General features: G+C 55.4%; 46 protein-coding genes and 3 tRNA genes (1 of these 49 only partly in view). 15 read left to right on the forward strand and 34 right to left on the reverse strand.

What is annotated here, in order from left to right:
- Positions 1-84 precede the first annotated feature (84 nt).
- Positions 85-447, forward strand: a complete 363-nt coding sequence (gene queD, locus HV355_RS06475) for a 6-carboxytetrahydropterin synthase QueD (RefSeq protein WP_010434567.1) — start codon at positions 85-87, stop codon at positions 445-447.
- A gap of 86 nt (positions 448-533) precedes the next feature.
- On the opposite strand, the gene queE is transcribed toward queD, so the two are convergent.
- Genes queE through HV355_RS06490 form a run of 3 tightly spaced genes read right to left on the reverse strand, consistent with a single transcriptional unit; the run spans position 534 to position 3,526 of the window.
- Positions 534-1,205, reverse strand: a complete 672-nt coding sequence (gene queE, locus HV355_RS06480; protein WP_182401340.1) for a 7-carboxy-7-deazaguanine synthase QueE — start codon at positions 1,203-1,205, stop codon at positions 534-536.
- Between the two features lie 54 nt (positions 1,206-1,259).
- Complete coding sequence (locus HV355_RS06485) at positions 1,260-1,967, reverse strand: N-acetylmannosamine-6-phosphate 2-epimerase (protein WP_182401342.1); 708 nt, start codon at positions 1,965-1,967, stop codon at positions 1,260-1,262.
- Positions 1,967-3,526 carry a PTS transporter subunit EIIC gene (locus tag HV355_RS06490; RefSeq protein ID WP_182401344.1) on the reverse strand — a complete coding sequence of 520 codons (1,560 nt, stop codon included), beginning with the start codon at positions 3,524-3,526 and terminating at the stop codon, positions 1,967-1,969. The genes HV355_RS06485 and HV355_RS06490 overlap by 1 nt, the downstream gene beginning before the upstream one ends.
- A 165-nt stretch (positions 3,527-3,691) precedes the next feature.
- On the opposite strand from HV355_RS06490, the gene HV355_RS06495 reads away from it, so the two are divergent.
- Together HV355_RS06495 and HV355_RS06500 are read left to right on the forward strand one after the other, a co-directional pair.
- Positions 3,692-4,516 (forward strand): MurR/RpiR family transcriptional regulator, encoded by an 825-nt coding sequence (locus tag HV355_RS06495; protein ID WP_010434594.1) that lies wholly within the window; start codon positions 3,692-3,694, stop codon positions 4,514-4,516.
- Positions 4,517-4,864: 348 nt separating this feature from the next.
- On the forward strand, positions 4,865-5,974 hold the full coding sequence (locus tag HV355_RS06500; RefSeq protein ID WP_182401346.1) for an SDR family oxidoreductase: 1,110 nt from the start codon (positions 4,865-4,867) through the stop codon (positions 5,972-5,974).
- A 53-nt stretch (positions 5,975-6,027) separates the two neighbouring features.
- Here HV355_RS06500 and eno read toward each other — a convergent pair whose 3' ends face one another.
- From eno to rlmD, 5 genes are all read right to left on the reverse strand, one after another.
- A complete protein-coding gene (gene eno, locus HV355_RS06505; RefSeq protein WP_010434599.1) occupies positions 6,028-7,326 on the reverse strand; it encodes a phosphopyruvate hydratase in 1,299 nt (432 codons plus the stop codon).
- Between the two features lie 82 nt (positions 7,327-7,408).
- Positions 7,409-9,046 carry a CTP synthase (glutamine hydrolyzing) gene (gene pyrG / locus HV355_RS06510; protein ID WP_010434601.1) on the reverse strand — a complete coding sequence of 546 codons (1,638 nt, stop codon included), beginning with the start codon at positions 9,044-9,046 and terminating at the stop codon, positions 7,409-7,411.
- 223 nt (positions 9,047-9,269) lie between these two features.
- On the reverse strand, positions 9,270-10,061 hold the full coding sequence (gene mazG / locus HV355_RS06515; RefSeq protein ID WP_108416369.1) for a nucleoside triphosphate pyrophosphohydrolase: 792 nt from the start codon (positions 10,059-10,061) through the stop codon (positions 9,270-9,272).
- Between the two features lie 69 nt (positions 10,062-10,130).
- Positions 10,131-12,362, reverse strand: coding sequence for a GTP diphosphokinase (gene relA, locus HV355_RS06520; protein ID WP_148400650.1), 2,232 nt, complete (start codon positions 12,360-12,362; stop codon positions 10,131-10,133).
- Between the two features lie 51 nt (positions 12,363-12,413).
- The gene (gene rlmD / locus HV355_RS06525; RefSeq protein ID WP_182401348.1) at positions 12,414-13,712 is read right to left on the reverse strand and encodes a 23S rRNA (uracil(1939)-C(5))-methyltransferase RlmD; all 1,299 of its coding nucleotides are present in this window, start codon (positions 13,710-13,712) and stop codon (positions 12,414-12,416) included.
- Between the two features lie 59 nt (positions 13,713-13,771).
- On the opposite strand from rlmD, the gene barA reads away from it, so the two are divergent.
- The gene (gene barA, locus HV355_RS06530; RefSeq protein WP_108416367.1) at positions 13,772-16,531 is read left to right on the forward strand and encodes a two-component sensor histidine kinase BarA; all 2,760 of its coding nucleotides are present in this window, start codon (positions 13,772-13,774) and stop codon (positions 16,529-16,531) included.
- A gap of 94 nt (positions 16,532-16,625) precedes the next feature.
- Here barA and HV355_RS06535 read toward each other — a convergent pair whose 3' ends face one another.
- From HV355_RS06535 to syd, 8 genes are all read right to left on the reverse strand, one after another.
- A complete protein-coding gene (locus tag HV355_RS06535; RefSeq protein ID WP_182401350.1) occupies positions 16,626-17,765 on the reverse strand; it encodes a glycerate kinase in 1,140 nt (379 codons plus the stop codon).
- 77 nt (positions 17,766-17,842) lie between these two features.
- The gene (gene gudD, locus HV355_RS06540) at positions 17,843-19,180 is read right to left on the reverse strand and encodes a glucarate dehydratase (RefSeq protein WP_182401351.1); all 1,338 of its coding nucleotides are present in this window, start codon (positions 19,178-19,180) and stop codon (positions 17,843-17,845) included.
- A gap of 15 nt (positions 19,181-19,195) precedes the next feature.
- Positions 19,196-20,536, reverse strand: coding sequence for an enolase C-terminal domain-like protein (locus tag HV355_RS06545; RefSeq protein ID WP_182401778.1), 1,341 nt, complete (start codon positions 20,534-20,536; stop codon positions 19,196-19,198).
- Positions 20,536-21,891 (reverse strand): galactarate/glucarate/glycerate transporter GudP, encoded by a 1,356-nt coding sequence (gene gudP / locus HV355_RS06550; RefSeq protein ID WP_089601178.1) that lies wholly within the window; start codon positions 21,889-21,891, stop codon positions 20,536-20,538. The genes HV355_RS06545 and gudP overlap by 1 nt, the downstream gene beginning before the upstream one ends.
- Positions 21,892-22,219: 328 nt before the next feature.
- Positions 22,220-22,669 carry a flavodoxin gene (locus HV355_RS06555; RefSeq protein WP_042713494.1) on the reverse strand — a complete coding sequence of 150 codons (450 nt, stop codon included), beginning with the start codon at positions 22,667-22,669 and terminating at the stop codon, positions 22,220-22,222.
- Positions 22,670-22,684: 15 nt separating this feature from the next.
- Positions 22,685-23,470, reverse strand: coding sequence for a tRNA pseudouridine(65) synthase TruC (gene truC, locus HV355_RS06560; protein ID WP_042713496.1), 786 nt, complete (start codon positions 23,468-23,470; stop codon positions 22,685-22,687).
- A complete protein-coding gene (locus HV355_RS06565) occupies positions 23,467-23,796 on the reverse strand; it encodes a YqcC family protein (protein ID WP_148400645.1) in 330 nt (109 codons plus the stop codon). The genes truC and HV355_RS06565 overlap by 4 nt, the downstream gene beginning before the upstream one ends.
- 631 nt (positions 23,797-24,427) lie before the next feature.
- Positions 24,428-24,973 carry a SecY-interacting protein gene (gene syd, locus HV355_RS06570; protein WP_182401353.1) on the reverse strand — a complete coding sequence of 182 codons (546 nt, stop codon included), beginning with the start codon at positions 24,971-24,973 and terminating at the stop codon, positions 24,428-24,430.
- A 69-nt stretch (positions 24,974-25,042) separates the two neighbouring features.
- On the opposite strand from syd, the gene queF reads away from it, so the two are divergent.
- The 5 genes from queF to xni all read left to right on the forward strand — a co-directional run bounded on the left by queF (position 25,043) and on the right by xni (position 31,468).
- A complete protein-coding gene (gene queF / locus HV355_RS06575; protein ID WP_108416361.1) occupies positions 25,043-25,885 on the forward strand; it encodes an NADPH-dependent 7-cyano-7-deazaguanine reductase QueF in 843 nt (280 codons plus the stop codon).
- Between the two features lie 116 nt (positions 25,886-26,001).
- Positions 26,002-27,366 (forward strand): nucleotide 5'-monophosphate nucleosidase PpnN, encoded by a 1,365-nt coding sequence (gene ppnN / locus HV355_RS06580; RefSeq protein ID WP_100166313.1) that lies wholly within the window; start codon positions 26,002-26,004, stop codon positions 27,364-27,366.
- Positions 27,367-27,879: 513 nt separating this feature from the next.
- Complete coding sequence (locus HV355_RS06585; RefSeq protein WP_010435092.1) at positions 27,880-29,169, forward strand: HAAAP family serine/threonine permease; 1,290 nt, start codon at positions 27,880-27,882, stop codon at positions 29,167-29,169.
- Positions 29,170-29,232: 63 nt separating this feature from the next.
- The gene (locus HV355_RS06590; RefSeq protein WP_182401355.1) at positions 29,233-30,600 is read left to right on the forward strand and encodes an L-serine ammonia-lyase; all 1,368 of its coding nucleotides are present in this window, start codon (positions 29,233-29,235) and stop codon (positions 30,598-30,600) included.
- Between the two features lie 112 nt (positions 30,601-30,712).
- A complete protein-coding gene (gene xni / locus HV355_RS06595) occupies positions 30,713-31,468 on the forward strand; it encodes a flap endonuclease Xni (protein ID WP_120159379.1) in 756 nt (251 codons plus the stop codon).
- Between the two features lie 62 nt (positions 31,469-31,530).
- On the opposite strand, the gene rlmM is transcribed toward xni, so the two are convergent.
- The 4 genes from rlmM to HV355_RS06615 all read right to left on the reverse strand — a co-directional run bounded on the left by rlmM (position 31,531) and on the right by HV355_RS06615 (position 34,552).
- Positions 31,531-32,631 (reverse strand): 23S rRNA (cytidine(2498)-2'-O)-methyltransferase RlmM, encoded by a 1,101-nt coding sequence (rlmM, locus tag HV355_RS06600; protein WP_010435097.1) that lies wholly within the window; start codon positions 32,629-32,631, stop codon positions 31,531-31,533.
- On the reverse strand, positions 32,624-33,019 hold the full coding sequence (locus HV355_RS06605) for a DUF423 domain-containing protein (protein ID WP_010435099.1): 396 nt from the start codon (positions 33,017-33,019) through the stop codon (positions 32,624-32,626). The genes rlmM and HV355_RS06605 overlap by 8 nt, the downstream gene beginning before the upstream one ends.
- A 39-nt stretch (positions 33,020-33,058) precedes the next feature.
- A complete protein-coding gene (gene gcvA, locus HV355_RS06610) occupies positions 33,059-33,976 on the reverse strand; it encodes a glycine cleavage system transcriptional regulator GcvA (protein WP_010435102.1) in 918 nt (305 codons plus the stop codon).
- Positions 33,977-34,324: 348 nt separating this feature from the next.
- Positions 34,325-34,552: a YgdI/YgdR family lipoprotein gene (locus HV355_RS06615; protein ID WP_010435104.1), complete on the reverse strand. Its 228-nt coding sequence runs from the start codon at positions 34,550-34,552 to the stop codon at positions 34,325-34,327.
- Between the two features lie 192 nt (positions 34,553-34,744).
- Between HV355_RS06615 and csdA the strand changes: the two genes are divergently transcribed.
- Both csdA and csdE read left to right on the forward strand, forming a co-directional pair.
- Positions 34,745-35,950 carry a cysteine desulfurase CsdA gene (gene csdA, locus HV355_RS06620; protein WP_182401780.1) on the forward strand — a complete coding sequence of 402 codons (1,206 nt, stop codon included), beginning with the start codon at positions 34,745-34,747 and terminating at the stop codon, positions 35,948-35,950.
- A complete protein-coding gene (csdE, locus tag HV355_RS06625) occupies positions 35,950-36,396 on the forward strand; it encodes a cysteine desulfurase sulfur acceptor subunit CsdE (RefSeq protein ID WP_182401356.1) in 447 nt (148 codons plus the stop codon). Before csdA ends, csdE begins: the two co-directional genes overlap by 1 nt.
- Here csdE and tcdA read toward each other — a convergent pair.
- Both tcdA and mltA read right to left on the reverse strand, forming a co-directional pair.
- Positions 36,387-37,193: a tRNA cyclic N6-threonylcarbamoyladenosine(37) synthase TcdA gene (gene tcdA / locus HV355_RS06630; protein ID WP_182401358.1), complete on the reverse strand. Its 807-nt coding sequence runs from the start codon at positions 37,191-37,193 to the stop codon at positions 36,387-36,389. The genes csdE and tcdA overlap by 10 nt on opposite strands.
- Before the next feature lie 75 nt (positions 37,194-37,268).
- Entirely contained in the window at positions 37,269-38,366 is a 1,098-nt protein-coding gene (mltA, locus tag HV355_RS06635) for a murein transglycosylase A (RefSeq protein ID WP_108416355.1), read from the reverse strand.
- Positions 38,367-38,574: 208 nt separating this feature from the next.
- On the opposite strand from mltA, the gene HV355_RS06640 reads away from it, so the two are divergent.
- From HV355_RS06640 to HV355_RS06650, 3 genes are all read left to right on the forward strand, one after another.
- Positions 38,575-38,651: transfer RNA gene (locus tag HV355_RS06640), tRNA-Met, on the forward strand.
- A 44-nt stretch (positions 38,652-38,695) separates the two neighbouring features.
- Positions 38,696-38,772: transfer RNA gene (locus HV355_RS06645), tRNA-Met, on the forward strand.
- A 44-nt stretch (positions 38,773-38,816) separates the two neighbouring features.
- A tRNA-Met gene (locus HV355_RS06650) sits at positions 38,817-38,893 on the forward strand.
- A gap of 88 nt (positions 38,894-38,981) precedes the next feature.
- On the opposite strand, the gene amiC is transcribed toward HV355_RS06650, so the two are convergent.
- On the reverse strand, positions 38,982-40,235 hold the full coding sequence (gene amiC, locus HV355_RS06655; protein ID WP_182401360.1) for an N-acetylmuramoyl-L-alanine amidase AmiC: 1,254 nt from the start codon (positions 40,233-40,235) through the stop codon (positions 38,982-38,984).
- A gap of 227 nt (positions 40,236-40,462) precedes the next feature.
- Between amiC and argA the strand changes: the two genes are divergently transcribed.
- Positions 40,463-41,794 carry an amino-acid N-acetyltransferase gene (gene argA / locus HV355_RS06660; protein WP_010435120.1) on the forward strand — a complete coding sequence of 444 codons (1,332 nt, stop codon included), beginning with the start codon at positions 40,463-40,465 and terminating at the stop codon, positions 41,792-41,794.
- 35 nt (positions 41,795-41,829) lie between these two features.
- Here argA and recD read toward each other — a convergent pair whose 3' ends face one another.
- The 11 genes from recD to ptsP form a co-directional block, all read right to left on the reverse strand.
- Positions 41,830-43,650 carry an exodeoxyribonuclease V subunit alpha gene (recD, locus tag HV355_RS06665; RefSeq protein ID WP_182401362.1) on the reverse strand — a complete coding sequence of 607 codons (1,821 nt, stop codon included), beginning with the start codon at positions 43,648-43,650 and terminating at the stop codon, positions 41,830-41,832.
- The gene (gene recB, locus HV355_RS06670) at positions 43,647-47,189 is read right to left on the reverse strand and encodes an exodeoxyribonuclease V subunit beta (RefSeq protein ID WP_182401364.1); all 3,543 of its coding nucleotides are present in this window, start codon (positions 47,187-47,189) and stop codon (positions 43,647-43,649) included. The genes recD and recB overlap by 4 nt, the downstream gene beginning before the upstream one ends.
- A complete protein-coding gene (gene ptrA, locus HV355_RS06675) occupies positions 47,186-50,053 on the reverse strand; it encodes a pitrilysin (protein WP_182401366.1) in 2,868 nt (955 codons plus the stop codon). The genes recB and ptrA overlap by 4 nt, the downstream gene beginning before the upstream one ends.
- A 140-nt stretch (positions 50,054-50,193) precedes the next feature.
- Complete coding sequence (recC, locus tag HV355_RS06680; protein ID WP_182401368.1) at positions 50,194-53,568, reverse strand: exodeoxyribonuclease V subunit gamma; 3,375 nt, start codon at positions 53,566-53,568, stop codon at positions 50,194-50,196.
- 12 nt (positions 53,569-53,580) lie between these two features.
- Positions 53,581-53,904 (reverse strand): prepilin-type N-terminal cleavage/methylation domain-containing protein, encoded by a 324-nt coding sequence (locus HV355_RS06685; protein WP_182401370.1) that lies wholly within the window; start codon positions 53,902-53,904, stop codon positions 53,581-53,583.
- The gene (locus HV355_RS06690; RefSeq protein WP_108416349.1) at positions 53,889-54,290 is read right to left on the reverse strand and encodes a DUF2509 family protein; all 402 of its coding nucleotides are present in this window, start codon (positions 54,288-54,290) and stop codon (positions 53,889-53,891) included. The genes HV355_RS06685 and HV355_RS06690 overlap by 16 nt, the downstream gene beginning before the upstream one ends.
- Positions 54,287-54,847 (reverse strand): prepilin peptidase-dependent protein, encoded by a 561-nt coding sequence (locus HV355_RS06695; RefSeq protein ID WP_182401372.1) that lies wholly within the window; start codon positions 54,845-54,847, stop codon positions 54,287-54,289. Before HV355_RS06695 ends, HV355_RS06690 begins: the two co-directional genes overlap by 4 nt.
- The gene (locus tag HV355_RS06700; protein WP_126815949.1) at positions 54,838-55,302 is read right to left on the reverse strand and encodes a prepilin peptidase-dependent protein; all 465 of its coding nucleotides are present in this window, start codon (positions 55,300-55,302) and stop codon (positions 54,838-54,840) included. The genes HV355_RS06695 and HV355_RS06700 overlap by 10 nt, the downstream gene beginning before the upstream one ends.
- Positions 55,303-55,486: 184 nt before the next feature.
- On the reverse strand, positions 55,487-56,281 hold the full coding sequence (gene thyA, locus HV355_RS06705) for a thymidylate synthase (RefSeq protein WP_042715869.1): 795 nt from the start codon (positions 56,279-56,281) through the stop codon (positions 55,487-55,489).
- Between the two features lie 6 nt (positions 56,282-56,287).
- On the reverse strand, positions 56,288-57,163 hold the full coding sequence (lgt, locus tag HV355_RS06710; protein ID WP_126815948.1) for a prolipoprotein diacylglyceryl transferase: 876 nt from the start codon (positions 57,161-57,163) through the stop codon (positions 56,288-56,290).
- 206 nt (positions 57,164-57,369) lie between these two features.
- A protein-coding gene (ptsP, locus tag HV355_RS06715) for a phosphoenolpyruvate--protein phosphotransferase (protein WP_108416347.1) crosses the window boundary here: on the reverse strand, positions 57,370-57,671 show its final stretch. Its footprint extends 1,945 nt past the window's final position; the window shows 302 of its 2,247 coding nt (coding positions 1,946-2,247); its start codon lies off the right edge, out of view — the gene reads right to left on this strand; the stop codon is at positions 57,370-57,372.

The raw sequence follows: 57,671 nt of genomic DNA on the forward strand, positions 1-57,671 counted from the left end.
ACCTATTGAGCCGTTTTAGTTAATGCTAAAAAATGTGCTTTCCGGTACTATGCGGCGGTTTTTTCCGCATTACTGAGAGCGATCATGTCCACCACACTGTTTAAAGATTTCACCTTCGAAGCCGCCCACCACCTTCCGCATGTCCCTGAAGGGCATAAATGTGGCCGTCTGCACGGGCACTCGTTTATGGTGCGTCTTGAGATCACCGGTGAAGTCGATCCGCATACCGGTTGGATCATGGATTTTGCCGAGCTGAAGGCGGCGTTTAAGCCGACCTACGATCGTCTGGATCACTACTACCTGAATGATATCCCGGGCCTTGAAAACCCGACCAGCGAAGTACTGGCGAAATGGATTTGGGATCAGATGAAGCCGCTGGTGCCGCTGCTGAGCGCGGTGATGATCAAAGAGACCTGTACGGCAGGCTGCGTGTATCGCGGGGAGTGATGCTTGCCGGGTGGCGCTAACGCTTACCCGGCCTACAAGAGCCTCGAACCGTAGTCCCGGTAAGCGCTAGCGCCACCGGGCTTTTTTTATGCAATATTCAGGTACTTGTGCGTTTGCATCGACAGGCGCCAGTTACGCGCAATACAGGTTTCAATGCACAGGCGCGTCGCGTCGTCTTTCTGGCTGATCGGCTGTAGCGCAATGACGCGCTGCTTTTCATCGGTCAGCGTTGCCAGCAGTTCATCCAGCGCTTCGATATCACGCACGCGCCCTACCGGGTGCTTAATCTCATCCGCGCGTTCCAGCGCCTGAGACAGCACGTCATACCCGCCGCGCATATTCACTTTTGGCGATACCGTCACCCAGGTCGTGTGCGAACAGCGCACTTCATGGGTGCCGCTGGTTTCAATCTGGCAGCTGTAGCCGTTCTTTTCGAGCAGCTCGGTCAGCGGCGTCAGATCGTGGATGCAGGGTTCACCGCCGGTGATCACCACGTGGCGCGCCGTCCAGCCCTGACGACGAATAATGGCCAGCAGATCTTCTGGACTGCCCGCGCCCCACTTATCGCTCTCTTTGGTTTTCGCCAGTATGCTAAACAGCGACACTTCCCGATCTGCGAGCTTATCCCACGTATGTTTGGTATCACACCAGGCACAGCCAACCGGGCATCCCTGTAAACGAATGAAAATAGCGGGAACACCGGTAAAGTAACCCTCGCCTTGCAGGGTCTGGAACATCTCGTTAATCGGGTACTGCATAGTCATCTCAGTAAAGGGGATAAACGATAAGTATCGCAGATCCCCGCCGGATGGTCATGCTCCATCGGTGCTTTGCGCGCCAATCGCCGCCATAAAACGCTCGGTAATTTGCTGTGGACGGGTGATCGCGCCGCCGACAACGACCGTATGCGCGCCCAGCGCCAGACATCTGGCCGCGCGTTCAGGCGTATCCACGTTGCCTTCGGCAACCACGGGAACCGTCACGGCAGACAGCACGGCCTTCAGGAACGCGCAGTCATTCTCCGGAAGCGAATGGCCCACCGTTTCCGCCGTATAGCCGTAAAGCGTAGTGCCGACACAGTCAAAGCCAAGCGTCTGCGCCGTCACGGCTTCGCCCACGGTGGCGATATCCGCCATCAGCATTACCGCGGGATACCGTGAGCGGATGCGCGTGACCAGCGTTTCCAGGGATTCCCCACCGGGTCGTTCCCGCGCCGTCGCATCAAGCGCTATGATTTCCGGCGAGACGCTCATCAGCTCATCCACCTCTTTCATCGTGGCGGTGATAAACACCTCGCTTTCCGGGTAATCCCGTTTGATGATGCCGATGACCGGCAAAGAGACCTGCTGTTTAATGGCCGCGATATCCACCACGCTGTTGGCACGAATGGCGGCGGCCCCGCCCTGCGCCGCCGCCAGCGCCATCCGCGACATAATAAACGGGCTATGCAGCGGTTCATTCTCAAGCGCCTGACAGGAGACGACCAGTTTTCCCTTCAGGTTATCCAGTACAGTTTTCATTACGATAAGATCTCTTCCACTTCGTTTTTGATAATCGTGACGTGCGGGCCATAAATGACCTGAACACCGTTGCCGCGCACGATAACGCCGCGCGCGCCGGTGGCTTTCAGCGCCGCGTCATTCACTTTGCTGCCGTCCTTCACCGTGACGCGAAGACGCGTAGCGCAGCAGTCCACCTCTTCCAGATTCTCTTTTCCGCCTAATCCAGCGATCACCGCAACGGCGCGCTCGCTCTGCGAAAAAGTCACTTCATTGGCCATCGCCTCCTTTTCCCGACCCGGCGTGGCAAAATCGAAGCGGTTAATCAGGTAGCGGAAGGTGAAGTAGTAAAGGAAGAACCACGGCACACCGACCAGCGGAACGAACATCCAGTGGGTTTTGGCCTCCCCCTGCAAAATGCCGAACAGCACGAAGTCAATAAAACCGCCGGAGAAGGTTTGTCCGATGGTGATATGCAGCATGTGTGCGAGCATGAACGCCAGCCCGTCAAACAGCGCATGAATGACGTAAAGCACCGGCGCAATAAACAGGAAGGAGAACTCGATGGGCTCTGTAATCCCGGTCAGGAACGAGGTTAACGCCGCAGAGAGCAGCAGCCCGGCAACGCGCTTTTTGTTCTCCGGTTTTGCCGTGTGGTACATCGCCAGACACGCGCCGAGCAGGCCAAACATCATCGTAATAAAGCGCCCGGACATGAAACGTGACGTGCCTTCGTAAAACTGACGCGTGGTAGGATCGGCCAACTGGGCGAAGAAGATCCGCTGTGTGCCCTCAACCAGGTGACCGTTGACAATCTCACTGCCGCCGAGGGCGGTGGTCCAGAACGGCAGATAGAAGATATGGTGCAAACCAAACGGGCCCAGCATGCGTAAAATGAAGCCGTACAGCAGGGTGCCCAGATAACCGGTGGCATCCACCAGCCCGCCGAGACCAAAAATCAGTTTCTGGAAATGCGGCCAGACCACGGTCATGAGCGCGCCGACGAGTATCGCCGCCAGCGAGCTGATAATGGGGACAAAGCGCGAGCCGCCAAAGAAACCGAGGAACTGCGGAAGCGCAATTTTATTAAACCGATGATGGAGCGTGCAGGTCACCAGACCAATCACCACGCCGCCAAACACGCCGGTTTCCAGCGTCTGAATCCCCAGCGTCATGCCCTGCCCGACAGCGCCCGGGTTCTCGTGCGCCAGTTTTCCGGTGAGGATCAGCAGCGCGTTGATGGTGGCATTCATCACCAGAAACGCGAGCAGCGCCGCCAGCCCGGCCGTGCCCTTATCGCTTTTTGCCAACCCGACGGCAACCCCAACGGCAAACAGCACCGAGAGGTTCGCAAAGACAATTGAACCGGCGCTGCTCATGATGGTGAAAATGGCCTGAAGCCAGCCCACATCTAAAAACGGATAAGCCGCCAGCGTATTGGGATTTGATAACGCGCCGCCTATCCCGAGCAGCAGACCCGCCGCGGGCAACACGGCAATGGGCAACATAAAGGATTTACCAAAGCGCTGCGCTTTTTCAAACCATCCCCCCGCAGAAGCGCCACTGAACATTTGCATCATTTTTTCATCTCCCCATCGATTGATGAAAATTTTTACCATATAAATATTCTTAAGTGAAAATTATCATCAAAAACCAGGAAGCCGATCATACTTTTTCAAAATGACTGGCATCTTTCCCCTCCTTTCCGCCACACTAGTCGCAGCGAAACACATTAAGGACGTGGCATGTCGGACCATGAAAATCTGCTGCTGAAGCTCCGCCAGGAGGCTTCCGGGTACAGCCCAACGCAACAAAAACTCGGCGAGTTTGTCCTCAGCGATCCTGCCCGGGTGCTCTACCTGACGATCACTGAACTGGCACGCGAGAGCCACACCAGCGAGGCCAGCGTCACGCGCCTTTGCCGGACGCTGGGCTGCAAGGGCTATAACGAATTTAAAATGGCGCTTGCGCTGGATATACAGCAGGGCCAGCCCGCGCGTCAGGCAGGGGATGAGATTGATAACGTCGTGGATGAGTCGGTGCAGGCTTTGCAGGATACCGCCCGACTTCTCGACCGCACGCTGCTTGAAAAGGCAGCGCTGGCGCTGCATCAGGCCCAATCCGTGCAGATTTATGGCGTCGCGGCCAGCGCCATCCTCGGGGAGTACCTGCATTACAAGCTATTGCGGCTGGGCAAACCTGCACAGCTGTTTAGCGATATGCACCGCGCAGCCATGAATGCGACAACGCTTTCGAAAGAGACGCTCGTTGTGGCCATCTCCAGCTCGGGTTCAACGCGGGATTTACTCCACGTGGTGAAGCTTGCCCGCAAGCGCGGCGTTAAGGTGCTGGCACTCAGCAATACGCCCCGCAGCCCGCTGGCATCCCTGAGCGACATGCAGCTGGTGGCCGCAAAACCAGAGGGTCCCCTTAGCGCAGGCGCGCTCAATGCTAAGGTTGGGGTGATGCTGCTGGTCGAGCTGCTGACCACGTCCATGATTGCGCTGGATGGTCATTACGGCGACGTCAGCCAACAAACAGCCAGCGCCACGCTTCCCCTTTTGCTCTGAAAAACATTCGCAGGCTAAATAAATCGGCCTGCGAATAATTTTAGTTAAGTGGTGTTTAACTCATTTATTTGGTAAATGTTTGGTGTAACAAATTATTATATTTATTACATTTTGAATTAAGTTCATCATTTGACATCAACCCTATAAAAACCATAAAATTCAATGAATTGAAATTTATATTTTTATATAATGAATCTTTACCCTTCTATTAATGTCCAATATCTCCACCCAATTTCCCTTCCTTAAAATAAGCTTAAGACGCCATTCATTTCGGCGTTTTATTATTTAAATGCGGTTTACTTTTGCGCGCCTACAATCCGCCTCATCAATCATAATGAGACGGTATTAATGAAGATGCTATTGATTACAGGCGTGACCGGATTTCTGGGTGGTGCAGTTCTTGAAAAAATCCTGACCAACGATCACTCCGTAGAACTCCTTTTGCTTGCGCGCGCCGGCGATCCGCAGAGCGGGCTGGAGCGCGTGCTGGAGAACATGCGCAAGTTCAACGTGCCTGAGGACAAACTGGCCTCCCTGAGCGTGGATAATATCCTGACTGGCGACCTCAGCCAGCCAGAGGCCTTTCTGAACGATCCCCGTCTGGATCGCGTCACGCATGTCGTTAACTGTGCGGCTGTCGCCTCATTTGGTAATAACCCACTGATCTGGAAGGTCAACGTTGAAGGTACGCTCGCGCTGGCGCGCCGTATGGAGCAGGTCGCAGGACTACAGCGTTTCCTCCACGTCGGCACCGCAATGTCATGCACGCCGGAGCAGGATTCACTGGTCGCCGAAAGCGCTGAATTCAGAGAGAATGCTGAACACCTGGTGGAATACACGTTTTCGAAGTCAACCATCGAACAGCTGATGCGCCAGGAGTGCCCGAACCTGCCGCTGCTCATCGCCCGTCCGTCCATCGTCGTCGGCCATACCCGTCATGGCTGCACGCCGTCGAGCAGCATTTTCTGGGTCTTTAGCATGGGCCTGATGCTGCAGAAGTTTATGTGCTCAATGGAGGACCGAATCGACGTTGTTCCGGTGGATTATTGCGCCGACGCGATGTTAATGCTGCTCAACAGCAACGTTCGTCCGGGGGAAGTGGTACATATTTCTGCGGGAGAAGAGAACAGCGTTCGCTTTGCAGATATCGATCGGGCAATGGCGCTGGCGCTGGAGAAAGCCCCCGTCGGTGATAAATATGCGCAGGTCAGCTACGAAACGCTGGTCAGAATGCGCCGCGAGTTAAAACATATTTTTGGCCCGTGCAACGAACGTCTGATGCTGAAAGCCATGCGTTTATACGGTGCGTTTGCCACGCTTAACGTGCGCTTCAGCAACGATAAGCTGCTTAGCATGGGGATGCCAAAGCCACCGCGGTTTACGGATTACATCGCCCGCTGCGTGCAAACCACCCAGGGGTTGACCATTCCGGAGCAAATGGCGGTTGATTTTAAATAGCCAAAAAAAATGCCAGTCATTCGACTGGCATTTTCATTTTAAGGCTTAAGCAATTATGCCTGGCCTTTGATCTCTTTCAGACCGTTGTATGGTGCTTTTTCGCCCAGTGCTTCTTCGATACGAATCAGCTGGTTGTATTTAGCAACACGGTCAGAACGGCTCATAGAACCAGTTTTGATCTGGCCTGCAGCGGTACCCACAGCCAGGTCAGCAATGGTAGCGTCTTCAGTTTCGCCAGAACGGTGAGAGATAACAGCGGTGTAGCCAGCGTCTTTCGCCATTTTGATCGCAGCCAGAGTTTCGGTCAGAGAACCGATCTGGTTGAATTTGATCAGGATGGAGTTAACGATGCCTTTCTCGATGCCTTCTTTCAGGATCTTGGTGTTGGTTACGAACAGATCGTCACCAACCAGCTGGATTTTGTCGCCCAGTACTTTGGTCTGGTATGCGAAGCCAGCCCAGTCAGACTCGTCCAGACCGTCTTCGATAGACACGATTGGGTACTGTTTGGTCAGGTCTTCCAGGAAGTGAGTGAACTCTTCGGAGGTGAACGCTTTGTTGCCTTCGCCAGCCAGAACGTATTTACCGTCTTTGTAGAATTCAGATGCTGCACAGTCCATCGCCAGGGTGATGTCTTTGCCCAGCTCGTAGCCTGCTGCTTTAACTGCTTCAGCGATTACAGCCAGAGCTTCTGCGTTAGAACCCAGGTTTGGCGCATAGCCACCTTCGTCACCAACAGCAGTGTTCATACCTTTAGCTTTCAGAACTTTAGCCAGGTTGTGGAACACTTCAGAACCCATACGTACTGCTTCTTTCAGGGATTTCGCGCCAACTGGCTGAATCATGAATTCCTGAATATCAACGTTGTTGTCTGCGTGCTCACCACCGTTGATGATGTTCATCATTGGTACAGGCATGGAGTATTTGCCTGGGGTGCCGTTCAGTTCAGCGATGTGCTCGAACAGTGGCTGGCCTTTCGCTGCTGCTGCTGCTTTGGCGTTCGCCAGGGAAACAGCCAGGATTGCGTTCGCACCGAAGTTAGATTTGTTTTCAGTACCGTCCAGATCGATCATGATCTTGTCGATGCCAGCCTGGTCTTTGGCGTCTTTGCCAAGGATTGCCTGAGCAATAGGACCGTTTACAGCGCCAACCGCTTTCAGTACGCCTTTGCCCAGGAAGCGGGATTTGTCGCCATCGCGCAGTTCCAGCGCTTCGCGGGAACCAGTAGAAGCACCTGATGGAGCAGCAGCCATACCAACGAAACCACCTTCCAGGTGAACTTCGGCTTCAACGGTCGGGTTACCACGGGAGTCGATGATTTCACGACCGATGACTTTAACGATTTTGGACATTAGATTTTCCTCAGTACAAGTTAAACTAAAACTCCAGACAAACAACGCGTACCAGAGGTACGCGTTGCCGTTCTAACTTTTTTTACTTCGCCTGACGCTTCTGGTAGTCGCTGGCGGCCTTCACAAAGCCTGCAAACAGCGGATGCCCGTCGCGCGGCGTAGAAGTAAATTCCGGGTGGAATTGGCAGGCAACGAACCATGGATGGTTAGGCACCTCGATGATCTCGACTAACTGATCATCCCCGGAACGGCCCGCAACACGCAGACCCGCAGCTTCAATCGGTTTCAACAACATGTTGTTGACTTCATAGCGGTGACGATGGCGCTCGGTGATGGTTGGCTCGCCATAAAGCTTGCGAACCACGCTATCGTCGGACAGCTGGCAGGCCTGTGCGCCAAGACGCATAGTGCCACCCAGATCGCTCTTCTCGGTACGGACTTCGACGTTACCTTCTTCGTCGCGCCATTCAGTGATAAGCGCCACTACAGGGTACTTACAGTCTGGCACAAATTCCGTAGAGTTCGCGTTTTCCATTCCCGCTACGTTGCGCGCAAATTCGATCAGCGCAACCTGCATACCCAGGCAGATGCCGAGGTATGGAATATTGTTTTCACGCGCATAGCGTGCGGTGGCGATCTTGCCTTCTACACCACGGTAGCCGAAGCCGCCAGGGATGAGAATCGCATCCAGATCTTTCAGAATTTCGACGCCACGCGTTTCAACATCCTGCGAGTCAATCAGCTTGATGTTCACGGAGACGCGGTTCTTCAGACCACCGTGCTTCAGCGCTTCGATGACTGACTTATAGGCGTCCGGCAGTTCAATGTACTTGCCGACCATACCGATAGTCACTTCACCCGCCGGATTGGCTTCTTCGTAAATAACCTGTTCCCATTCAGACAGGTTAGCTTCCGGACAGTTCAAGCTGAATCGTTTACAAATATAATCGTCCAGGCCCTGTGATTTCAACAGGCCCGGGATTTTATAAATGGAATCGACGTCTTTCATTGAAATAACGGCTTTTTCAGGCACGTTACAGAACAATGCAATTTTCGCACGTTCGTTCGCTGGAACCGCGCGATCGGAGCGGCAAACCAGGATGTCTGGCTGAATACCGATGGAGAGCAGTTCTTTTACTGAGTGCTGAGTCGGCTTGGTTTTCACTTCACCTGCGGCGGCCATGTACGGCACCAGGGTCAGGTGCATGAACAGCGCGTGCTCACGACCAATATCGACAGCCAGCTGACGAATCGCTTCAAGGAATGGCAGGGATTCAATATCACCTACGGTTCCGCCGATTTCGACCAGCACCACGTCGTGGCCTTCGCCGCCCGCAACGATGCGTTCTTTGATGGCGTTAGTGATGTGTGGGATAACCTGAACAGTTGCCCCCAGGTAGTCACCGCGGCGCTCTTTACGCAGAACGTCTGAGTAGATGCGGCCAGTCGTGAAGTTGTTACGACGGGTCATTTTGGTACGGATGAAACGCTCGTAGTGGCCAAGATCCAGATCGGTTTCAGCGCCGTCTTCAGTAACGAACACTTCCCCGTGTTGGATTGGGCTCATGGTGCCCGGATCGACGTTGATGTACGGATCCAGTTTCATCATGGTCACATTGAGGCCACGGGCTTCAAGAATGGCTGCGAGGGAGGCTGCGGCAATGCCTTTACCCAGAGAGGATACGACCCCGCCGGTCACAAAAATATAGTTCGTTGTCATGCTGAACCTGAGAAGTTAGGGTGAAACGATGGAATAACCAGGACGGGAAAGTAGTATACCCGAACACGGCGAGCGCCACAAACTTTCATTCTCCGTCTCCATTCCAGGCCATGACAAACATAAGGAGTGAGAAAATAGCCCCTTTTGGGTAAATGTTTTTGACGCAAATCAAGCGCTTGTCATTTAAAAAATCACACAAATTGCGCTTGATCGCAAAATCTCTTTAGAGATCATGTTCCTGGCGTTTTACTTCCTGCCAGACTTCTTCCATAGCTTCGAGGTCGATTCCGGTCATTTCCAGGCCGCGTGAGGCCACAATCCGCTCAACTTCGCGAAAGCGTCGCTCGAACTTAATGTTGGCTTTTTGCAGGGCGGTTTCCGCTTTTACACCCAAATGGCGCGAAAGATTGACGGTAGCGAAAAGCAGGTCGCCCATCTCCTCTTCCAGCTTTGCTTCATCCACAACCGCCTGCTGCGCTTCATGCATCACTTCGTCGATCTCTTCATGCACTTTATCCAGCACCGGCCCCAGGGAGTCCCAGTCGAAACCCACGGCGGAGCAGCGTTTCTGGATTTTATGCGCGCGCATCAGCGCGGGCAGACTTAGCGGAATATCATCCAGCGCAGAGTGCTGGGATTTTTCGGCCCGTTCGGCGCTTTTTATCTGCTCCCAGCGAGCCAGCACTTCCGCGCTGTTGCCTGCGGTGGCATCGCCAAAAATATGCGGATGGCGGCGCTCCAGCTTGTCGCTGATGGCAGCGCAGATGTCGTCAAAGTTAAAGCGACCTTCTTCTTGCGCCATCTGCGCATAGAACACCACCTGGAACAGCAGATCGCCCAGCTCACCGCGCAGGTCGTCAAAATCCTCGCGTGAAATGGCGTCCAGCACTTCATAGGTTTCTTCGAGGGTGTACGGGGCGATGGTCGCGAAAGTCTGCTCCTTGTCCCACGGGCAGCCGTTTTCCGGGTCGCGCAGGCGTTTCATGATGCCGAGCAGGCGGTCGATTTGAGTCATGGTTTTGTCCTGAGAAAAAAATGCCGGGTGGCGGCTTACGCCTTACCCGGCCTACAAAAGAGAGAAATCTTATCCGCCGTGCAGACGACGCGCGTCAATCACATCCGGTACCTGGTTCAGTTTGCCGAGCACGCGGCCCAGCACCTGCAGGTTGTAGATTTCGATGGTCATATCGATGGTGGCAAGCTGCTCGCGGGTATCGCTGCGGCTGGCAACGCCCAGCACGTTAACCTTCTCGTTGGCGAGAATGGTCGTGATGTCGCGCAGCAGGCCGCTGCGGTCATTGGCGCTGACGCGCACCACCAGCGAGTAGCCTGCGGAGTAGCTTTCGCCCCAGACCGCTTCCACGATGCGCTCCGGCGCATGTGACTGCAGCTCTGCAAGCTGGTCACAGTCTGAACGGTGGATCGAAATCCCGCGCCCCTGAGTGATAAAGCCAACGATATCGTCACCTGGAATAGGCTGGCAGCAGCGGGCAATGTGGTGCATCAGATTGCCCACGCCTTCCACGACCACCCGGCCGTTATCTTTGCTGCGCTGCTGCGGCGCATGGGTTTTCTGCTGCAGCTGCTTCAGCGCTGCCGCATCCTGCTCCGCCGCACTTGGCTTGTTGAACTGCGCCTGCAGGAAGTTCACCATCTGATTCAGACGGATATCTCCGCCGCCAATGGCCGCTAACAGTTCGTCAAGCTCGTTGAAGTTGTAGCGTGGCAGCAGGAATTTCTCCGCCTCTTTCAGGCTGATCCCCACATGCTCCAGTTCGTCATCCAGGATCTGGCGACCGGCAAGGATGTTTTTATCGCGATCCTGCTTGCGGAACCAGGCATGGATCTTGGAGCGCCCGCGGCTGGTGGTGACGTAGCCCAGGTTCGGGTTCAGCCAGTCGCGGCTCGGGTTGGGCTGCTTCTGGGTGATGATCTCAATCTGGTCCCCCATCTGCAGCTGATAGGTGAAGGGCACGATTCGTCCGCCGATTTTCGCCCCGATGCAGCGGTGCCCCACATCGCTATGGATGTGGTAGGCGAAGTCGAGCGGCGTGGAGCCTGCGGGCAGGTCGACAACGTCCCCTTTCGGGGTAAAGACGTAGACCCGGTCGTCGAAGACCTGGCTGCGCACTTCATCGAGCATTTCGCCGGAATCAGCCATCTCTTCCTGCCACGCTATCAGCTTACGCAGCCAGGCGATGCGGTCTTCGTGGCCAGAACGCGCGCCGCCGGACGTACCCTCTTTGTATTTCCAGTGCGCGGCCACGCCCAGCTCGGCATCTTCGTGCATCTGTTTGGTGCGGATCTGGATCTCAACCGTTTTGCCGCCGGGGCCAAGCACCACGGTATGAATAGACTGGTAGCCGTTCGGTTTCGGGTTCGCCACATAGTCGTCGAACTCGTCCGGCAGGTGGCGGAAGTGAGTATGTACTATCCCCAGCGCGGCGTAGCAGTCCTGCAGACGCTCCGCCACAATACGCACGGCGCGCACGTCAAACAGCTCGTCAAAGGCGAGGTGTTTCTTCTGCATTTTGCGCCAGATGCTGTAGATGTGCTTAGGTCGACCGTAGACTTCGGCGCGCACATTCTCTTCTTTCATTGACTGACGCAGCCCGCTGACAAACTCGTCGATGTAGTGTTCACGATCGATACGGCGTTCATGCAGAAGTTTGGCAATGCGCTTGTATTCCGCCGGGTGCAGATAGCGGAAGCAGTAATCTTCCAGCTCCCATTTCAGCTGACCGATACCTAAGCGGTTCGCCAGCGGCGCATAGATATTTGTACACTCCTTGGCGGCAAGGACGCGCTCGTCTTCCGGCGCATCCTTCACTTCGCGCAGGTGCGCAATACGTTCGGCAAGCTTGATGACCACGCAGCGGAAGTCATCCACCATGGCCAGCAGCATTCGCCGGACGTTATCAACCTGTTCTGAGGAGACGGAATCGGTATGGGCAGCTTTAAGCTGGCGGATGGCCGCCATATCGCGCACGCCGTGGATCAGCGCAACGACCGAGGTTCCGACGCTGTCACGCAGCACGTCTTCGCTGACCACGTCAGCATCGGCGAGCGGAAACAGAAGCGCGGCCTGCAGCGTTTCGATATCCATGTTCAGCATGGAGAGAATTTCGACCATTTCGATGCCGCGCCACAACAGCAGCTCGGCGTCAGGATGTCCCTGCGTGGTGCGTAGACAATAGGCCCAGGTTTCGGTTAAGCGTTCACACGACTGCTGGCTGGAAATCCCCAGACTTGCGATCCATTTTTGAGGGTCAAACTCACCAGCTTTATTAAGATGTGCACTTCTTACCGCAACCATCGTCCTCTCCTTTAGGGACCAGGGCCTGTCGAAGTCGACAAGCCAAACAAATTAGATGTGCTCAAACAACGCCATCGATTCCAGATGTCCAGTGTGCGGGAACATGTCCAGCATTGCCAGACGCTGAATCTGGTAACCCGCACTGATTAATGCCTCGCTGTCCCGGGCAAGCGTCGCCGGGTTACAGGAAACATAGACCACACGCTTCGGCGCGAGTTTAATAATATGTGCCATTACGCCCGGAGCACCGGCACGTGCCGGGTCGAGCAAAATTTTATCAAAGCCCTGCTTCGCCCACGGCTGTTGAGTCACATCTTCCTCAAGGTTTTGATGAAAAAATGTCACATTTTGCAAGCCATTCTGTAGGGCGTTTTCCTGTCCTTTGGCGACCAGCGCCTCAACGCCTTCCACACCCACCACGTTTGCCGCTTTCTGCGCCAGGGGCAGCGTGAAATTACCCATACCGCAGAAGAGATCGAGCACCCGGTCGGTCGGCTGGATATCCAGCCAGTCCAGCGCTTTTTCAATCATCTGCTGATTCACGCCGTCATTGACCTGGATAAAATCCCGCGGGCTGAACGTTAAGCGTAGCCCGTTTGACGCATACCAGGGAGCCTCTCCCGTAACCTGCTCAAGTATCTCGCTTTGTGGTGCCAGGAAAAGCGCAAGCTTGTGGGAATGCGAAAAGCGTTCCAGTTTTTCGCGATCTTTTTCAGACAGCGGCGCAGTATGGCGCAGCACCATCAGCGGGCCGTTGTTAGCCAGAACCAGTTCCACATGTCCGAGATGGCGAACCCCTTCGAGCCTGGACAGACACTGGTGCACATCAGGGAGCAATGCCTCAAGTTGGGGCACCAAAACAGGGCACTGCTTTATATCCACGATATCGCTGGCGCTGGCTTTACGAAATCCCATCTCCAGCCGCTCGGTTTTTGGCTGATAACTCAGGCTCAGGCGCGCGCGCCGACGGTAGCCCCATGGCTGCCCGGCGATAATCTCGTTAACCTCGTGCTTAAGCTGACGCGCCAGCGCGCTGCTTTTACTTTTTTGCTGTAAAACTACGCTGGCATGCTGTTGCTGGCAGCCCCCGCAGACGCCAAAATGGGGGCAGCGAGGCACTTCGCGTTCCGGGCTATCGCTCAGTCGGCGCTTTACCTGGCCGCGCGCGTACTGGCGTTTATCTTCCGTCAGCGTAATTTCTGCTCGTTCTGATGGCAGCAAACCTGTTATAAACAGTGTCTTACCATTGTGCCGCGCCACCCCCTGACCAAAGGGATCGAGGTCCGTGGCTTCAACAGTTATGATCTGACGCGTCGTCACGCGTCGCTTTGCAGAGTAGAATTGCGCCATCGCTGAGATTTTTCTCACATATAAACATAATTGTCCTAATTGTCCCATAACGGAACGCCATGACCAACTACAGCCTGCGTGCACGCATGATGATTTTGATCCTCGCCCCCACCGTATTGATCGGTTTGCTGCTGAGTATCTTCTTTGTGGTGCATCGCTATAACGATTTGCAGCGACAGCTGGAAGACGCCGGAGCCAGCATTATCGAACCGCTGGCGGTCTCCAGCGAGTACGGGATGAACCTGCAAAACCGGGAATCCATTGGTCAGTTAATTAGCGTCCTGCATCGTCGTCACTCGGACATCGTGCGGGCTATCTCCGTTTATGATGAAAACAACCGTCTGTTTGTTACCTCGAATTTTCACCTTGACCCGACGTCCCTGAAAATTCCTGACGGCACGCCGTTCCCGCGCCATCTCACCGTATTGCGGCGAGGGGATATTATGATCCTGCGCACGCCAATCATCTCCGAAAGCTATTCTCCTGATGAATCCGCTCAGTCTGAAGCCAAATCCAGCAACAACATGCTGGGATATGTGGCGCTGGAGTTGGATCTCAAGTCAGTCCGACTGCAGCAGTACAAAGAAATATTTATCTCCGGCGTGATGATGCTCTTCTGTATCGGCATTGCGCTGATTTTCGGCTGGCGACTGATGCGCGATGTGACGGGGCCGATTCGAAACATGGTCAACACCGTTGACCGTATCCGTCGCGGCCAACTCGACAGCCGCGTAGAAGGGTTTATGTTGGGCGAGCTGGATATGCTGAAAAACGGCATCAACTCAATGGCGATGTCGCTGGCGGCGTATCATGAAGAGATGCAGCACAACGTTGACCAGGCCACCTCCGACCTGCGCGAAACGCTGGAGCAAATGGAGATTCAGAACGTCGAGCTGGATCTGGCGAAAAAACGCGCCCAGGAAGCCGCGCGCATTAAATCCGAATTCCTTGCCAATATGTCACACGAGCTGAGAACCCCGCTGAACGGCGTGATCGGCTTTACCCGTCTGACGCTGAAAAGCGAGCTTAACCCCACCCAGCGCGACCACCTGCACACTATCGAACGTTCGGCCAACAACCTGCTGGCGATCATTAACGACGTGCTGGACTTCTCGAAGCTGGAGGCAGGCAAGCTGATCCTCGAGAGTATTCCGTTCCCGCTGCGCGGCACGCTGGATGAAGTTGTGACGCTGCTTGCGCATTCGTCACACGATAAGGGGCTGGAGCTGACGCTCAATATCAAAAACGACGTGCCGGATAACGTCATTGGTGACCCGCTGCGTCTGCAGCAGGTCATCACCAATCTGGTGGGTAACGCGATCAAGTTTACCGAGAGCGGCAATATCGACATTCTTGTCGAAAAACGGGCGCTCAGTAATAACAAGGTACAGATTGAGGTGCAGATCCGCGATACCGGTATCGGCATACCGGAGCGCGATCAGTCGCGTCTGTTCCAGGCATTCCGTCAGGCGGATGCCAGTATTTCCCGCCGCCACGGGGGAACCGGCCTGGGGCTGGTGATCACCCAAAAACTGGTAAAAGAGATGGGCGGCGATATCTCCTTCCACAGCCAGCCTAACCGGGGTTCGACCTTCTGGTTCCATATCAATCTCGATCTCAACCCGAACGTCATGACCGATGGGCCAGTGACCGACTGCCTGAAAGGGATGCGTCTGGCCTACGTTGAGCCAAATGCCGCAGCGGCACAGTGCACGCTGGACGTGTTAAGCACCACGCCGCTGGAGGTTGTCTACAGTCCGACCTTCTCTGCGCTTGCCGTTGAGCACTACGATATCCTGCTGATGGGGATCCCGGTCACCTTTACGGGCGAACTGACCATGCAGCAGGAGCGCCTGGCGAAAGCGGCATCAATGACCGATTACCTGCTGCTGGCCCTGCCTTGCCATGCACAAATTAACGCCGAAGAGCTGAAAAACGACGGGGCCGCCGCCTGCCTGCTCAAACCGCTCACGGCCACACGCCTGCTGCCAGCGCTCACTGAATACTGTCGTCTGAGCCAGCACGCGCTGCCGCTCGTCAGCGACGAGCAAAAGCTGCCGATGAGCGTGATGGCGGTGGACGATAACCCGGCAAACCTGAAGCTGATTGGCGTGCTGCTGGAGGATCAGGTTCAGCACGTGGAACTGTGTACCAGCGGTGCGCAGGCAGTGGAACAGGCTAAACAGATGCAGTTCGATTTGATTCTGATGGATATTCAGATGCCGGGTATGGACGGTATTCGCGCCTGCGAGCTTATCCGCCAGCTCCCGCATCAGCAGCAAACGCCGGTGATTGCGGTGACCGCGCACGCCATGGCCGGACAGAAAGAAAAATTGCTGAGCGCCGGGATGAATGATTATCTGGCCAAGCCTATCGACGAAGAGAAACTGCATAGCCTGCTGGTGCGCTACAAACCGGGGCATATTGGCGGGACGTACACGGTTGCAACAGAATCGCCGGAGATTAGCGTCAATCAGAATGCCACCTTCGACTGGTCGCTGGCGCTGCGCCAGGCGGCAGGGAAAACCGATTTAGCCCGCGACATGTTGCAGATGCTGGTCGACTTCCTTCCGGAAATCCGTAATAAAGTTGAAGAACAGCTGGTGGGAGAAAACCCTGAAGAACTGCTGGAAGCCATCCACAAGCTGCACGGCAGCTGCGGCTACAGCGGGGTGCCGCGGTTGAAGAACCTTTGTCAGTTGCTGGAGCAACAGTTACGCGCCGGTACGCCAGAATCCGAGCTTGAACCCGAGTTTCTGGAGCTGCTGGATGAAATGGATAACGTGACGCGGGAAGCGATGAAGGTGTTGGGGAGCTGATAGAAAAGCCCGGTGGCGCTACGCTTACCGGGCCTACAATTGCGGGTGCGGCCTGATGCCCTCACTCCGCCCTCTCCCTGTGGGAGAGGGAGAACTACATTCCCTGCCCCACTTTCAGCGCCGCCGCGATATTCCTTGCGGCCATCCTGACATTCTCGCTGGCATTTTCCAGCGCATCCTCCAGTGAACAGATGGTGTAAATCACGCTAAACACGGCGTCAATACCGTGCTTATGCACCACACCGACATCCGCCGTCAGGCTGCCCGCAATCCCGATAACCGGTTTGTTAAAGCGTTTTGCGACTTTCGCCACGCCAACGGGCACTTTTCCGTGGATTGTCTGACTGTCGATGCGGCCTTCACCGGTGATCACTAAGTCAGCATCGGCGACCTGATCCGCGAGATGCAAGGCATCGGTGACGATCTCAATCCCCTGACGCAGCTGAGCGCCGCAAAAGGCATATAACGCGGCCCCCATCCCGCCCGCCGCACCGCCGCCGGACAGGTTCAGAACGTCGATATCCAGATCGCGGGCGATAACCTGCGCATAATGGGCAAGCGCGTTGTCCAGAGTGACAATCATCTCTGGCGTCGCCCCCTTCTGCGGGCCAAACACCGCAGTGGCTCCCTCCTCCCCCGTTAACGGGTTGGTGACATCGCAGGCAACCTCAATCCGGCACGCTTTCAGCCGTTTATCGAGACCGGTAAGGTCAATATGTGCCAGCGTGGCAAGTTCGCCACCCCCAAGTCCGACAGGCTTCTGAGCGGCATCCAGCAATTTCGCGCCCAGCGCCTGGACCATGCCCGCACCGCCGTCGTTGGTGGCACTGCCGCCAATGCCGATAATGATATGCTTAACGCCCGCGTCCAGCGCATGACGGATGAGCTCGCCGGTTCCCCACGAGGTCGTTTTCAGCGGGTTGCGCTGCGAAGGTGGCACAAGCTCCAGACCGCTCGCCGCCGCCATTTCAATAAACGCACTTTGATCGTCACCGGATAACCCGTAGAACCCTTCGACAGGCTCCCCCAGCGGACCTGTCACCGGGACATGAATGATTCGCCCCTGAGTGGCCGCAACCATCGCCTCAACGGTGCCTTCGCCCCCATCGGCAACCGGTAATTTTACGTAGTTAGCCGAGGGAAAAATCTCGCGAAAGCCGCGTTCTATCGCTGTCGCTACCTCAAGAGCACTCAAACTTTCCTTATACGAGTCCGGTGCGATAACAATTTTCATAAGCCATCCTTACGCATAGTCATTACGTTAAGCATACACCACGTAAACGACCGCCCATGGGAGCGGTCCCAATGCGTTTATCGTACCATGCACGGACGTTTATTGTCGAATGTCCAGTCCGGGATCAAATACTGCATGGCTATCGCATCGTCGCGCGCGCCCAGACCGTGTTTCAGGTACAGTTCGTGGGCTTTCATCACCTGGTCCATATCCAGCTCAACGCCCAGACCCGGCGTGGTTGGCACCTGCACCATGCCGCCTTTGATTTCAAACGGCTGCTTAGTAAGACGCTGATTGCCCTCCTGCCAGATCCAGTGGGTATCTATGGCGGTGATCGCGCCCGGCGCGGCAGCGGCAACGTGAGTGAACATTGCCAGCGACACGTCGAAGTGATTGTTGGAGTGCGAGCCCCAGGTCAGGCCGAACTCGTGGCACATCTGCGCCACGCGAACTGAACCCTGCATCGTCCAGAAGTGCGGGTCCGCCAGAGGAATATCGACGGACTGAAGGGATAAGGTATGCCCCATCTGGCGCCAGTCGGTGGCAATCATATTGGTTGCCGTTGGCAAACCGGTGGCGCGGCGAAACTCGGCCATCACCTCGCGCCCGGAGAAGCCCTGCTCGGCCCCACACGGATCTTCCGCGTAGGCCAGCACGCCTTTAAGCTGCTTACCGATTTTAATCGCTTCATCAAGCGACCATGCGCCGTTCGGATCCAGCGTGACGCGCGCCTGCGGGAAACGTTTTGCCAGCGCGGTAATGGCCTCCGCCTCTTCTTCCCCTGCCAGTACGCCGCCCTTCAGTTTGAAGTCGTTGAAGCCATATTTTTCGTAAGCGGCTTCGGCCAAACGCACCACCGCGTCAGGCGTCATCGCTTCATCGTGGCGAACACGGTACCAGTCGCAGTGCTCATCCGGCTGGCTCTGGTACGGCAGCGGCGTCAGCTTACGGTTGCCGACAAAGAACAGATAGCCCAGCATTTCCACTTCGGTGCGCTGCTGACCCTCGCCCAGCAGGGACGCAACGTTCACGCCAAGATGCTGACCAAGCAGATCCAACATTGCCGCCTCAATACCGGTGACCACGTGGATAGTCGTACGCAGGTCGAAGGTTTGCAGCCCGCGCCCGTCCGCATCGCGGTCCGCAAAGGTGCTACGCACGCTATTGAGAACATTTTTGTATTCGCCGAGGGTTTTCCCCACCACCAGCGGAATGGCGTCCTCCAGCGTTTTGCGGATCTTTTCCCCGCCCGGAATTTCGCCCACGCCCGTATGGCCGGAATTGTCTTTGATAATCACGATATTGCGGGTAAAGAACGGCGCATGTGCGCCGCTCAAATTCATCAGCATGCTGTCATGGCCCGCAACCGGAACGATCTGCATGGAAGTGACTACAGGGGTAGAAAATGTGCTCATAGTTCAATCCTTTTATCAGTGACGTCCAAAAACAGGGCGCTTACGGTCAAATGTCCAGCCGGGGATCAGGTACTGCATCGGGCCCGCGTCGTTACGCGCGCCGCCTGGCAACCTCTTATACGCCTCGTGCGCTTTGTGGATCTGATCCCAGTCAAGCTCCACGCCCAGGCCCGGCGCATCCGGTACGGCAATGCTGCCGTTTTTGATCTCCAGCGGATTTTTCGTCAGGCGGGCTTCCCCTTCCTGCCAAATCCAGTGGGTGTCGATGGCGGTCGGGTTACCCGGTGCCGCCGCGCCAACGTGGGTAAACATCGCCAGCGAAATGTCGAAATGGTTGTTGGAGTGACAGCCCCAGGTCAGCCCCCAGTCGTCGCACAGCTGCGCCACGCGCACCGCACCGGACAGCGTCCAGAAGTGCGGGTCAGCCAGCGGAATATCCACCGAATTGAGCATGACCGCATGGCCCATTTCACGCCAGTTGGTGGCGATCATGTTGGTGGCAACCGGCAGCCCGGTGGCGCGGCGGAATTCGGCCATCACTTCACGACCAGAGAAACCCTGCTCGGCACCGCACGGATCTTCCGCGTAGGTCAGTACATCGCCCAGACCTTTACACAGCGAGATGGCTTCATCCAGCAACCATGCGCCGTTCGGATCCACGGTGATCCGCGCATCGGGGAAACGCTTTTTCAGCGCGCGGGCAGTTTCAATTTCCTGCTCGCCGGGCAGTACACCGCCTTTCAGTTTGAAATCCTTAAAGCCGTAGCGGTCCTGTGCGGCTTCCGCCAGACGCACCACCGCCTCGCCGGTGAGCGCCTCCTGATGGCGCAGGTGATACCACTCATGGTTGCCCGGCGAACGGTCCAGATAAGGCAGATCGGTTTTATTACGGTCGCCTACGTAGAACAGGTAGCCCAGCACCGTTACCGCATCGCGCTGTTTGCCTGGGCCCAGCAGTTCGCAGACCGGGACATTCAGCGCCTTACCGAGCAAATCGAGCAGAGCGGCTTCCAGCGCGGCAACCGCGTTGACGCGCAGTTCAAACGTCCAGGCACCTTTTCCGAAGGTATCAAAGTCAGCAGACTGGTTTCCCTTATGCACCCGCTGAACCACTTTGTTGAGACGGGCCACCTCCTGACCCACCACCTGTGGAATGGCATCAACCAGCGTCTGGTAAATCACCTCTCCGCCCGGCGCTTCGCCAACGCCGGTATTCCCCGCGCTGTCGGTCAGTACCACGATATTGCGGGTAAACCAGGCGTTATGCGCGCCGCCAATATTGAGCAGCATGCTGTCCTGTCCAGCCACCGGGATGACCTTCATCTCAGTGACGACAGGGCTTGATTGCGTTGTCATCATCCACGCTCCCCTACAGGTTTAAGTTCGACGCGTTTGATATCGCCGACCAGCACCAGGTAACTCAGCACCGCCACCAGCGCATGCACCCCTACGTAAATCAGCGCACCGTTAAAGGAGCCGGTGGTGCCGACGATGTAGCCGATAGCGATTGGCGTAACAATCCCCGAAATATTGCCGAACATGTTGAACAGACCGCCGCTCAGGCCGCTGATCTCCTTCGGTGCCGTGTCCGCCATCACCGCCCAGCCCAGCGCGCCAATGCCTTTGCCGAAGAAGGCCATCGCCATAAAGCCGATAATCATCCACTCAGCACTCACGTAGTTACAGAACACCATGGTCATGGAGAGCAGCATCCCGAGCACGATAGGCGTTTTACGCGCGATATTGAGAGAGCCGGTGCGGCGCATCAGCCAGTCGGAAATCACCCCGCCGAGCACGCCGCCCACGAAGCCGCAGATGGCCGGGATCGAGGCAACAAACCCCGCCTTCAGAATCGACATGCCGCGCGCCTGCACCAGATAAACCGGGAACCAGGTGATGAAGAAGTAGGTTAAGGCGTTGATGCAGTACTGGCCCAGATAGATACCGATCATCATGCGCGAGCCGACGAGCTGCTTGATCTGCGCCCATTTCTGGCTGAACGGGACTTTTGCTTTTGCGGATTTCTGATCCATGTTGATCAGCGCTCCGCCTTCCGCGATGTACTCCAGCTCCTTCTTGTTCACGCCCGGGTGTTGATTGGGTTCATGGATCACTTTCAGCCAGATAAAGCTGATGACGATCCCAAGCCCACCCATGAAGAAGAAGACGTGTGACCAGCCCACCTCATGCGTCAGCCAGCCCATGATTGGCGCGAAGATCACCGTGGCGAAGTATTGTGCGGAGTTGAAAATCGCGACCGCGGTTCCCCTCTCCTGTGCCGGGAACCAGGCTGCGACAATGCGGCTGTTCCCCGGGAAGGAAGGCGCTTCCGCTAAGCCAACCAGGAAGCGCAGCGTGAAGAGTGCCACGATAATGCCGAAGCCGCTGAAGATATCGACGAAACCCTGCAGCAGGGTAAACATCGACCAGATAAAGATGGACCAGAAATAGACCCGTTTTGAGCCAAAGCGGTCAAGCAGCCAGCCGCCAGGAATTTGGCCGATGACATAGGCCCATGAAAACGCCGAGAAAACATAACCCATGCCGACCGGATCAAGTCCGATATCTTTTGCCATCTCAGAACCAGCAATCGACAGCGTGGCGCGGTCACCGTAGTTGAAGGATGTGACGATAAACAGCATCACCACTATCCAGTAACGAGCGTTAGTGCGCTTCTCTGCGCTGCTCGCCGCCTGGCTTAATGAACTCATAGTTGCACTCCTGAATCATAGCTTTCGCCTGGTTCATTCTGTACAGCACCTGTAGGGTAATCAGAATGAGAGATAAGTGTTCGGCAGTTTTGGTACGGCTGAAGGCCGTTTTATGGTGAAGCGCTGCCTTATTGGGTAACTGACGGGAAAAGTATATGAACGAGTGGCGCTCTTCCTCACCGTGCATCGACACAACATTGAAGGGGGAGTAAGACGTGGTTTGGGGCATAAGCCCAAAGCAGTGGAAGATGGTTCACGGAAATGAGGTTTTCGTGCGGCTTTGTTGCCGGGTGGCGGCTTCGCCTGACCCGGCCTACAAACGACAAAACTAGTTAAGCAGCGTTGCCCAGTGCTCAACCCACGGGTTTGATTCGCTTTCTGGCTCCGGGTGTTCGCCTGCGTCAATCAGCAGCATCTCGCCGACGCGCTGGGCGCTCTGCTCCTGCAAAAGGGCATCGAACTGTTTACCGCCGCCGCAGAAGTTGGCGTAAGAGCTGTCGCCCAGGGCAATGATGCCGTAGTGCACGTTCGGCTGATAGCCAAGCCGGTCTTTAATGCCCTGGAACAGCGGCACGATGCTGTCCGGCAGATCGCCCTGCCCGGTCGTGGAGGTCACCACCAGAATGTATTTATCTTGATACTTTTCCCAGTCTGCCAGTTCCGGGTCTTCATAGACCGTGGCTTTATGGCCCTGGCTGGCGAGTATTGCCTCTGCTTCTTCCGCGACCAGCAGCGAGTTGCCGTACATTGTGCCGACAAAAATGCCTACTTCAGCCATGCTTTGCTCCCTTAATTATTGCGCTTGCTGTTCATCCTGAACGTTGCCTGATACAAACTCAACCCTTTCATTTTCGGGGAGTTGCCCCAGCCAGCCAAATTGTGACAGCGCCTGCATCCAGACGTCGTCCAGCCCCGCGCGGATAGTCAGCGGTTCGCCGGTGAACGGGTGCGTCAGGCTCAGCTCGCTGGCGTGCAGCATCAGGCGATGGCAGCCAAAATGCTCGGCCGCGCTGCGGTTCTGGCGCAAATCACCGTGCTTGCTGTCGCCAATAATCGGGTGGCGCAGATGCGCAAGGTGGCGGCGAAGCTGATGCTTGCGCCCGGTTTTAGGCAAAAGCTCAACCAGGCTGTAGCGTGTGGTCGGAAACTTACTGGTCGCCACCGGCATTTCGGTCGTCGCCATGCCGCGATAATCCGTCACCGCTGGCTGCGGACCTTTATCATCACGGGCAAATTTATCGGCGATTTTATCCAGTTCCTCCACCAGCGGATAATCGAGCGTGGCGGCTTCCGTCAGCCAGCCGCGCACAATCGCGTGGTAGCGCTTTTGCATCTGATGCTGTTCAAACTGCTGCGAAAGCAGACGTCCCGCCTCGCTGGAAAGCCCCATCAGCAGTACGCCGGAGGTTGGACGGTCCAGACGATGGGCGGTAAATACATGCTGACCAATCTGGTCGCGAACGGTCTGCATCACCACCACTTTTTCATCGCGATCGAGCCAGCTGCGGTGCACCAGCCAGCCTGACGGCTTGTTGACTGCCACCAGCCACTCATCCTGATAGAGGATCTCAAGCGTCATGCATCGTCACCGGCAAAGAGCGCATCCAGGCGTTCTAATTCAACCAGCATAACCTCGCGGGCGGGATGGGTCGCTTCCAGCGCCATTTCATAATAGGGAGAGACGGCAAATGCCTGCGGCAGCGGATGGCCACCGTCCAGCAGAGCGTGCATGCGCGGAATCAATACCCATTGCAGCCACTCAACGGGAGCCAGCTTATCCAGGCAGAATGGCTGGGTACTTGCGAATGCTTCTGGCTGCGGCGCGATCTCCTGCCACAGCTGATGTTGGCGCAAGAGTGCTTCGATGGCGTGCAACTGGGCACGAACGCTATCGTGTTGCGTCATAGTCACCTCAACTGAAAAACTGAACGGCGCGCAGCATAGCATTGCAGAACGCAGAAATAAAAAAAGGGAGCACTGTAAAAACAGTGCTCCCGGTTCGTTCCGCAGCATTCCAGCTACAATTCGTGCTCCCTGCTCATCCGTGACAACTTTTCCTGAAGCCCGAAGGCCCGGTCATCCGTCTACCTTTCGCATCCTGCTCACATCATCCTGACGTGATTGTTTCATCCTGAAACTCCTGGCCGTCCAGACCCACCGACCATCCTGACCGGCTCTCGTTCTCCTTCCTGGAGGTGTCCTTTACGCATCCTGCGCGATCCACTTTGCTTCATCCTGAAGCCTTCCTGCAGCGCCATCCTGACGAGTCCTGAGTAAGAAACGCCATCATCCTGATGTTCGTTTCTCGTGTCGGCTTCCTGTCGACGGAGATAGAATCCGCTATTCCGCTTCGTCTTACAACCCACCCCGTGAGCGCTGTAAGACGTCAGAAATCCCTAAAAACGATGCAATGAACAAGTAATCCATTGAAAAACAGCGTAATATTAATCTTAATTAAATGAGGTAATACTGAATGATCCAGCGATCTCTCACAAACCTTGTAAGAGATCTCTCACACGCGCCGTAGCATCATGGATTACAGAAGTGGCTCAAGTTGGGTGAGGAAATCCGCAAGAGAGGGGGCGAGAGTCTCGCGATTGCGGGTACCGATCGTCTCTTTAAACACTTCACCGGACAGGTTGCAGACGGAGATAACATCCAGTTCGCTGTCCAGCGTGGCAATAAAGAGCGTCGGAGAAAGCTTAAGGCGCTTTTGCGTGACCAGGTGACCAATCAGGTTTTCCTGTACACGCTGCAGATCGTCTTCGCTCCAGGTCTGCAACAGCGTCAGCGTAATATCAGCAAAGCGCGCAGGCATATCCCCTGCAAACTGCGCGGTATAAAACGCGTGAACCGCTGGTTGTACCACAATGTCCATTGCCCGTTCAACCGCATTTACATTTTGCTCGCCTGTAAAGGGTTTCGGCTGCCAGATAACGTAATCGTCGAGCGAAGAGATAATGCACGGCGAGGGTACGCCATATAAATCAGCGCTTTGCGGCCACGTCCCCTGTTTTTCATGCCATGCATCGCAATAGCGGGTCGTGAAGGTCGTCAGGGCATTTGCAGTTTCGATATCCACCGATTTCTCTCTTCTTGTAAGACAGGATAAACTCAGGCCATAAGTGTACCTGTAAAGTGGCTATGAAACATGTCTTACGAAAATCATCAGGCGTTAACTGGCTTAACGCTGGGTAAATCGACCGATTACCGCGACACCTACGATGCAAGCCTTCTGCAGGGCGTGCCCCGCAGCCTGAACCGCGACCCGCTTGGGTTACACGCGGACGCACTGCCGTTTGTCGGCGGCGACATCTGGACGCTGTACGAACTCTCCTGGCTTAACGCGCGCGGGCTGCCGCAGGTGGCCGTCGGCCATGTGGAGCTGGATTACGCCAGCGTTAACCTTGTCGAGTCGAAAAGCTTCAAGCTTTATCTCAACAGTTTTAACCAGACAACATTCAACAGTTGGGAAGACGTCCAGGCTACGCTGGAGCGGGATTTACGCGCCTGTGCGCAAGGAAACGTTGCCGTATCGCTGTATCGCCTGAATGAGCTGGAAGGGCAGCCTATCGCCCACTTTAACGGTGCCTGCATTGACGATCAGGACATTGACGTTGAAAGCTATGAGTTCAGTACCGACTACCTCGAAAACGCGGCAAGCGGAAAGGTGGTTGAAGAGACGCTGGTGAGCCATCTGCTGAAGTCCAACTGTCTGATCACCCACCAGCCAGACTGGGGCTCGGTGCAGATCCAGTATCGCGGGCCGAAAATCGACCGGGAAAAATTGCTGCGCTACCTGGTGTCGTTCCGCCATCACAACGAATTCCACGAGCAGTGCGTGGAGCGCATCTTTAACGACATTATGCGTTTCTGCCAGCCAGAAAAGCTGAGCGTTTATGCGCGCTACACCCGCCGTGGTGGACTGGACATCAACCCGTGGCGTACCAATACCGATTTTGTGCCTGCAACGGGCCGTCTGGTGCGTCAATAATATAAATATTTTCACAATATGCGCGGTATCTTCCGCGCTTTAGGTTGTGAAACGTCACGCGCCAGGGCTATTGTAATCAACAGGGAAAGACGATAATCGTCCCGTAAGGAGCTCACTTGATTACACATATTAGCCCGCTTGGCTCAATGGATATGTTGTCGCAGCTGGAAGTGGACATGCTTAAACGCACGGCCAGTAGCGATCTCTATCAACTGTTTCGTAACTGTTCACTTGCCGTACTGAACTCCGGAAGCCTGACCGACAACAGTAAAGAGCTGCTGTCTCGCTTCGAAAGCTTTGATATCAACGTGCTGCGCCGCGAGCGTGGCGTGAAGCTTGAAGTCATCAATCCGCCGGAAGACGCCTTTGTCGACGGGCGCATTATTCGCTCTCTGCAGGCCAACCTGTTTGCCGTGCTGCGCGACATTCTGTTCGTTAACGGGCAGATCCACAACGCTGGCCGTTTCCAGCATCTCGACCTGGAAAGCTCGGTCCATATCACCAACCTGGTGTTCTCGATTCTGCGTAACGCCCGTGCCCTGCACGTGGGCGAAGCACCGAACATGGTCGTCTGCTGGGGCGGTCACTCCATTAACGAGACCGAATACCTGTATGCGCGTCGGGTGGGCACCCAGCTTGGCCTGCGCGAACTGAATATCTGTACCGGCTGTGGTCCGGGCGCGATGGAAGCGCCAATGAAAGGTGCCGCAGTGGGACACGCGCAGCAGCGCTATAAAGAAGGACGTTTTATCGGTATGACCGAGCCGTCCATCATCGCGGCTGAGCCGCCTAACCCATTGGTTAACGAACTGATTATCATGCCAGATATCGAGAAACGTCTTGAGGCGTTTGTCCGTATCGCTCACGGCATTATCATCTTCCCGGGCGGCGTGGGCACGGCGGAAGAGCTGCTTTATCTGCTGGGTATTCTGATGAACCCGGCCAACAAAGATCAGGTTCTGCCGCTGATCCTGACCGGGCCGAAAGAGAGCGCAGACTACTTCCGCGTACTGGACGAATTTATCGTGCATACGTTGGGTGAAGCCGCGCGTCGTCACTATCGCATCATCATTGACGATGCCGCAGAAGTGGCTCGCCAGATGAAGAAAGCAATGCCACTGGTGAAAGAGAACCGTCGTGATACCGGGGATGCTTACAGCTTTAACTGGTCAATCCGCATCGCGCCGGATCTGCAGATCCCGTTTGAACCTTCGCATGAAAATATGGCGAACCTGAAGCTCTATCCCGATCAGCCAGTGGAAGTGCTGGCCGCCGATCTGCGCCGCGCCTTCTCCGGCATTGTGGCGGGTAACGTGAAAGAGGTGGGGATCCGCGCCATTGAAGAATTTGGGCCGTATAAGATCCACGGTGACCCGGAGATGATGCGTCGCATGGATGACATGCTGCAGGGCTTTGTCGCACAGCACCGCATGAAGCTGCCGGGCTCGGCCTATATTCCTTGCTACGAAATCATCAAATAAGATTTCAACCTGCGCTTTTAAAGCCGGATCCTGTTCATCAGGGTCCGGCTTTTTTATTACTGATGCAATTCATAGGCATCATTTATGTTATTTATATCTTTCCCCTGCACGCAAACGATTACCTCGTTTTCGTAACCGTAAAATATCAGCCTTAATCAAAATTACCTGCCAGAAAATCCTAAAAACCCATTTCTTTACAGCGTAACCCTCCTAACTCGCAGGCCAGCCTTTCAAGCTACATGTCGTTAATGGTAGCCTTCGCGCCCGTAAATTCTCTTTGACGTTTTTTTGACAGATAAATGGTCTAAACATGCCCACATAGAGAGTGGATTATTGCAATTGGGATCAGGATCACTGAAGGATTCATAACGAAAATGTATCTTTCCGCCCGCCAATAGTTACGGGTGAAAATTATTAAAAAACCGTCACTGAACGAATTTCATATTACCGTCAGGCACTTTTTCATCGGATTTGACTAAAAACCTGACAATTTGCTTCCTCCAGGAGATACAGATGGAAACCACTCAAACCAGCACCGTTGCTTCGATTGATTCCCGAAGTGGTTGGCGCAAAACGGATACCATGTGGATGCTTGGCCTTTACGGCACAGCAATCGGCGCTGGTGTACTGTTCCTTCCTATCAACGCAGGCGTCGGCGGTCTGATCCCGCTGATCATCATGGCTATCATCGCTTTCCCGATGACCTTCTTTGCACACCGCGGCCTGACCCGCTTCGTGCTGTCCGGTAAAAACCCGGGCGAAGACATCACTGAAGTGGTTGAAGAGCACTTTGGCGTCGGCGCAGGTAAACTGATTACCCTGCTCTACTTCTTCGCGATTTACCCAATTCTGCTGGTTTACAGCGTGGCGATCACTAACACCGTTGAAAGCTTCATGACGCACCAGCTGCAGATGACGCCGCCACCGCGCGCCATTCTGTCTCTGATCCTGATCGTCGGCATGATGACCATCGTGCGTTTCGGTGAGCAGATGATTGTGAAAGCAATGAGCGTACTGGTCTTCCCGTTCGTTATTGCTCTGATGGTACTGGCCTGCTACCTGATCCCGCAGTGGAACGGTGCCGCGCTGGAAACCCTGTCCCTGAGCAGCGCATCCGCAACCGGTAACGGCCTGCTGATGACCCTGTGGCTGGCCATTCCGGTCATGGTGTTCTCCTTCAACCACTCGCCAATCATCTCCTCCTTTGCAGTAGCGAAGCGCGAAGAGTACGGCAATGGCGCAGAGAAGAAGTGCTCCAGCATCCTGGCTCGCGCTCACGTGATGATGGTACTGACCGTGATGTTCTTCGTCTTCAGCTGCGTACTGAGCCTCTCCCCGGTGGATCTGGCGGCAGCGAAAGAGCAGAACATCTCTATTCTGTCTTACCTGGCGAACCACTTTAACGCACCGGTCATTGCCTGGATGGCGCCAATCATCGCGATTATCGCTATCACCAAATCCTTCCTGGGCCACTACCTGGGCGCGCGTGAAGGCTTCAACGGTATGGTGATTAAATCTCTGCGCGGTAAAGGCAAGAGCATTGAAATCAACAAGCTGAACAAAATCACTGCACTGTTCATGCTGCTCACCACCTGGGCGGTAGCGACCCTGAACCCAAGCATCCTGGGCATGATTGAAACCCTGGGCGGCCCGGTCATCGCGATGATTCTGTTCCTTATGCCGATGTACGCGATTCAGAAAGTCCCTGCGATGCGTAAATACAGCGGCCATATCAGCAACGTATTCGTTGTGATTATGGGCCTGATTGCCATCTCCGCCATTTTCTACTCGCTGTTCAGCTAATACCTCCTGCGCCGTCTTCGGGCGGCGCACTCCTCCCCTCTGACTGATAGCAATGGACGCATCATGATTAGCGTATTCGATATTTTCAAAATCGGTATTGGTCCTTCCAGCTCTCACACCGTCGGACCAATGAAAGCCGGTAAACAATTCACGGATGACTTGATTGCACGCGGCATCTTGCACGACATCACCCGCGTGGTCGTCGATGTATACGGTTCCCTTTCCCTGACCGGTAAAGGCCACCATACCGATATCGCCATTATCATGGGCCTGGCGGGTAACCTGCCGGATACCGTTGATATTGACGCGATCCCTAGCTTCATCCAGGACGTAAACACCCACGGTCGCCTGCTGCTGGCAAACGGCGAGCATGAAGTTGAATTCCCGGTTGACCACTGCATGAATTTCCATGCGGACAACCTGTCGCTGCACGAAAACGGCATGCGCATTACCGCGCTGGCGGGCGACAAAGCGGTATACAGCCAGACGTATTACTCTATCGGCGGCGGTTTTATTGTCGACGAAGACCACTTTGGTCAAACCAACACTTCCGCTGTTGACGTGCCTTATCCGTACAAAAACGCGGCGGATTTGCAGCGTCACTGCCAGGAGACAGGCCTGTCCCTTTCCGGCCTGATGATGAAAAACGAACTGGCGCTGCACAGCAAAGAAGAGCTGGAACAACACTTTGCAAACGTCTGGGACGTGATGCGCGGCGGTATCGAGCGCGGGATCACCACGGAAGGCGTCCTGCCGGGTAAACTGCGCGTACCGCGCCGTGCAGCAGCGCTGCGCCGTATGCTGGTGAGCACCGACAAAACCACGACTGACCCGATGGCGGTGGTGGACTGGATCAACATGTTCGCGCTGGCGGTAAACGAAGAGAACGCCGCGGGCGGCCGCGTTGTTACCGCACCAACCAACGGTGCGTGCGGTATCGTTCCGGCGGTGCTGGCGTACTACGACAAGTTTATCCGCGAAGTGAACGCAAACTCACTGGCGCGCTATATGCTGGTCACCAGCGCAATTGGCTCACTGTATAAAATGAACGCCTCCATTTCCGGTGCGGAAGTGGGCTGTCAGGGTGAAGTCGGCGTAGCCTGCTCCATGGCGGCGGCGGGTCTGGCTGAACTGCTGGGTGCAAGCCCGGCGCAGGTGTGCATTGCGGCTGAAATCGGCATGGAGCATAACCTGGGGCTGACCTGCGACCCGGTCGCCGGACAGGTGCAGGTACCGTGTATCGAACGTAACGCGATTGCCTCCGTGAAGGCGGTGAACGCGGCACGTATGGCGCTGCGCCGCACCAGCGAACCGCGCGTCTGTCTCGATAAAGTTATCGAAACCATGTACGAAACGGGTAAAGACATGAACGCCAAATACCGCGAGACCTCACGCGGTGGCCTGGCGATGAAGATCGTGACCTGCGATTAAGCCTCTCAGGAAGCCTCGTTTTGCGAGGCTTCTTCCTGTTTTCCCCACCATTCATAGTTTCATGCTGCTGACAGTGTTACCCTTCACGCATTAGATAGAAGGGAGATTATCTGTGGCCGTTCATTTACTTATCGTCGATGCACTCAACCTGATTCGCCGTATCCATGCGGTACAGGGCACGCCCTGTAAGGACACTTGCCTGCACGCGCTGGAACAGCTTATCCGCCACAGTGAACCCACCCACGCGGTCGCGGTATTTGATGACGAAGCCCGCAACACGGGCTGGCGACACCAGCGTCTGCCCGACTACAAAGCCGGACGCGCACCGATGCCGGACGATCTTCATGCAGAGTTACCCATGATACGCGCGGCATTTGAACAGCGCGGCGTCCCCTGCTGGGGCGCACACGGAAATGAAGCCGACGATCTCGCGGCCACCCTGGCCGTAAAGGTGGCGAGCGCCGGGCATCAGGCCACTATCGTTTCAACTGACAAAGGCTACTGTCAGCTGCTCTCGCCGACTGTCCGCATTCGCGACTATTTTCAAAAACGCTGGCTGGACGCGCCGTTTATTGCCGGTGAGTTCGGCGTCTCGCCTGAGCAACTGCCGGATTACTGGGGGCTGGCAGGCATCAGCAGCTCTAAGGTTCCGGGTGTGGCCGGTATTGGGCCGAAAAGCGCCGCGCAGCTGCTAACGGATTTTCAAAGTCTGGAAGGGATTTACGCCCGTCTGGATGAGGTACCGGAAAAGTGGCGCAAGAAGCTGGAGGCGCATAAAGAGATGGCGTTTATCTGCCGGGAAATCGCAACGCTACAGACGGATTTACAGCTGGACGGGAATTTACAGCAGTTGCGGTTACAACGTTAAAACCACTACACGGTTTTGTAGGCCCGGTAAGCGCAGCGCCACCGGGCAAAACAAAGCACGCACTATCGCTCGTCGCGACGTCCGCCGACCGCAGCCCACCAGCGACGAATATGCACCGTCACTTCTTCACGGTCGTGATACAGCTGACGCGCCTGAATCTCCACGTTAATACCGTGTTCATCCATCTGCTCCTGAATGTACGCCAGATTCTGAGAGACTTCCTCGTAGCGCTTTTTCATCGGCAGCTTAAGGTTGAAGATTGTCTCACGACACCAGCCGTTCACCAGCCAGGAGGCCATCAGCGCGGCCACTTTCGCCGGTTTCTCAACCATATCACACACCATCCAGGAGATGTTGTTGCGGGTTGGACGGTAGCGGAAACCGTCTTCACGCAGCCAGGTGACCTGCCCGGTATCCATCAGGCTTTGCGCCATTGGGCCGTTATCGACAGACGAAACCCACATATTGCGTTTCACCAGTTGATAGGTCCAGCCGCCCGGGCACGCGCCAAGGTCGACGGCGTACATGCCGTTTGCCAGACGCTCATCCCACTCATCCGCCGGGATAAAGACGTGGAACGCCTCTTCCAGCTTGAGCGTGGAACGGCTCGGCGCATCGGACGGGAAGCGCAAACGCGGGATGCCCATAAAGAAGGGCGAGTTGTTGGTGGTATAGGAATAGCCGGTATAGCAGCAGCCAGGGGCGATAAAGAAGATATGCACCACCGGACGCTTCGGCGTTTCGTAGTTCGTCAGCACGCCCGCGTCACGCAGCGCCGCACGCAGCGGCACGGTAAATTTGCGGCAGAACTTCATCAGCTCTTTGCTTTCGTTGGTATCGGCAACCTCAACGCGCAGATCGCCCCCCTTCTCCACCACGCCCTGCAGCATGCCGACAATCGGCGTGATGCGGTCTTCCGGCGGCAGATCTTTCAGCAGCTCGCCCGCGACAAACATCTGACGCGCGAAGATCAGCGAGCTAAACGGCAGCTCACGTGCCAGCTTGTCGGCGTCTTCAGGCTGATAACATTCGAATATCACATAACCCGCGTTCTCTTTTACGCGAGCAAAACCGAAGACTTCGCGCTTCGCGGCTTTATCCGTAATTTCCGCGGCGCACTCTTTCTCAAACCCCGGGCGACAATATAAAACAACCTTATTCATGAACAACGCCCTTGCGTTTCAGACGGATAGCTCCGATAAACATTAATACCCATCCCGCCAGGAAGCTGACGCCGCCGACAGGAGTAACAAACGCCCACAGGCGCAAATGAGAGAGTGCAAGGCAGTACAGGCTACCGCTGAACAGCACGGTACCCAGCGCCATAAACACGCTACTCCAGTAAAACCAGATGCTGATGCGGCGCTGCATTGCCACCGCCAGCCCAAAGATTGCCAGGGTGTGAAACGCCTGATATTCAAGGCCGGTCTGGATCCAGCCCATCTCTACCACCCCTAAAGTTTTGCTTAACACATGCGCGCCAAAAGCACCCAATGCTACAAAAATAAAGCCACTCACCGCGGCAAAAATCAGCATGAATCGGCTGGTCATGTTTCAGTCCTAAAGTGATGCGTGCACAGCACACAAAAGTTATTGTTCATACCTGAAGCGGAATTTTTCTTGCTCGTTTGCCGCTTTAGACAGGATCCACTGTCGGAAGGCGGCTATTTTACCCAGTTCTGCCTGACTGTCATGACAAACCAGATAAAACGCATTCTTGCTGACCAGAACATCATTAAACGGGCAGACCAGACGGCCAGCCTCAATTTCGGACTGTGCCATCACGTTATTCGCCAACGCGACGCCCTGCCCGTGAATAGCAGCCTGTAACACCATCGCGCTGTGGCTAAAAATGGGTCCCTGCTGCACATTTATATGGTTAAGACCTAATTGGCGGGTATAAGTTTGCCAGTCACGGCGAGAAGCATCATGCAAAAGCGTATGTTGCGCCAAATCAGCGGGCGTTTTCAGCGCCTTGTCGCCTGTCAGCAGCAGCGGCGAACAAACAGGCAGCAGATATTCTGCGTATAATTTTTCAACACGCAAGCCCGGCCAGTTGCCGCGGCCATAAAAAATAGCGACATCCACATCGTCAGCCAGTTTGTCTTCCTGACGATCCACGGCCTGGATTCGAACGTCGATTCCCGGATAAGCTGAGTTAAAGCTTGAGAGTCTTGGCACCAGCCACTGAATGGCAAAACTGGGCAATAAACTGACCGTCAGCGCGCCTTTGGCACTCCTGGCCTGCAGTTTCCGCGTGGCTTCCGTCAGTTGGGAAAAAATCTCTTTAATATCCTGAAAATAGCTCTGGCCTTCTTCAGTCAGAAGCAAGGAGCGGTTGCGTCGACGGAACAGCTTAAGCCCCAGAAAATCCTCCAGGGACTTGATTTGATGACTTACTGCGGCCTGAGTCACAAAAAGCTCATCTGCTGCGCGGGTGAAACTCAGGTGACGTGCTGCTGCATCAAAAACACGTAATGCATTAAGAGGTGGCAATCGCTTCGACATGGTTATCTGGCTTAGATGTTAACAGGATTTAACATATAGGAAACAACGTTTAACCTATTAGTTTTTTTTATCTGAGCCATTATAATTTGTCCGTTGAGGAACTACCAGCAAATACCTATAGTGGCGGCACTTCCTGAGCCGGAACGAAAAGTTTTTTGGAATGCGTGTTCTGAAGGGCTTTTGGCTTACGGTTGTGATGTTGTGTTGTTGTGTTTGCAATTGGTCTGCGATTCAGACCACGGTAGCAACGCTACCAATTTTTCACTTCCTGTACATTTACCCTGTCTGTCCATAGTGATTAATGTAGCACCGCCAACTTGCGGTGCTTTTTTTTCGCTTATCTCGCTGTTAATGCTCGATTTCTTTCATCTCTTTCACATCACTGCGATTGATTTGCTGTTTGTTCCCGTTTGCATCTTTGTACGAAATCATCCCAGTATCATTATCGGTAGACGGTTTCCCTTCCGAAACGATAGATCGACCATCGTTGGTATGCATCACGTAGTTATTACCGGAACAAGCGCTCAGGGCAAAAGTAAACACACAGGCTGAGATGATTGCGGCTGTCTTTTTCATGATTATTCTCCTTTAGCAATTAATGCTATTCAAACCTCGATTTATAACAGGCTAAAACATCCACCTAACACTATTTAGCATAACCTGCTTTTTCGAGGTCGCCAGGATATGCAGACAAATCTTATAGATACCAACCTCCTTGCCCTGCCGATGAAATTGCGCGACGATCTCTTTATCGACACGAGGAATTCCATGAACGCTTTCAGTCCTGCGCACTTTCGCGCACAGTTTCCGGCGCTGGCCGATGCCGGTATTTACCTTGATAGCGCTGCCACGGCCCTGAAGCCTCAGGCGGTCATTGAAGCAACGCAGCAATTCTACAGCCTGAGTGCAGGCAATGTGCATCGCAGCCAGTACGCTGAAGCGCAGCATCTTACTGCGCGCTATGAGGCCGCTCGCGATCGGGTCGCACGGCTGATTAATGCCGAAAGCGGGAAAAATATTGTCTGGACGCGCGGCACCACCGAGGCCATCAATATGGTGGCCCAGTGCTACGCACGTCCGCGGCTTCAACCGGGCGATGAAATCATCGTCAGCGAGGCTGAACATCATGCCAACCTGGTGCCGTGGCTGATGGTGGCAGAGCAAACGGGCGCGCGCATTGTGAAGCTCCCGCTGGGTGCCGATTTACTGCCGGACGTGGCGCGTTTACCAGAGCTTACCACCCCCCGCAGCCGGATTCTGGCGCTGGGGCAGATGTCTAACGTTACCGGTGGCTGTCCAGATCTGGCTAATGCCATTGCGTTCGCCCATGCCAGCAATATGGTTGTGATGGTCGACGGTGCGCAGGGCGTGGTGCATTTTCCGGCGGATGTGCAAACGCTGGATATTGATTTCTATGCTTTCTCAGGACATAAGCTCTACGGGCCAACCGGGATCGGAGCGCTGTACGGTAAACCCGACCTGCTGAAACAAATGACGCCGTGGCTCGGCGGTGGAAAGATGATCGCCGAAGTCACCTTCGACGGCTTTAAAACCCAGGAGGTGCCTTACCGTCTGGAAGCCGGTACGCCGAACGTGGCAGGCGTGATTGGCTTAAGCGCAGCGCTTGAGTGGCTGGAAGAAACGGACGTGGCTCAGGCGGAAAACTGGAGCCGGGGTCTGGCTACGCTTGCAGAAGAAGAGCTTAAAAAACGCCCCGGTTTCCGCTCGTTCCGCGTGCAGGATTCCAGCCTGCTCGCCTTTGATTTTGCAGGCGTGCATCACAGTGATATGGTCACGCTGCTGTCGGAATATGGCATCGCCCTGCGCGCCGGACAGCACTGCGCCCAGCCGCTGCTGACGGCGCTTGGCGTTAGCGGTACGCTACGTGCTTCCTTCGCGCCCTATAACACACAAAGCGATGTTGACGCGCTGGTTGCCGCCGTTGACCGCGCCCTTGAATTACTGGTGGATTAATGACTAGCGCTGCTTTAGCCGGGCATCCGTTCGGCACCGCGATCACCGAAGAGACGTTAAAACAGACCTTCGCCCCGCTTACACAGTGGGAAGATAAATATCGTCAGTTGATCCTGCTGGGTAAACAGCTCCCTGCGCTTTCAGACGATCTCAAAGCGCAGGCGAAAGAGATTGCAGGCTGTGAAAACCGCGTCTGGCTGGGGTATAGCCTCTCCGGCGAGAAACTGCACTTCTTTGGCGACAGCGAAGGCCGTATCGTCAGAGGGCTGCTGGCGGTGCTGTTAACCGCAGTGGAAGGGAAAAACGCGGCGGAATTGCTGGCACATTCGCCGCTGGCGTTGTTTGATGAGCTTGGGCTGCGCGCGCAGCTCAGCGCCTCGCGCGGTCAGGGGTTGATCGCGCTCAGCGACGCGGTACAGGACGCAGCGCGTCAGGCTCAGGCCTGACGTTCCGCCTTCGCCATCATCTTCTTCAGGGCGTGAGAGACCGCCACAAAGCCAAAGGAGGCGGTCACCATGGTGGCCGCACCAAAGCCGGAGGCGCAATCCATTCGTTTTGGCCCTTCCGCCGTACTCTTCATCGCACAGACAGACCCATCTGCCTGGGGATAAACCAGCGCTTCAGTTGAGAACACACAGTCAATACCCAGCTTGCCTTTGCTGTTCTTCACCACGTTGAAGTCGCTTTTCAGGCGTTCGCGAAGCTTGGCGGCCAGCGGATCCTGGATCGTTTTCGCCAGATCGGCCACCTGGATCTGCGTCGGATCGATTTGACCGCCCGCCCCGCCCGTCGTGACCAGCGGCACCTTGTAGCGACGGCAGTAAGCGATCAGCGCCGCTTTTGGCCGCACGCTGTCGATGGCGTCAATCACATAGCTGTAGCCTTTGCTCATGTACTCCGCGACGTTATCTGCCGTCACAAAATCGTCGATCACCGTCACGCGGCACTCGGGGTTGATGAGACGAATACGCTCCGCCATCACCTCAGACTTCGCCAGGCCGACGCTATCACGCAGGGCGTGAATTTGACGGTTGGTGTTGGTCACGCAAACGTCATCCATGTCAATCAGCGTGATTGCGCCAATACCGGTTCTCGCCAGCGCTTCTGCCGCCCACGATCCTACACCACCAATGCCCACGACGCAGACATGCGCATCCGCAAACAGCTGGAGGGCTTTTTCACCATATAAACGTGCCGTACCGCCAAAACGCTGGCGCCAGGCGTCACTGATTACCACAGACATAAAACCTCAGATGTAAAAAGGGTGAGGTTTTCCTCACCCTGAACAGTAATCCGTATTGCGCTCAGAATACCACAATCAGCCGCTGAATACGTTTCCGGCACCCGGTGCCGCCTTCAGCACCCATACGCGTCCGTAGTGGTTATACCAGCCCGCACGATGGCCTGCGTCAGGGCCAATACCCTGATAGATGTCGAAGTGCTGGCCTTTGATTGCGCCGCCGACGTCCAGCGCCACCATCAGGCGTAACTCATACTTGCCGTTAAATTTGCCGTTGTTGTCCAGCAGAGGAACCTCAGCAAGCAGCGTGGTGCCCGCAGGAATAATTGACCGATCCGAGGCGACCGATGCGCGCCCAATCAACGGTACCGCACTCGCCCCTTTCACCGGCGCGAAGTTTTGCGGTTTAAAGAAGACGAACGACGGGTTCTGCTCCAGCAGCTCACGCACTTCGGCTTCGCTGTGTTTTTCGCCCCACTCGCGGATCGCCTGCATCGACATATCTTCTTTCTTTACTTCGCCACGGTCGATCAGCACCTTACCGATGCTGCGATAGGCATGACCGTTTTTACCGGAATAGCTGAAGAAGTTAAGCGGCGAACCATCACCGAAATCAATGTACCCGCTGCCCTGAACATCCATAATGAAGTTATCCATCAGCGAGTTGCTGTAGGCCAGGATGTAATTTTCGCTCAGCGCACCGGCGTAGATCTCCGCACGAGACGGCAAGCGGCCGCGCTTTGGCGGCATACGGTAGATAGGATACTGGAACTCGCCCTGGCGGGTGTGTCTCGCCTGAATCACTGGCGTGTAATACCCGGTGAACTGAACGTTGCCGTAATTATCCGCCCCTTCCATCTGCCAGGCATCAATACCAAACTGGCGCATATTGCGCGTATCACCGCCCGCACGCAGCCAGTCCTGCACCGCGCTATAGACATTATTCTGTGAGCCATACAGACGCGGTGACGCATTGCGGATCTGGTAGACCTGCTCGGAGAAATCTCCGGCATTGATCGGTGCGCCGACCGCATCAGGCTGATTAACTAAAGAGAAAGGCTGGGATAACTTCCCGTCTTTATACTGTTGACCGCGATCGGTCGGTTTGGAAGAACAGGCCGCAAGAATCGCTACCATTGCGCCCGTCATCAGATACTTCGCCCAACGTCCTTTCATTATATCTCGTCTTTAAGTTGCCCTTATCCGCGTGATGAAGATAACAAACCGCCAGGGCTAATGAAATGCAATCACATGCCCTTTGGCAAATTTTGCGCAAAAAATAGTCCAAACCAAGCCATGTCGTTCAATTTGCATACAAAATCATGATTTATGTGAAAAAGGGGTTGCATCACAAACCTATCCGAGTATAGTGCGCATCCACGGACGCGGGGTGGAGCAGCCTGGTAGCTCGTCGGGCTCATAACCCGAAGGTCGTCGGTTCAAATCCGGCCCCCGCAACCAATTAAAATTTGATGAAGTATCTTCTACGACTGTAGAAAGACGGACGCGGGGTGGAGCAGCCTGGTAGCTCGTCGGGCTCATAACCCGAAGGTCGTCGGTTCAAATCCGGCCCCCGCAACCAATCAAATTTGAAGAAGTAAGTTTCTACGACTGTAGAAAGACGGACGCGGGGTGGAGCAGCCTGGTAGCTCGTCGGGCTCATAACCCGAAGGTCGTCGGTTCAAATCCGGCCCCCGCAACCAATACTTCTAAAAACAATAAACACCCTTAAGGGTGTTTTTTTGTATCTGCAGTTTGTGAAACTGCCGGGCGATAACCCGGCGTACAGCACTAACCACGTCGCGCCAGCGTCGCCCCGTCTGAGAAATACGCCCGTATCCCTGCCAGAATCGACTCCGCCACTTCCTGCTGGAACTTAGCGGTCTTCAGCTTGCGCTCCTCTTCCACGTTACTGATAAACGCGGTTTCGACCAGGATGGACGGAATATCCGGCGCTTTCAGTACCGCAAACCCGGCCTGCTCGACGCTGTTTTTATGCAGCTTATTGATATTACCCAGCTTGCCCAGCACCGCTTTGCCAAATTTCAGGCTGTCGGTGATGGTTAATGATTGCACCATATCGAACATGGTGTGATCGACGTAGCGGTCGCCGCTCTTGCCCACGCCACCAATTAAGTCCGAGGCGTTCTGCGTATCCGCAAGGTATCTTGCCGCAGTACTGGTCGCCCCTTTGGTCGAGAGTGCAAAAACCGATGAACCGCTCGGTTGGCGACTGGTAAAGGCATCCGCATGGATGGAGACGAACAGATCCGCGCGCTGCTTCTGCGCTTTCGCCACGCGAACTTTCAGCGGAATAAAGACATCCTCATTACGCGTCATGTAGGCGCGCATATTGCCTTCTTTATCAATCAATGCCTTCAGGCGACGGGCGATCTGCAGCACCACATCTTTTTCACGGGTGTGATATTTCCCGACGGCACCGGAGTCTTCCCCGCCGTGGCCGGGATCGAGCATGATCACAATAGGACGATCGCGCCCTGCTTTACCCGGCTGTGGGCCGCTTTGCGCGGGCGGAACCTGACGTTCGAGATCGCCTTTGTTGTAATCCTCCAGAAGCGCCAGAAGCGGATCCTGGATGTCCGTTGCGTTGGCGGGATAAAGATCCATCACCAGACGCTCTTTAAACGTTGCTACCGGCGCAAGCGCAAACAGCTGCGGTTTCACGTTCTGCTTCAGTTCAAAGACCATACGAACCGTCTGCTGATCAAACTGGCCAACGCGCGCTGACTTGATAAAAGGATCGTCACCGCGGATCTGCGCCGCCATCCCCTTAAGCACGGAATTGAGATTTACACCTTCGAGATCCACGACCACACGTTCAGGATTGCTGAGGGCAAATTGCTTATATTTCAGCACGCGATTGGATTCGACCGTCACGCGCGTATAGGTCGACGACGGCCAGACGCGCACCGCCACCACCTGGCTTGTGGCAGCAAGACCGACCTGACTGACGCTAAGCAACCACATTGCCCCGGCCCCTTTTAACAAACGGCGGCGGCTTATTGCTGAATTGGATCCCGACATGCTTCTCCCGAGCAAGAAAACGAACTGATATACAAAATGTCCAGATTGACCGAAAACTTTAACGAATGACGCATAAACTGTCATCTATAAAAGGGTAGACAATCATACGTTAACGCACGGATTACTTATTCTTTTCTGTGTGTCGCGGAAAATTTAGGCTTGCACACGCGGTCATAATCGAATAAAAATACAGAAATTACGAATAAACATTCATTAAGGGTTGTGCCATGGTGAAGGAACGTAGAACCGAACTGGTCCAGGGATTCCGCCATTCTGTTCCCTATATCAACGCCCATCGGGGGAAAACGTTCGTCATCATGCTCGGCGGCGAAGCCATTGAGCATGAAAATTTTTCCAGCATCGTCAATGATATAGGTCTTCTGCACAGCCTCGGCATCCGCCTGGTTGTTGTGTATGGCGCACGCCCGCAGATCGATGCCAACCTGGCCTCTCATCAGCATGAGCCTATTTATCACAAACATACCCGCGTGACGGATGCGAAAACGCTAGAACTGGTGAAACAGGCTGCGGGTCTGCTGCAGCTGGACATTACCGCCCGCCTGTCAATGAGCCTGAACAATACGCCGCTGCAGGGCGCGCATATTAACGTCGTGAGCGGCAACTTCATCATCGCTCAGCCGCTTGGCGTGGACGACGGCGTGGATTATTGCCACAGCGGTCGTATTCGTCGTATCGATGAAGAGGCGATTCACCGCCAGCTGGACAGCGGTGCCATTGTGCTGATGGGCCCGGTCGCCGTTTCCGTAACGGGCGAAAGTTTTAACCTGACGTCTGAAGAGATAGCCACCCAGCTTGCTATCAAGCTGAAAGCGGAAAAAATGATTGGATTTTGTTCCTCACAGGGTGTCGAAAACGATGAAGGGATGATTGTGCCTGAACTATTTCCCAACGAAGCGCAGGCGCGCGTTGAAGCGCTCGAAGAAGCGGGAGATTACCACTCCGGCACCGTGCGCTTTCTGCGCGGAGCAGTGAAAGCCTGCCGCAGCGGCGTGCGCCGTAGCCACCTGATCAGCTATCAGGAAGACGGTGCGCTGCTGCAAGAGCTGTTCTCCCGCGACGGTATCGGTACGCAGATTGTGATGGAGAGCGCCGAGCAGATCCGCCGCGCGACCATCAACGATATTGGCGGCATTCTGGAACTGATCCGTCCGCTGGAACAGCAGGGAATTCTGGTTCGCCGTTCACGCGAGCAGCTGGAGATGGAGATCGACAAATTCACCATCATCCAGCGCGATAACCTGACCATCGCCTGTGCCGCGCTCTATCCGTTCCCAGAGGAGAAGATCGGCGAAATGGCCTGCGTTGCCGTGCATCCTGACTACCGCAGCTCTTCCCGCGGCGAGATGCTGCTGGAGCGTGTGGCAGCTCAGGCGCGGCAGATTGGGCTCAGCAAGCTGTTTGTTCTGACGACCCGCAGCATTCACTGGTTCCAGGAACGCGGCTTTACGCCGGTCGACATTGATTCACTGCCGGAAAGCAAGAAAGAGATGTACAACTATCAGCGTCGTTCAAAAGTGCTAATGGCTGACCTGGGATAATACAGCGCCCTCACTGGACGGTGAGGGCGTTTTACTTAGAGGGACTCGAATATCGCACTTAAGCCACTTCGACGTTCCGTTCGCGCGGCAATGGCCTGTACCAGAACGCGTTCATCGGTATAGAGCGACAGCCGCTGGCGCGCGCGGGTAATGGCGGTGTAAATCAGCTCTCGGGTGATGACGGGTGACAGCTGCGTAGGCAGGATCAGCGCCGCATGATTAAACTCAGAGCCCTGGGATTTGTGTACCGTCATCGCCCACGCCGTATCATGCTCGGGCAGACGGCTTGGCTGTACGGACTTCACGCTTCCCTCCGGCATCATGAACCAGACGCGCAGCCCCTGACCGCGATCGAGCGCAATTCCGATATCCCCGTTAAACAAGCCCAGCGCGCTGTCATTGCGGGAGATCATTACCGGTCGCCCCTCGTACCAGCGCGAATGCGGCAAACGGTTGATTTTACGCTTCTGCGCCAGCAGCTGTTCCAGCCTGTCGTTTAGCCCACTGACGCCAAACGGCCCCTCCCTCAGCGCACACAGGAGCTGATATTCACCGAATGCGGCAATGACCTGCTCCGGCGTATTCTGCTGTTGTACACAGGTCAGGAAGTACTGATATCCCTCCAGTGCGTCATCCAGCATCGCCTGATACTCTTCACTGCTTTGCAGCGATTTTTTCTCGATGTCGGTAAAGGTGCCGTCAAACACCCCGCGCGTGCTGTGCCGATCGCCGCGGTTTACCGCAGCAGCCAACTGGCCGATGCCGGAGTTGCTGCCGAAACGGTAACTTTTTTGCAGCAGGCACAGGCTGTCGCGCAGCGCCCCCGCTACCGGGGAGTTATCGGGTTCGAGCGCGCAGCCGGTCAGGCGTACCAGCTCCTGAGCACGCGCAGCGGTATAGCCAAAACTGGCGTAGGTGCAAATATCCCCCAGCACCGCTCCGGCTTCCACAGAGGCAAGCTGGTCGCGATCGCCAAGGAAAATAACCCGCGCGTGCGGCGGAAGCGCATCAATCAGGCGCGACATCATCGTCAGGTCGATCATTGAGGCTTCATCCACCACCAGCACGTCCAGATGCAGCGGGTTGCCGGCATGATATCGCAGCCGCTGGCTGCCCGGCTGTGCGCCAAGCAGACGGTGTAAGGTGCTGGCCTCATTGGGGAAAAATGCAAGCTGCGCCTCGGTTAGCGGCAGTTTTTGCAGCGCCCCACCCAACGACTCCGTGAGTCGCGCCGCGGCTTTACCGGTAGGTGCGGCCAGCCGGATACGGCATTTCTGCTCGCCAGATAGCTGAATCAGCGCCGCGAGAAGTTTTGCTACCGTGGTGGTTTTCCCGGTGCCCGGGCCGCCAGAAATCACCGAAATCCGCCGCGTTAAGGCCACGGCCGCCGCCACTTTTTGCCAGTCGATGGCCTCGCCCGAGCTAAACAGGCCATCCAGCGTTTGTCGAAGCTGCGCTTCATCACACGGAAGCGGGGCATTCGTTTCGCTGAAAAAGCGTGCCACCGTCAGCTCGTTGCGCCACAGGCGGTTAAGGTATAAACGCTCGCCGGTCAGGATCATCGGCGTTTGCGTTTCGGCCCCGCTGACGGCGGGAGAGCGGAGTAATACAGCCTGCCAGTCCACCGATTCCCCCAGCAGAACGAAACAGGACTGCAATGCCGCAGGCATTTGTTCATCTGGCACCAGACGCGAAAGCGGCAGGCAAACGTGCCCTTCTCCCGCGTCTTTGCTGAGGAGAGCAGCAGCGAGCATCACCTCCGGCTCCTCGCCCGCCACCATCATGGCGAACTGAACGTCAAGGGGGCGCAGCACGCGTTGTTCCACGGCTTCCAGCAATAGTTCCTGCATCGTCATGCCATCTCCTCCGTGGTTGTGGCAAACAACTCATCCATCTTTTCTATCAATGCCGCGTCCGGGCGTGTGCTGAAAATGCCGGAGTTGGGATCCGTAGCGTCCACCCCGCGAAGGAAGAGATAAATAACACCGCCGAAATGATCTTCATAACGGTAATCGGCAATGCGGTGGCGCAGATAGCGATGCAGAGCCAGCGTATAAAGCTGATACTGCAAATCGTAGCGATGCTGCTGCATGGCTGATGCCATCGCGTCTTGCGTGTAGGCGTCGCTGCTGTCCCCCAGCCAGTTCGATTTGTAATCCAGCAGGTAGTAACGCCCTTCGTGGCGGAAAACCAGGTCGATAAAACCTTTTAACATCCCCTGAACCTGGCGGAAGTTCAAGGGCGGGCAGCCAGCGGAAAGCGGATCGTACTTACGGATCAACGCATCAAGCGCATCGGCTTTAAGCGGGCTGGCGATAGGGAGATAAAACTCCATTTCCACCTGTTTGTCTTTAGCGGTCAACTGGCTGAGCGAAATCCCCTGCTGCGTGAGCGGTGCCTGTAAAATCGCAGTGACCCAGTCGGTGAGGACGGGCTGCCATTTCTCGTCAAAGCCGCCGCTCTGGAGCATTTTCAGCACCCACTCCGTAGAAACCGGCTGGGTGAAATCCAGTTCTTCAAACAGGCTGTGTAAAAAAGTGCCGGGTGACGCGCCGCGTGGGAACTGATGCGGAGTCAGGGCAGGCTCAGGGAGTACGTCTCCCACTCCGGCGGCATCCACATCCAGCTTCGGCATCAGATCCTGCGCAATGCTCTGCCCATGCTGCTGTAAACCGGAGTAACTGGTTACGCGCCAGTCGTCAGAGAGAGTTCGCTGGATTTGCCGGGCATTCAGATCGGCAACAGGCTGCTCCGGCATCTGCCAGCGGCTGTTATCCGGCGATGAGGGAATATGCAGAGCAATATGGTCACCACACAGCGCCTCGATGCACTGGCGCAGCCCTGCCGCATCTTTTGGCTCTCCGAGCTGAATAAGACGTCCCAGCGCACTTAAATGGAAATCGGTCTCTCCTGACTTCTCACCACGGCGACGAAACAGCGGCGCAATACCCAGACTGCAGTGCCAGACCGAGCGGGTCAGCGCCACGTAGAGCAGGCGTAAATCCTCTGCCAGACGTTCAGCCTCCGCCAGCTCAACGCTGGATTCCGCTTTACTGAGATCGAGCACGGCTTCAAATGATTCACGGTCGTGGTAAAAGGCCTGGTCCTGCACGCGATAGTTAGCGATAAACGGGAGCCAGACCAGCGGATACTCAAGACCTTTCGACTTGTGAATGGTGACGATCTGCACCAGATGCTTATCGCTTTCGAGGCGCATCTGCTGACTGGATGAATTGCTGTTCGGATCGGCAATCTGCTGTGACAGCCAGCGCACCAGCGCATGCTCGCTTTCGAGCTGCGTTCCCGCTTCCTGCAACAGCTCGCTGATATGCAGAATATCGGTCAGGCGGCGCTCACCGCCTGCCGTGGCGAGCATATTCTCCGCAATCTGACGCTTCGCCATCAGCTCGCGCAGCATGGCCATTACGCCGCGTTTTTGCCAGCGTTCCCGGTAGTGAGCAAACTCTTCCACGACGTTATCCCATGCTTCCTCGTCGTTGTTTAGCGCGTCAATATCTCGGGCATTCAACCCCATCATTGCGCTGGCCAGGGCGCTGCGAAGCGTGCTTTCACGCTCGGGAGCCAACACGGCCTGCAGCAGCCATAGCATCTCCTGAGCTTCCAGAGTTTCAAAGACGCTGTCGCGATTCGAGAGATAGACGGACGGGATGTTGAGCAAGGTCAGCGCATCGCGGACCAGCGCCGCCTCCTGGCGACTGCGCACCAGCACCGTAATATCGGATGCCTTGACGGGGTTCGCCTGCTTCCCTCGCCATAACACGGCTTCGCCACGCGCTCCGGCACTCAGCCAGTCGCGGATCTGTGCGGCACAGTGCTGCGCCATCGCACTTTGATAATCCCCAACGCCACAGCCTTCACCGTCGAGTAGCCAAAGGTTCATGGCTGGCTGAGTCACGCCATTGAACTCAAAGCGCAACGAGGCATTTTTTTCAGCAAACTTGACCGGCAGGAAAGGAATTTCACGGAACATAAACGCCGCGTCCATCTGCTTAAAGAGCGTGTTGACGCTTTCCACCATACCCGGAGCGGATCGCCAGTTAGTCTCTAAGGTGTAATGGGCTGCAACTTCGCTACGGGCCTTCATGTAGGTAAAAATGTCGGCGCCACGGAAGGCGTAAATCGCCTGCTTCGGGTCACCGATCAACAGCAGCGCGGTGTCGGGCTGCTGACGCCAGATACGGCGGAAAATACGGTACTGCTGGGGATCCGTATCCTGAAACTCATCGATCATCGCCACCGGAAAACGCGTGCGGATTGCCGCAGCGAGCGCTTCGCCATTTTCACTGCACAGCGCGGCGTCCAGACGGCTTAGCATATCGTCAAAGCCCAGCTCGCCCCGACGGCGTTTTTCACGCGCCACGGCTTCACGGATTTCCGTCATGGCGCGGGTAATCATTAAGTCGTTAAGCGTTAACGGCTCAGCCAGTAGACTCTCGATGGCAACAAAAAGAGGATGCTCTGGCACGATGCCATCGGCTTTCGTCCGCTCGGTCAAAAAACGCTGGGAGAACTTTTCCAGAGCGTCCGGAAGCTGATAGCCTCGCGTCTCTTCCTGTGCCCAGGCGCTGATCTTGTCGATCCATTTGCCCTGATTGCCGCGGTTAAATTTTTTCCTGTCAATACCGGAGTTTTCGAGGATCGAGGCAATTTCACCGACGGACGCATTCCACTTTTGCTTCAAGGTCGCAATTTGCGTGACGATCTTTTCATGGCGTGATGCGAGCGTTTCGTCCGCTGGCGGCGGTGATTTGATGACGGGCGCTTCCCCCTGTAGATAGCGATCGATAGCACGCAAAAGCTCTTCAGGGCCTTTCCACAACGCATGCACCGCTTCGGCGATGTCACGCTGCAGGGGGTAGCAGTGGCGACGCCAGAAATCTGCGCAGGCCTGATAGCGAAGTTCAGACTCGTCTTCAATGAGCTGCTGTTCAAACAGCATGCCGGACTCAAAGGCATTCAGGCTCAGCATGCGCTGACAAAAGCCGTGGATGGTGAAAACGGACGCTTCATCCATTTGCCGTTCCGCCAGCAGCAGCCACTGCGCAGCCTGCTGCTTATCGGCAATTTCTTCCAGAAGGCTGGCGTAAAGCGGGTTATCGGTGCTCTGTCGCAGGCAAGCGATGCGCAGCTCGTGAATATTGGCACGGATACGGCCACGCAGCTCGGCGGTAGCTGCTTCGGTGAAGGTCACCACCAGCAGCTCCTCCACGCTTAACGGACGCGGAAAAGCGGCAGTACCGCCAAGCCCTAACAGCAGACGCAGATAGAGCGCGGCGATAGTGTAGGTTTTTCCCGTTCCCGCTGAGGCTTCAATCAATCGTTCACCCTGTAGAGGTAAACGTAAGGGATCAAGGGACTCAGCGGTATCGGTCATTCTTTCTTACTCCAGGGCATTGATTGCTGCAGCGCAGTGACGCTCTTCCAGATTTTCCAGCCTTTCGGGTTTACGTAATCCGTTTTGCCATTTTGGCTACCGGAAACCTGAGACAGAATGGCGATCCCCTGCGGTTTAATCACCGCCTGATGGAAGAAGTCGGCAACCTTCTGAGGCGTCAGCTGTTTTATTTCGGCCACTACTTTATCACGCGAATCAAACTTCAGATTACCCCGATCAAAATCTTTGCTCAGTTGAGAAGCTTCCTCACCCAGCGTTTGCGGTGCCTGCATCACCTGCGCGATGACCGCCTGCTGGATCTGGGCAAACTCGTCTGGCTTCATGGCGCGCAGTTTTGCTTCCGCCTGCGGGAAGAAAGCCTGATAGCGCTGCCAGAGGTAGGCAGGCTGTTTATCACTGCTTTGCAGCAGGAAGCCAAGACCCCACTGGCGGCCCACGTTCATGGAAAAGGCGAAGACCGCATAGCCAAGCTGCTCTTCAGTACGCAACTGGTTGTAGAACCATGGCTGGATGATTTGTCCGAGAACAGCACTCTGCGCAGAACTGGCAAACTCATCATACCCGGTCGGAACAAACACGGCGGCCAGCGCGGAATCGGTGCTGCTACCCGCTTTTTCGAAAATCACATTCTGCTTTTTCTCAACCAGCACGTCCTGATTGCGACACCACTCGTCACCTTTTGAACCCAGCTGTGTACGGACATTTTGCGCCAGGGTTTTAGCCTGATCTTCGCTCATGTTCCCCACGATCAGGAACTCCGGGCGCGTATTGACCTTCAGCGCGTCACGGTATGCCAGAACATCTTTTAATGAGATAGATGGCAACAGCGCACGGCGCTCTTCACGCTGGAAGTAAGGGATCTGCGACAGCATTTGCGCAGGCATGATCGCCATATCGTAGGCTTTGCCCTTCTCCGCGGAATCCATCATCTGCGCATACCACGATTTGGCCTGCTCAAGCTGCTCTTCCGTCGGCGTGTAGCTGAAATACCCTTCCAGCAGTGCCTGGAACAGCTGAGGCAAACGCTGGGTATAGCCGTTTGCATTGAGCATCAAACCGTTGTTGGCGTTGGTGGAAAAACTGATGCCGCCCACGGCCGCCTGGTTGCTAAGCTGATCGAGCGCAATCCCGGCGAGATAGTCATTGAGCGCAAACATCACCTGATTTTTAGCGCTATTCATCGCTTTCGGGTTACGCAGCACCACGCTGACATCGGCTTTTGGCTCGCTTGCGAAATAGCGGCTGGGGGTATACACCACGCGCAGCGTCGGCTCATCAATGATAAGCGCCGGATGTGGGTAATCTTTAGTCGTTTTGATCAGCGAGAAGTCATCCGGAATATAAGGGTTCAGCTCCGGCAGCTTCAATGCAATCTCTCCGGCCTTCTTCTGCCAGTCGGCGAAGGTCTGCGCGCTTATTTTATCCACCTGATAGGGGGCATCGACAAAATACGCCGTCTTGTTATGCGGTTCGTTCGGGCTGATGTACCAGATGCGGGCATTCTTCGGCGTCATCATCGCCAGGCGGGCTTTTACCGCCTCGGCATCATACCGGTCGGCAATATTGACCGCATCAAGGGTGTGTTCCACCGGCACGCGGATCATGGTGTCCGCCAGCCACTCAACGTAATCCATGTCGCGGGTAATGGACGGGTAACGAAAATCGAGATCCAGCACGTGGGCGAGTTCATCAAAGTAGCGCTTATCGACGCCTTTCTCGCGCAGTAAAGAGAGGTAGCTGAAAATCGCTGCTACCACTTCATCACGATTTGCCAGCCCTTTGTCGGTCAGGGTGGCGGAGATCGCCAGCACGCCACTATTGCCGTTCACAACCGGATCGGAATCGGCGCGAATACCTTCCACCAGCCCCTGTTTTTGCAGCCAGTCAGAAAGCGTACCCGGACTACGGTTACCTATCAGGTAGGTCACGAGCTCATCGGTTTTACTGCGAAACTGTGCGGTGTTGTTATCGATGCGGAATTCCACACGCAGCACTTTGCGCGGCAGCGCCGGCACGTAGTGGATAACGATCCCTTTTTGCGCGTCCGTGACCACCGGGACGTCTATCTGCGGCCTGTCGATATTTTTATTCGGCACCCGACCAAACGTTTTAGCCGCCATGCCTGCCAGTTCTGGCAACGGTTTATTGCTGTAGATGACCGCTTTCATCAGGTTGGCGGAGTAGTATTTATCGCGGAACGCGTGCAGGGCATCAAGCACCGGGCTGTTCGGTTTGTCGCTTAACGTCTCCAGGTTACCGCCGGAGAAACGCGAACCCGGGTGCGCAGGGTTGATGGTTTCAGCGCTGACCTGGGCCATGCGCATACCGTCTCGCGTGCGGGCCATGGTCAGCTCGGCATTCACCGCATTGCGTTCACGATCGGCATACTTTTTATCCAGCAAGGGGGCGGCGATGGAATCAGCAAGGCGATCGACTGCGCCTTCCAGCGCATCATTTTCGACTTCAAGATAAAAAGCCGTGCGGTACGGTGCCGTGCTGGCATTATGGCTGCCGCCATGCATTTTCAGAAATTCGGACAGGCTATCTGGCTGCGGGTATTTTTTTGACCCCATCAGGGTCATATGTTCCAGATAGTGTGCAAGCCCAGGATGAGCGTCAGGATCTTCCAGCGATCCAACCGGCACCACTAATGCCGAAAGGGATTTCACCGCCTGCGGATCGGAAACCAGCAGTACGGTCATGCCGTTATCAAGACGAATAGCCTGATATTGGCGGGTATCTTTTTCGCTTTTACGAATAGTTTCCTGAACGGGTTGCCAACCGGAGTCTGCCTGAGTGATGGGTACCCAGAGGGCGAAAAACAAAACAAACGCTTTAAACAAGGTGCTACCTCTTTATCACGGCTACATCATTAATACATTGCGTGCTGGGCACGCCAACATCTTTTTATTGGGTACATCAGTCCGTGATAAGAAGTGCATCATAAATGAACACCTCATACTGCGCAATTTTTATACAGCGCTCAGGACTGATTAAATTTGAACAACGGTAACAGGTAGCGCTGTGCCTCTACAGTGATCATATCGAAGTATTCTGGCTCAAGCGTTCGCCACAAACGTTGATACCAGACATCTTCCCCTTCGCCACGCACCATCATGTTACCTTCGTAGGCCTGCACAAACTTATTCCGCGCTTTCTGCAGTGAAGCATCATCCGTTAACATGGCATCATTCTGCGCGTCATAACAGGCTTTTATCCACGCGCCACCGCTTTCCGGCAACAGGAGCAGAGGTTTATTCATTCCCCGGCGGTAACCGTCGATGTAAAGCGACAAATAACACAACGCCAGCTCAGCCTCCATCGGCGGAAAACGCCATTCGCCCTCTTTGCGCACGAAAATTCGGCTTTCACCCGTATTGCCGCCAGCACTGTAGACAAGATGTTCGAGCCAGAGTTGCAAACCCTGTGAAACGCTGAGCATCGAGGGCCGCCAGCGCAGCAGTCCGTCCGGCTGAACCTGCGTCAACCAGCCGGTCAAATGGACACCGTTACAGTCAAGGTCGATTTCGATGCTTTTACCAGGTTGTCTGCACTCGATGACGCGTTCAGCTAGTGCCTTCATTTCCTGACACTGCGCCTCCCAGACAATCTCCCCGAACGCACCGTAAGGCAACTGGCCCGCGGCACGGTAGCGGCGAAATAGAGTGGCAGCATCTTCCTGTTCTACCAGGGCATTCAGGAGCTGGAGGTTCAGCTTGTAGCGCTCCAACCCATCCAGAATAAAGGGTTCGGCATCAGGAATTTCACTCTCTTCAGAACGGAAGTTGACCTGCAAACGCTGCTGAAAGAACGCGCGCACCGGGTGTGCCCAAAAACGCTGAAGCTGTTCGAAGGTCAACGTTTCCAGGGGGAGTTCATCCAGTTCCTGAATGAAATCGGTATGCGCCATCCCTTCTTTCTTCGCAGCCGGGAGCCACTCGCGCGCATAACTCTGGTGTTCATTGGCGACATAGTTCACCGGATCGAAAGGCATACGGCTATGACAGCAGGTGATGTGGGCCTTCACCCGCTGCTCGCTCTCATCACAATTACGCGCTTCGTCTCCCGGCAAATAGTGGCTCTGCCCGATATAGTCCACAAGCTCCTGCACAAGAACCGACGGGAAACGTTCACTGTTGTCCTGAATCGACCGGCCGATGTAGCTGATATACAGTTTGCTCTGCGCTGAAATAAGCGCTTCCAGGAAAAGATAACGGTCGTCATCACGGCGGCTGCGGTCGCCCCGCTTCGGTTTAGGACTCATCAAGTCAAAGCCTAACGGCGGTAGTGCCCGAGGATAAATGCCGTCATTCATCCCGAGCAAACACACCACTTTGAACGGGATGGATCGCATCGGCATCAGGGTACAAATATTGACCGGCCCTGCCAGGAAACGCTGGCTAATACGCTCCTGATCGAGACGCAGGGTCAACTCATCACGCAGAAGCGACAAAGGCACCGCCTCCTGATAGTGCGAATTCACGCCCTCATCCACGATGGCCTGCCACTGCTTTTCAATGAGCGCCATCGCCGCTTCTGTTTCACTGTCCGGCAGGAAGAAATCCGTGAGCATTTCCCGGCACACCGGCAGCCAGGCGTCCAGCGGGCGCGGCTTCATCAACTCCCGTCGCCAGCGGTTGAGCTGCATCAGCAACGAGGCTAAATGCCCGACCAGCTCCGCGATTAACCCGGTGGACTCGTCGTATGGCAGAACGTCATTCCATTCGCCCTGGCTGCTCTCCATTGCGTACCCGAGCAGCATTCGCGTCAGGCCAAACTGCCAGGTGTGCTGCCCCGTTGGTGGGAGTTCAAACTCCTGCACGTTGTCGTCATCAATCCCCCAGCGAACGCCGGATTCGTTAACCCACTGGCGAAGATAGCGTAGCCCTTCTTCATTAATGTTGAAACGGGCAGCCAGAACAGGGACATCCAGCAGCGCCAGCACATCTTCAGAGATAAACCGGCTGTCCGGCAGCGACAGCAGGGAGACAAATGCCTGCAAAGCCGGATGGGACTGACGTGCACGACGGTCAGAAATGGCGTAAGGAAGGTATCGCTCCCCCGTCGCGCTGCCAAAAACGGCCTGAATAAAGGGGCTATAGCTGTCGATATCTGCCACCATTACCACAATGTCGCGCGGCGTGAGCTCAGGATCGTCCTGTAGCATTGCCAGCAAGCGATCGTGCAGAATTTCCACCTCACGCTGTGGGCTATGGCAAACGTGAATGGTTATACTCCGATCGTCAGGATCCAGCCTCCGTTTCCTGTCGCTGCGTTCGAACTCTTTCTCCGTCACGCCCATGACGGCCCGGTTTTCCAGATCCAGAATATCTAACTGAATGTTGTGCAGCAGGCTGTCAGATTCGATTTCGACAAAGGCATCCACGTCCCCCTCGCCAGATGACGTAATGTCAGAGAGCATGTGAATGTAGTCACGTCCCAGCTTGCCCCATGAGGCAAGCAACGGATTCGGCAGGTTCTGAATGCCCTCTTCATCGAAAAGCTGCGCAGCTGTCGAGCTATCCTTGAACAAGGGCACGGAGCGGTCTTCAAAGAGGCGTCGACGCTGTCGCGTGACCAGCCGTGAAAGCCAGCGCGCATCCTGGATATCACCCCAGTAGTGGCGGCAGGGATTCGTGAACAAAATATGGATATCAATGTGTTTACCCAGCGCTTTTAGCGCATCCAGATAGACCGGCGGCAAAGCCGAAATACCGCAGATAAACACGCGTGACGGCAGACGAGCCGGTCGCTCCGACGCATTTTCGAGTATCGAGATAAACCGTTGATAGAGGTTTGCACGGTGCCACTTTGGTTGACCGAGCGCCTCAGTATGTTCCACCAGTGCTTTCCATAACGGTGCCTGCCAGACTTGTGCCTCCGGCAAGCCCTCCACCCGTTCACCCGCTTCCCAGGCTGTCAGCCATTCAGGCCGGTACACTAAATACTGGTCGTAGAGATCGGCCGTGCGCGACGCCAACTGGAACAGCTTGCGCTTATCGGTATCGTCATTAAGGTAGTGGCGCAGCATGGCGAACGCATCGCCTGACAGCATATCGGGCAGCAGGGCCATCAGCTTCCAGCTCATGCTCTGCTTGTTGAAGGCGCTCTGTTCAGGGATGTCGGGCAGTACGCGCACAAACATCTCCCAGATAAAACTCGCGGGCAGCGGGAAATCAATGTTTGCCGCTATGCCAAATTTTCGGGAAAGCGACATTTGCAGCCACTGCGCCATACCGGTGCTCTGCACCAGCACCATTTCAGGCTCAAAAGGATCGTCAAGCCGCTCGCGCTCAACGATAAATTCCATCAGTGCTTCCAGCACATCCAGACGATTTGAGTGGTAGACCCTTAACATAGACGCTCCCGACTACTGGCTAACCGGGCAATGCAGACGCGTCATCGCGCCGCGCCGCCCCAGAGGAGAAATAAGTGTAACCGTGATGCTGACACATCTGGCGTTCGTTGTCTGCACCCGACTGGCCTGCCAGCCTTCGGGGAGTATGGGTGTTGAGAGCTGAGCCTGATTCCAGGCATGATGCCAGAGCTGACGATACTGGTTAAACAGGATAAATCGCGCCGCCAGTGCCCGATGATAACCCGACAGTGCCGTGACGATTATCACCAGCAGCATCATCGCAAGCAGAACCTCAACCAGGCTAAATCCTTTTTCTCTGTTTACGGCAACTGGCATAGCGCCTTCTCCTTAAGTGGACAAAAATCACTCCAGCCGTGGGGCAAAAAATGAATCTTCCCGTCGATTACCTCTCCTGCACGCCAGAGCAAAAGGTCATTGTTTCCGGCAATGAGCAAAACACGCGACTCGCTCAGCCGCCGCAAGCATGCTCGCCACGTCGACACCTTTTTGCATTGAACCCCTGGGGAGACCAGCCAATCCTGAACGCGCCCCCACTCAAGCGCTGATTGCACAGATGCCTGCTGCTGGAGTGAACGGCTCTCGCCGCCAACGAGTGCGCTAAATGTAGTCAGTTGCTGATTAAGTCCCGTGAGGATCAGCGTGCCTAACACCAGTAAAAGCAGTACCAGCGCCAGCGAAGACATCCCGCGCTGACGGTTCACAAGTTATACCCCGTGACGCTATAAACAGCCTGGAAGGGCTCACCCTTTTCACCCTGGCGAATGGCGGCCAATTCGATATTCAGCTCAGGCGCGAAACCGGCGTGTTCCACCTTATCCACCCAAAAGTGCTGGATCACCAGCCTGTTCGGGTCAGTGAGCTTTTCCCATCCTTTTCCTTCACAAGATGTCGCCCCACGCAGCGTTTCTAACGCACCAGACTCAAGACGAAACCCTGAGCTGTCGTTTTCTGCTGCAGAGGCATCCCAGATGCCGTTACTGTTTGCATCCCACTGCACAATGACGCAGCTCCCCTGCCTTGCCGTCAACAGGCCTTGCCCTGAACAGTTACCCGCGCAATATCCCGCTCTCTGCAGCTGTTTGCCGAGGGCAAAAAGCCTTTGCCAGACCTCTTCTTCCACCTCCCGCTGACCGGACTGCAGTAATACCGCCCGCTGTAAACCCGGTAAAAAACGCGATGCGCTTATGAGCAAAAGGCTGCTGATAGCCGTGGCAATCAAGACCTCTGTAAGTGAGAAACCGTGCTGGTTCATTGACATCCCCCTCCCTCTGAGGCATTGCACATCCTGATGCGCCCTCCATTTGAGACAATAATCAGCCATTCTCCTGCACGGCTTTTCACACGTATCCGCCCTGCCCACGCTGTATCTCTTAATCCATAAAACCCTAATGAGGGTGTTAACTCAGTTATAGCGACGTCAGCCCAAAGAGGAATCAGCACAAAGGCACTCTCCTTCACACAACCTTGTACGACAGAACTCAACAGACAGACGCCAGCTTCATCTCGCTGAAGCGTGATGTGGTGGTCGCGATTGTGCCGATTCGCATCGTTGCGAAGAAACACCAGGTAGTCGCGTATCTGTACGGCGGTTTGCCAGAGCCGCTGCTGTCGTTGCCAACTGTCCCAGCCGTGTAAACCCGTTGCGCTCAGGATCACGACCAGCGAAATGGCCACCAGGGTTTCGATAAGCGTAAAGCCGTTCTCTTTTTTCATGCCGGGAGTGTGGCGAAATGCGGGAAAAGCAGCGAGGGGCAAATCAGGTTTTTACGAGCCGTCATCCAGTGAATGTCGACTGTTGCAGGACGTTGCAGCGTCTCTGGAAAACGGCTCGTAAAACAAATTGAGAACGAAAAAAAACCGGCGCTAAAAAGCACCGGTTGTGTGAGTATCTGCCGTATCAGATAGCGACGGGCGCTTTGATGCCGGGATGCGGGTCGTAACCCTCAATCTCAAAATCATCAAAGCGGTAATCGAAGATCGAGTCTGGTTTACGTTTGATAATCAGCTTCGGCAACGCACGCGGTTCGCGAGTCAGCTGGAGATGCGTCTGCTCCATGTGGTTGCTGTAGAGATGGGTATCCCCACCCGTCCAGACGAAATCGCCCACGTCGAGATCGCACTGCTGCGCCATCATGTGAACTAACAGCGCATAGCTGGCGATGTTAAACGGCAGACCGAGGAACACGTCGCAAGAACGCTGATAAAGCTGGCAGGAGAGCTTGCCATCCGCCACATAGAACTGGAAGAACGCGTGGCAGGGTGCCAGCGCCATTTTGTCCAGTTCACCCACGTTCCAGGCGGAAACGATGATTCGGCGCGAATCCGGGTCATTTTTCAGCTGATTCATCACGGTGGTGATCTGGTCAATATGGCGACCGTCAGGCGTTGGCCAGGCGCGCCACTGCTTGCCGTAAACAGGGCCCAGGTTGCCGTTTTCATCTGCCCATTCGTCCCAGATAGAGACGTTGTTTTCATGCAGATAGGCAACGTTGGTATCGCCTTGCAGGAACCAGAGCAGTTCATGAATGATCGAGCGCAGATGGCAGCGCTTCGTCGTCACCAGAGGGAAGCCTTCTTGCAGATTAAAGCGCATCTGGTGGCCAAAAATGGAGAGCGTACCGGTACCGGTGCGGTCATTTTTCGGCGTGCCCTCATCGAGCACTTTTTTCATCAATTCAAGATACTGTTTCATGGTTCCTCAGGAAATTTGTGGCTGTGGACGACGACGATACGCCCAAATCATCATAATGGCACCCGCGACAATCATCGGAATGGAGAGGATCTGCCCCATGCTGATGTACTGCACCCACTCGCCGGTGAACTGTGCGTCCGGCTGACGGAAGAATTCAACGATGATGCGGAACGCACCGTAGCCGATCAGGAACAGACCGGAGACAGCCCCCATAGGACGCGGCTTGCGGATGAAGAGGTTCAGGATGATAAACAGCACCACACCTTCCAACGCCAGCTCATAAAGCTGGGACATATGGCGCGGCAGAACACCGTAGGTATCGAAAATGGATTGCCACTCCGGATGCGATGGCAGCAGCGCGATATCCTCAGCACGAGAGCCCGGGAAGAGCATCGTATACGGCACGCTCGGGTCAACGCGGCCCCATAGTTCGCCGTTGATAAAGTTACCCAGACGCCCCGCACCCAGCCCGAATGGGATCAGTGGAGCAATAAAATCAGCCACCTGGAAGAAGTTGCGTTTGGTGCGTTTGGCGAAGATCACCATCACCAGGATCACACCAATCAGGCCACCGTGGAAGGACATTCCCCCATCCCAGACGCGGAACAGATAGAGCGGATCGTTGAGGAATACCGGGAAGTTATAGAACAGGACATAGCCAATACGCCCGCCCAGGAATACCCCGAGGAAGCCAGCATACAGCAGGTTCTCAACTTCGTTCTTCGTCCAGCCACTGCCGGGACGCCCCGCGCGACGGCCCGCAAGCCACATCGCAAAAATGAAGCCCACCAGGTACATCAAACCGTACCAGTGCAGCGCGACAGGTCCTACTGAGAAAATAACCGGATCAAATTCCGGAAAATGCAGATAACCACTGTTCATCTGTCACCACAAGATGTTGTTATTCCGCTGAAAGTGGACAGCGGTAGAAATGCGCTTCTGCGTGTCGCAGAGGCTCCAAAGGTGCGAATCATAGCATAAGGCAGGCATGGAGGATGCGCCTGAGATGTAAAAGATGTGTATAGGGTATTGTGCGGCCTGATGCCCTCACCCCAGCCCTCTCCCACGGGGAGAGGGAGAAATGCAAATTAGCGGCCGCCGCGAATTAGGCCACCCATGCCGCGTCGTTCCATAAACGCCGCAACCTGATGCCGTACTTCGGCTGCCATCTGTGCGTCCAGACTGCGTTCCGCCAACTCGCGGGCATCTTCTATTTCAATATGACGTAACAGATACTTCACGCGCGCGACAGAACGGCCGTTCATGGACAGGTGACGGAAGCCCAGGCCAATCAGGATGGCGACGCACATCGAATCGCCCGCCATTTCACCACACAGACGCAAATCAAGACCGTGCTGCTCCGCTTCACGGGCAATCATGGCGAGTGCCC

This window comes from Enterobacter sp. RHBSTW-01064 (assembly GCF_014103035.1).
Lineage (GTDB): Bacteria > Pseudomonadota > Gammaproteobacteria > Enterobacterales > Enterobacteriaceae > Enterobacter > Enterobacter mori.

Coding starts and splice junctions, on each gene's coding strand:
- HV355_RS06615 (WP_010435104.1), bottom strand. CDS start 34,552: ATGAAAAAGACAGCCGCAATCATCTCAGCCTGTGTGTTTACTTTTGCC.
- recB (WP_182401364.1), bottom strand. CDS start 47,189: ATGACCGATACCGCTGAGTCCCTTGATCCCTTACGTTTACCTCTACAG.
- pyrG (WP_010434601.1), bottom strand. CDS start 9,046: ATGACAACGAACTATATTTTTGTGACCGGCGGGGTCGTATCCTCTCTG.
- lgt (WP_126815948.1), bottom strand. CDS start 57,163: ATGAACAGTGGTTATCTGCATTTTCCGGAATTTGATCCGGTTATTTTC.
- HV355_RS06500 (WP_182401346.1), top strand. CDS start 4,865: ATGAAGATGCTATTGATTACAGGCGTGACCGGATTTCTGGGTGGTGCA.
- queD (WP_010434567.1), top strand. CDS start 85: ATGTCCACCACACTGTTTAAAGATTTCACCTTCGAAGCCGCCCACCAC.
- HV355_RS06545 (WP_182401778.1), bottom strand. CDS start 20,536: ATGACAACGCAATCAAGCCCTGTCGTCACTGAGATGAAGGTCATCCCG.
- truC (WP_042713496.1), bottom strand. CDS start 23,470: ATGACGCTTGAGATCCTCTATCAGGATGAGTGGCTGGTGGCAGTCAAC.
- HV355_RS06535 (WP_182401350.1), bottom strand. CDS start 17,765: ATGAAAATTGTTATCGCACCGGACTCGTATAAGGAAAGTTTGAGTGCT.
- gcvA (WP_010435102.1), bottom strand. CDS start 33,976: ATGTCGAAGCGATTGCCACCTCTTAATGCATTACGTGTTTTTGATGCA.
- HV355_RS06695 (WP_182401372.1), bottom strand. CDS start 54,847: ATGTCAATGAACCAGCACGGTTTCTCACTTACAGAGGTCTTGATTGCC.
- HV355_RS06590 (WP_182401355.1), top strand. CDS start 29,233: ATGATTAGCGTATTCGATATTTTCAAAATCGGTATTGGTCCTTCCAGC.
- mazG (WP_108416369.1), bottom strand. CDS start 10,061: ATGACTCAAATCGACCGCCTGCTCGGCATCATGAAACGCCTGCGCGAC.
- HV355_RS06490 (WP_182401344.1), bottom strand. CDS start 3,526: ATGATGCAAATGTTCAGTGGCGCTTCTGCGGGGGGATGGTTTGAAAAA.
- HV355_RS06495 (WP_010434594.1), top strand. CDS start 3,692: ATGTCGGACCATGAAAATCTGCTGCTGAAGCTCCGCCAGGAGGCTTCC.
- gudD (WP_182401351.1), bottom strand. CDS start 19,180: ATGAGCACATTTTCTACCCCTGTAGTCACTTCCATGCAGATCGTTCCG.
- HV355_RS06555 (WP_042713494.1), bottom strand. CDS start 22,669: ATGGCTGAAGTAGGCATTTTTGTCGGCACAATGTACGGCAACTCGCTG.
- argA (WP_010435120.1), top strand. CDS start 40,463: ATGGTGAAGGAACGTAGAACCGAACTGGTCCAGGGATTCCGCCATTCT.
- HV355_RS06585 (WP_010435092.1), top strand. CDS start 27,880: ATGGAAACCACTCAAACCAGCACCGTTGCTTCGATTGATTCCCGAAGT.
- HV355_RS06700 (WP_126815949.1), bottom strand. CDS start 55,302: ATGAAAAAAGAGAACGGCTTTACGCTTATCGAAACCCTGGTGGCCATT.
- gudP (WP_089601178.1), bottom strand. CDS start 21,891: ATGAGTTCATTAAGCCAGGCGGCGAGCAGCGCAGAGAAGCGCACTAAC.
- amiC (WP_182401360.1), bottom strand. CDS start 40,235: ATGTCGGGATCCAATTCAGCAATAAGCCGCCGCCGTTTGTTAAAAGGG.
- recD (WP_182401362.1), bottom strand. CDS start 43,650: ATGACGATGCAGGAACTATTGCTGGAAGCCGTGGAACAACGCGTGCTG.
- mltA (WP_108416355.1), bottom strand. CDS start 38,366: ATGAAAGGACGTTGGGCGAAGTATCTGATGACGGGCGCAATGGTAGCG.
- recC (WP_182401368.1), bottom strand. CDS start 53,568: ATGTTAAGGGTCTACCACTCAAATCGTCTGGATGTGCTGGAAGCACTG.
- queE (WP_182401340.1), bottom strand. CDS start 1,205: ATGCAGTACCCGATTAACGAGATGTTCCAGACCCTGCAAGGCGAGGGT.
- HV355_RS06685 (WP_182401370.1), bottom strand. CDS start 53,904: ATGCCAGTTGCCGTAAACAGAGAAAAAGGATTTAGCCTGGTTGAGGTT.
- tcdA (WP_182401358.1), bottom strand. CDS start 37,193: ATGTCTGTGGTAATCAGTGACGCCTGGCGCCAGCGTTTTGGCGGTACG.
- thyA (WP_042715869.1), bottom strand. CDS start 56,281: ATGAAACAGTATCTTGAATTGATGAAAAAAGTGCTCGATGAGGGCACG.
- HV355_RS06485 (WP_182401342.1), bottom strand. CDS start 1,967: ATGAAAACTGTACTGGATAACCTGAAGGGAAAACTGGTCGTCTCCTGT.
- barA (WP_108416367.1), top strand. CDS start 13,772: ATGACCAACTACAGCCTGCGTGCACGCATGATGATTTTGATCCTCGCC.
- relA (WP_148400650.1), bottom strand. CDS start 12,362: ATGGTTGCGGTAAGAAGTGCACATCTTAATAAAGCTGGTGAGTTTGAC.
- queF (WP_108416361.1), top strand. CDS start 25,043: ATGTCTTACGAAAATCATCAGGCGTTAACTGGCTTAACGCTGGGTAAA.
- csdA (WP_182401780.1), top strand. CDS start 34,745: ATGAACGCTTTCAGTCCTGCGCACTTTCGCGCACAGTTTCCGGCGCTG.
- rlmM (WP_010435097.1), bottom strand. CDS start 32,631: ATGAATAAGGTTGTTTTATATTGTCGCCCGGGGTTTGAGAAAGAGTGC.
- HV355_RS06565 (WP_148400645.1), bottom strand. CDS start 23,796: ATGACGCAACACGATAGCGTTCGTGCCCAGTTGCACGCCATCGAAGCA.
- rlmD (WP_182401348.1), bottom strand. CDS start 13,712: ATGGCGCAATTCTACTCTGCAAAGCGACGCGTGACGACGCGTCAGATC.
- HV355_RS06605 (WP_010435099.1), bottom strand. CDS start 33,019: ATGACCAGCCGATTCATGCTGATTTTTGCCGCGGTGAGTGGCTTTATT.
- eno (WP_010434599.1), bottom strand. CDS start 7,326: ATGTCCAAAATCGTTAAAGTCATCGGTCGTGAAATCATCGACTCCCGT.
- csdE (WP_182401356.1), top strand. CDS start 35,950: ATGACTAGCGCTGCTTTAGCCGGGCATCCGTTCGGCACCGCGATCACC.